This window comes from Arthrobacter humicola (assembly GCF_022803015.1).
Classification (GTDB): Bacteria; Actinomycetota; Actinomycetes; order Actinomycetales; family Micrococcaceae; genus Arthrobacter; species Arthrobacter humicola_A.
Window position 1 is genome coordinate 111,924 of record NZ_JAFKON010000008.1, and the last position, 54,510, is coordinate 166,433.

56 protein-coding genes, 1 pseudogene and 1 riboswitch (2 of these 58 running past the window's edge) are annotated in these 54,510 nt (G+C 67.2%); of the genes and pseudogenes, 31 read left to right on the forward strand and 26 right to left on the reverse strand.

Annotated elements, in window-relative coordinates:
* From ARTB_RS15890 to ARTB_RS15915, 6 genes are all read right to left on the reverse strand, one after another.
* Positions 1-815: the 5' portion of a PEP/pyruvate-binding domain-containing protein gene (locus ARTB_RS15890; protein WP_439954142.1), read on the reverse strand. 1,978 nt of this gene lie to the left of the window's left edge; only the first 815 of its 2,793 coding nucleotides appear in the window; the start codon lies at positions 813-815; the stop codon falls past the left edge of the window.
* 165 nt (positions 816-980) lie between these two features.
* Entirely contained in the window at positions 981-1,298 is a 318-nt protein-coding gene (locus tag ARTB_RS15895; protein ID WP_079552423.1) for a hypothetical protein, read from the reverse strand.
* Positions 1,299-1,442: 144 nt separating this feature from the next.
* Positions 1,443-2,498, reverse strand: a complete 1,056-nt coding sequence (locus tag ARTB_RS15900; protein ID WP_243181424.1) for a zinc-dependent alcohol dehydrogenase family protein — start codon at positions 2,496-2,498, stop codon at positions 1,443-1,445.
* A gap of 132 nt (positions 2,499-2,630) precedes the next feature.
* Positions 2,631-3,827, reverse strand: a complete 1,197-nt coding sequence (locus ARTB_RS15905; RefSeq protein WP_243181425.1) for an acetyl-CoA acetyltransferase — start codon at positions 3,825-3,827, stop codon at positions 2,631-2,633.
* On the reverse strand, positions 3,824-4,504 hold the full coding sequence (locus ARTB_RS15910; RefSeq protein WP_243181426.1) for a CoA transferase subunit B: 681 nt from the start codon (positions 4,502-4,504) through the stop codon (positions 3,824-3,826). Before ARTB_RS15910 ends, ARTB_RS15905 begins: the two co-directional genes overlap by 4 nt.
* Positions 4,505-4,586: 82 nt before the next feature.
* On the reverse strand, positions 4,587-5,333 hold the full coding sequence (locus tag ARTB_RS15915; protein WP_243181427.1) for a CoA transferase subunit A: 747 nt from the start codon (positions 5,331-5,333) through the stop codon (positions 4,587-4,589).
* A gap of 249 nt (positions 5,334-5,582) precedes the next feature.
* On the opposite strand from ARTB_RS15915, the gene ARTB_RS15920 reads away from it, so the two are divergent.
* Together ARTB_RS15920 and ARTB_RS15925 are read left to right on the forward strand one after the other, a co-directional pair.
* Positions 5,583-6,365 carry an IclR family transcriptional regulator gene (locus ARTB_RS15920; RefSeq protein ID WP_230010098.1) on the forward strand — a complete coding sequence of 261 codons (783 nt, stop codon included), beginning with the start codon at positions 5,583-5,585 and terminating at the stop codon, positions 6,363-6,365.
* A 136-nt stretch (positions 6,366-6,501) separates the two neighbouring features.
* Positions 6,502-7,407 (forward strand): NADP-dependent oxidoreductase, encoded by a 906-nt coding sequence (locus ARTB_RS15925; RefSeq protein WP_243181428.1) that lies wholly within the window; start codon positions 6,502-6,504, stop codon positions 7,405-7,407.
* A 52-nt stretch (positions 7,408-7,459) separates the two neighbouring features.
* On the opposite strand, the gene nadE is transcribed toward ARTB_RS15925, so the two are convergent.
* The gene (gene nadE / locus ARTB_RS15930) at positions 7,460-8,281 is read right to left on the reverse strand and encodes an ammonia-dependent NAD(+) synthetase (RefSeq protein ID WP_243181429.1); all 822 of its coding nucleotides are present in this window, start codon (positions 8,279-8,281) and stop codon (positions 7,460-7,462) included.
* A gap of 128 nt (positions 8,282-8,409) precedes the next feature.
* Positions 8,410-8,583 (reverse strand): annotated as a pseudogene (locus tag ARTB_RS15935) (substrate-binding domain-containing protein); the annotation flags it as partial.
* Positions 8,584-8,815: 232 nt separating this feature from the next.
* Between ARTB_RS15935 and ARTB_RS15940 the strand changes: the two are divergent.
* The 5 genes from ARTB_RS15940 to ARTB_RS15960 all read left to right on the forward strand — a co-directional run bounded on the left by ARTB_RS15940 (position 8,816) and on the right by ARTB_RS15960 (position 13,456).
* A complete protein-coding gene (locus ARTB_RS15940; RefSeq protein WP_043436308.1) occupies positions 8,816-10,063 on the forward strand; it encodes an FAD-dependent oxidoreductase in 1,248 nt (415 codons plus the stop codon).
* A 71-nt stretch (positions 10,064-10,134) separates the two neighbouring features.
* The gene (pyrE, locus tag ARTB_RS15945; protein WP_243181430.1) at positions 10,135-10,719 is read left to right on the forward strand and encodes an orotate phosphoribosyltransferase; all 585 of its coding nucleotides are present in this window, start codon (positions 10,135-10,137) and stop codon (positions 10,717-10,719) included.
* Positions 10,720-10,814: 95 nt separating this feature from the next.
* Positions 10,815-11,624 (forward strand): GAF and ANTAR domain-containing protein, encoded by an 810-nt coding sequence (locus ARTB_RS15950; protein ID WP_243181431.1) that lies wholly within the window; start codon positions 10,815-10,817, stop codon positions 11,622-11,624.
* Positions 11,625-11,719: 95 nt separating this feature from the next.
* On the forward strand, positions 11,720-12,265 hold the full coding sequence (locus ARTB_RS15955; protein ID WP_243181432.1) for a hypothetical protein: 546 nt from the start codon (positions 11,720-11,722) through the stop codon (positions 12,263-12,265).
* A gap of 207 nt (positions 12,266-12,472) precedes the next feature.
* A complete protein-coding gene (locus tag ARTB_RS15960; RefSeq protein ID WP_243181528.1) occupies positions 12,473-13,456 on the forward strand; it encodes a thioesterase domain-containing protein in 984 nt (327 codons plus the stop codon).
* 23 nt (positions 13,457-13,479) lie between these two features.
* Here the strand turns inward: ARTB_RS15960 and ARTB_RS15965 are convergent, their stop codons facing one another.
* Complete coding sequence (locus ARTB_RS15965) at positions 13,480-14,310, reverse strand: HAD-IIA family hydrolase (RefSeq protein WP_028277432.1); 831 nt, start codon at positions 14,308-14,310, stop codon at positions 13,480-13,482.
* Between the two features lie 58 nt (positions 14,311-14,368).
* Here ARTB_RS15965 and ARTB_RS15970 point away from each other — a divergent pair, with 58 nt between their 5' ends.
* From ARTB_RS15970 to ARTB_RS15980, 3 genes are all read left to right on the forward strand, one after another.
* Positions 14,369-15,046: a TrmH family RNA methyltransferase gene (locus tag ARTB_RS15970; protein WP_243181433.1), complete on the forward strand. Its 678-nt coding sequence runs from the start codon at positions 14,369-14,371 to the stop codon at positions 15,044-15,046.
* Between the two features lie 255 nt (positions 15,047-15,301).
* Positions 15,302-16,321 (forward strand): class II fructose-bisphosphate aldolase, encoded by a 1,020-nt coding sequence (gene fbaA / locus ARTB_RS15975; RefSeq protein WP_243181434.1) that lies wholly within the window; start codon positions 15,302-15,304, stop codon positions 16,319-16,321.
* A gap of 2 nt (positions 16,322-16,323) precedes the next feature.
* Entirely contained in the window at positions 16,324-16,749 is a 426-nt protein-coding gene (locus ARTB_RS15980) for a DUF3151 domain-containing protein (RefSeq protein WP_028277429.1), read from the forward strand.
* A gap of 90 nt (positions 16,750-16,839) precedes the next feature.
* Here ARTB_RS15980 and ARTB_RS15985 read toward each other — a convergent pair whose 3' ends face one another.
* A complete protein-coding gene (locus ARTB_RS15985; RefSeq protein ID WP_028277428.1) occupies positions 16,840-17,472 on the reverse strand; it encodes a uracil-DNA glycosylase in 633 nt (210 codons plus the stop codon).
* A gap of 185 nt (positions 17,473-17,657) precedes the next feature.
* A complete protein-coding gene (locus ARTB_RS15990) occupies positions 17,658-18,866 on the reverse strand; it encodes a cobalamin-independent methionine synthase II family protein (RefSeq protein ID WP_243181435.1) in 1,209 nt (402 codons plus the stop codon).
* Positions 18,867-19,270: 404 nt separating this feature from the next.
* On the opposite strand from ARTB_RS15990, the gene ARTB_RS15995 reads away from it, so the two are divergent.
* Positions 19,271-20,560 carry an adenylosuccinate synthase gene (locus ARTB_RS15995; RefSeq protein ID WP_223983709.1) on the forward strand — a complete coding sequence of 430 codons (1,290 nt, stop codon included), beginning with the start codon at positions 19,271-19,273 and terminating at the stop codon, positions 20,558-20,560.
* 144 nt (positions 20,561-20,704) lie between these two features.
* Here the strand turns inward: ARTB_RS15995 and ARTB_RS16000 are convergent, their stop codons facing one another.
* Entirely contained in the window at positions 20,705-21,367 is a 663-nt protein-coding gene (locus tag ARTB_RS16000) for a GntR family transcriptional regulator (protein WP_243181436.1), read from the reverse strand.
* Positions 21,368-21,472: 105 nt separating this feature from the next.
* Here ARTB_RS16000 and ARTB_RS16005 point away from each other — a divergent pair, with 105 nt between their 5' ends.
* The 4 genes from ARTB_RS16005 to ARTB_RS16020 all read left to right on the forward strand — a co-directional run bounded on the left by ARTB_RS16005 (position 21,473) and on the right by ARTB_RS16020 (position 24,800).
* Positions 21,473-22,483 carry a 1-aminocyclopropane-1-carboxylate deaminase gene (locus ARTB_RS16005; RefSeq protein WP_243181437.1) on the forward strand — a complete coding sequence of 337 codons (1,011 nt, stop codon included), beginning with the start codon at positions 21,473-21,475 and terminating at the stop codon, positions 22,481-22,483.
* A gap of 322 nt (positions 22,484-22,805) precedes the next feature.
* A complete protein-coding gene (locus ARTB_RS16010) occupies positions 22,806-23,306 on the forward strand; it encodes a hypothetical protein (RefSeq protein ID WP_243181438.1) in 501 nt (166 codons plus the stop codon).
* Positions 23,307-23,436: 130 nt separating this feature from the next.
* The gene (locus tag ARTB_RS16015) at positions 23,437-23,985 is read left to right on the forward strand and encodes an RNA polymerase sigma factor (protein ID WP_243181439.1); all 549 of its coding nucleotides are present in this window, start codon (positions 23,437-23,439) and stop codon (positions 23,983-23,985) included.
* Entirely contained in the window at positions 23,982-24,800 is an 819-nt protein-coding gene (locus ARTB_RS16020; protein WP_243181440.1) for a hypothetical protein, read from the forward strand. The genes ARTB_RS16015 and ARTB_RS16020 overlap by 4 nt, the downstream gene beginning before the upstream one ends.
* Positions 24,801-24,923: 123 nt before the next feature.
* Here the strand turns inward: ARTB_RS16020 and ARTB_RS16025 are convergent, their stop codons facing one another.
* The 4 genes from ARTB_RS16025 to acs are packed head-to-tail and all read right to left on the reverse strand — an operon-like array spanning position 24,924 to position 30,202.
* Positions 24,924-25,418, reverse strand: coding sequence for a CoA-binding protein (locus ARTB_RS16025; RefSeq protein ID WP_243181441.1), 495 nt, complete (start codon positions 25,416-25,418; stop codon positions 24,924-24,926).
* Positions 25,418-26,758, reverse strand: a complete 1,341-nt coding sequence (locus ARTB_RS16030; RefSeq protein ID WP_243181442.1) for an O-acetylhomoserine aminocarboxypropyltransferase/cysteine synthase family protein — start codon at positions 26,756-26,758, stop codon at positions 25,418-25,420. The genes ARTB_RS16025 and ARTB_RS16030 overlap by 1 nt, the downstream gene beginning before the upstream one ends.
* Positions 26,758-27,966 (reverse strand): dimethylsulfone monooxygenase SfnG, encoded by a 1,209-nt coding sequence (sfnG, locus tag ARTB_RS16035; RefSeq protein WP_243181443.1) that lies wholly within the window; start codon positions 27,964-27,966, stop codon positions 26,758-26,760. Before sfnG ends, ARTB_RS16030 begins: the two co-directional genes overlap by 1 nt.
* A gap of 10 nt (positions 27,967-27,976) precedes the next feature.
* The gene (gene acs / locus ARTB_RS16040) at positions 27,977-30,202 is read right to left on the reverse strand and encodes an acetate--CoA ligase (RefSeq protein WP_243181444.1); all 2,226 of its coding nucleotides are present in this window, start codon (positions 30,200-30,202) and stop codon (positions 27,977-27,979) included.
* Positions 30,203-30,510: 308 nt separating this feature from the next.
* Here acs and ARTB_RS16045 point away from each other — a divergent pair, with 308 nt between their 5' ends.
* The 12 genes from ARTB_RS16045 (at position 30,511) to ARTB_RS16100 (ending at position 39,995) form a co-directional block, all read left to right on the forward strand.
* Positions 30,511-30,936 carry a CoA-binding protein gene (locus ARTB_RS16045; RefSeq protein WP_028277991.1) on the forward strand — a complete coding sequence of 142 codons (426 nt, stop codon included), beginning with the start codon at positions 30,511-30,513 and terminating at the stop codon, positions 30,934-30,936.
* A gap of 97 nt (positions 30,937-31,033) precedes the next feature.
* Positions 31,034-31,124: riboswitch (SAM riboswitch) on the forward strand.
* Between the two features lie 139 nt (positions 31,125-31,263).
* Positions 31,264-32,073 (forward strand): methionine ABC transporter ATP-binding protein, encoded by an 810-nt coding sequence (locus tag ARTB_RS16050; RefSeq protein ID WP_308197249.1) that lies wholly within the window; start codon positions 31,264-31,266, stop codon positions 32,071-32,073.
* Positions 32,066-32,731: a methionine ABC transporter permease gene (locus tag ARTB_RS16055; RefSeq protein ID WP_018776122.1), complete on the forward strand. Its 666-nt coding sequence runs from the start codon at positions 32,066-32,068 to the stop codon at positions 32,729-32,731. The genes ARTB_RS16050 and ARTB_RS16055 overlap by 8 nt, the downstream gene beginning before the upstream one ends.
* 46 nt (positions 32,732-32,777) lie before the next feature.
* Positions 32,778-34,220 carry an LLM class flavin-dependent oxidoreductase gene (locus ARTB_RS16060; protein ID WP_243181445.1) on the forward strand — a complete coding sequence of 481 codons (1,443 nt, stop codon included), beginning with the start codon at positions 32,778-32,780 and terminating at the stop codon, positions 34,218-34,220.
* A 32-nt stretch (positions 34,221-34,252) separates the two neighbouring features.
* Positions 34,253-35,122 carry a MetQ/NlpA family ABC transporter substrate-binding protein gene (locus ARTB_RS16065; protein ID WP_243181446.1) on the forward strand — a complete coding sequence of 290 codons (870 nt, stop codon included), beginning with the start codon at positions 34,253-34,255 and terminating at the stop codon, positions 35,120-35,122.
* 27 nt (positions 35,123-35,149) lie between these two features.
* Positions 35,150-36,442, forward strand: coding sequence for an acyl-CoA dehydrogenase family protein (locus ARTB_RS16070; protein WP_243181447.1), 1,293 nt, complete (start codon positions 35,150-35,152; stop codon positions 36,440-36,442).
* Between the two features lie 61 nt (positions 36,443-36,503).
* Positions 36,504-36,914 (forward strand): MmcQ/YjbR family DNA-binding protein, encoded by a 411-nt coding sequence (locus ARTB_RS16075; protein ID WP_243181448.1) that lies wholly within the window; start codon positions 36,504-36,506, stop codon positions 36,912-36,914.
* A complete protein-coding gene (locus tag ARTB_RS16080; protein WP_243181449.1) occupies positions 36,911-37,465 on the forward strand; it encodes a DUF1990 family protein in 555 nt (184 codons plus the stop codon). Before ARTB_RS16075 ends, ARTB_RS16080 begins: the two co-directional genes overlap by 4 nt.
* A 14-nt stretch (positions 37,466-37,479) precedes the next feature.
* Positions 37,480-38,082, forward strand: coding sequence for a hypothetical protein (locus tag ARTB_RS16085; RefSeq protein WP_243181450.1), 603 nt, complete (start codon positions 37,480-37,482; stop codon positions 38,080-38,082).
* A gap of 79 nt (positions 38,083-38,161) precedes the next feature.
* Positions 38,162-38,479, forward strand: coding sequence for a putative quinol monooxygenase (locus ARTB_RS16090; protein ID WP_079555298.1), 318 nt, complete (start codon positions 38,162-38,164; stop codon positions 38,477-38,479).
* A gap of 141 nt (positions 38,480-38,620) precedes the next feature.
* Positions 38,621-38,914 (forward strand): DUF503 domain-containing protein, encoded by a 294-nt coding sequence (locus tag ARTB_RS16095; RefSeq protein WP_028277999.1) that lies wholly within the window; start codon positions 38,621-38,623, stop codon positions 38,912-38,914.
* Positions 38,915-39,053: 139 nt separating this feature from the next.
* Positions 39,054-39,995: a hypothetical protein gene (locus tag ARTB_RS16100; protein WP_243181451.1), complete on the forward strand. Its 942-nt coding sequence runs from the start codon at positions 39,054-39,056 to the stop codon at positions 39,993-39,995.
* Between the two features lie 141 nt (positions 39,996-40,136).
* Here ARTB_RS16100 and purL read toward each other — a convergent pair whose 3' ends face one another.
* From purL to purS, 3 genes are read right to left on the reverse strand one after another with little or no spacing between them, the layout of a single operon-like run.
* Positions 40,137-42,470 carry a phosphoribosylformylglycinamidine synthase subunit PurL gene (gene purL, locus ARTB_RS16105; RefSeq protein WP_243181452.1) on the reverse strand — a complete coding sequence of 778 codons (2,334 nt, stop codon included), beginning with the start codon at positions 42,468-42,470 and terminating at the stop codon, positions 40,137-40,139.
* Positions 42,467-43,225, reverse strand: coding sequence for a phosphoribosylformylglycinamidine synthase subunit PurQ (purQ, locus tag ARTB_RS16110; RefSeq protein ID WP_243181453.1), 759 nt, complete (start codon positions 43,223-43,225; stop codon positions 42,467-42,469). Before purQ ends, purL begins: the two co-directional genes overlap by 4 nt.
* A 1-nt stretch (position 43,226) precedes the next feature.
* Positions 43,227-43,478: a phosphoribosylformylglycinamidine synthase subunit PurS gene (purS, locus tag ARTB_RS16115; protein ID WP_018776110.1), complete on the reverse strand. Its 252-nt coding sequence runs from the start codon at positions 43,476-43,478 to the stop codon at positions 43,227-43,229.
* Between the two features lie 275 nt (positions 43,479-43,753).
* Between purS and ARTB_RS16120 the strand changes: the two genes are divergently transcribed.
* Together ARTB_RS16120 and ARTB_RS16125 are read left to right on the forward strand one after the other, a co-directional pair.
* Positions 43,754-43,939 carry a hypothetical protein gene (locus ARTB_RS16120; RefSeq protein ID WP_028278002.1) on the forward strand — a complete coding sequence of 62 codons (186 nt, stop codon included), beginning with the start codon at positions 43,754-43,756 and terminating at the stop codon, positions 43,937-43,939.
* 331 nt (positions 43,940-44,270) lie between these two features.
* Positions 44,271-47,411, forward strand: coding sequence for a S8 family serine peptidase (locus ARTB_RS16125; RefSeq protein WP_439954140.1), 3,141 nt, complete (start codon positions 44,271-44,273; stop codon positions 47,409-47,411).
* Positions 47,412-47,501: 90 nt separating this feature from the next.
* Here ARTB_RS16125 and ARTB_RS16130 read toward each other — a convergent pair whose 3' ends face one another.
* Genes ARTB_RS16130 through ARTB_RS16145 form a run of 4 tightly spaced genes read right to left on the reverse strand, consistent with a single transcriptional unit; the run spans position 47,502 to position 49,925 of the window.
* A complete protein-coding gene (locus ARTB_RS16130; RefSeq protein WP_243181454.1) occupies positions 47,502-47,882 on the reverse strand; it encodes a serine protease inhibitor in 381 nt (126 codons plus the stop codon).
* Positions 47,879-48,859: a 3-methyladenine DNA glycosylase gene (locus ARTB_RS16135; protein ID WP_243181455.1), complete on the reverse strand. Its 981-nt coding sequence runs from the start codon at positions 48,857-48,859 to the stop codon at positions 47,879-47,881. The genes ARTB_RS16130 and ARTB_RS16135 overlap by 4 nt, the downstream gene beginning before the upstream one ends.
* Complete coding sequence (locus tag ARTB_RS16140) at positions 48,828-49,409, reverse strand: SSI family serine proteinase inhibitor (RefSeq protein ID WP_243181456.1); 582 nt, start codon at positions 49,407-49,409, stop codon at positions 48,828-48,830. The genes ARTB_RS16135 and ARTB_RS16140 overlap by 32 nt, the downstream gene beginning before the upstream one ends.
* A gap of 27 nt (positions 49,410-49,436) precedes the next feature.
* Entirely contained in the window at positions 49,437-49,925 is a 489-nt protein-coding gene (locus tag ARTB_RS16145; RefSeq protein WP_243181530.1) for a MarR family winged helix-turn-helix transcriptional regulator, read from the reverse strand.
* A gap of 118 nt (positions 49,926-50,043) precedes the next feature.
* Between ARTB_RS16145 and ARTB_RS16150 the strand changes: the two genes are divergently transcribed.
* Both ARTB_RS16150 and ARTB_RS16155 read left to right on the forward strand, forming a co-directional pair.
* Positions 50,044-50,268 (forward strand): hypothetical protein, encoded by a 225-nt coding sequence (locus tag ARTB_RS16150; RefSeq protein ID WP_028278007.1) that lies wholly within the window; start codon positions 50,044-50,046, stop codon positions 50,266-50,268.
* A 143-nt stretch (positions 50,269-50,411) separates the two neighbouring features.
* Positions 50,412-50,606: a hypothetical protein gene (locus tag ARTB_RS16155; RefSeq protein WP_043436631.1), complete on the forward strand. Its 195-nt coding sequence runs from the start codon at positions 50,412-50,414 to the stop codon at positions 50,604-50,606.
* A gap of 215 nt (positions 50,607-50,821) precedes the next feature.
* Here the strand turns inward: ARTB_RS16155 and ARTB_RS16160 are convergent, their stop codons facing one another.
* From ARTB_RS16160 to ARTB_RS16170, 3 genes are all read right to left on the reverse strand, one after another.
* A complete protein-coding gene (locus tag ARTB_RS16160) occupies positions 50,822-52,174 on the reverse strand; it encodes an aspartate kinase (RefSeq protein ID WP_018774393.1) in 1,353 nt (450 codons plus the stop codon).
* Between the two features lie 608 nt (positions 52,175-52,782).
* Complete coding sequence (gene recR / locus ARTB_RS16165) at positions 52,783-53,382, reverse strand: recombination mediator RecR (protein WP_018774392.1); 600 nt, start codon at positions 53,380-53,382, stop codon at positions 52,783-52,785.
* 51 nt (positions 53,383-53,433) lie between these two features.
* Positions 53,434-54,510: the final stretch of a DNA polymerase III subunit gamma and tau gene (locus ARTB_RS16170; protein ID WP_243181457.1), read on the reverse strand. It continues 2,010 nt past the right edge of the window; 1,077 of the gene's 3,087 nt are visible here — the last part of the coding sequence; the start codon falls outside the window, past its right edge; its stop codon occupies positions 53,434-53,436.

A 54,510-nucleotide genomic window follows, 5' to 3' on the forward strand; every position in this document is an offset into this window, starting at 1 on the left:
CTCGGCCGCCGCCGGACTGACGTCCCCTTCGGTGAACGGAGGAGGATGCGTCCCGTGGCCGTATCCACGACGAAATGGTCCGGGTTGACGCTGCCGGAGACCACCGCCTGGCCGGGCCCGGCGCTCGCATCGATGACCGTTTCGGTCCGGGTGCCCGTCACGGGATTGGCGGTGAAGAGCACGCCGGCGCTGGTGGCGGTGATGAGGTCCTGGACGACGACGGCGAGGCCCACCTCACGGTGGCTGATGCCGTTGGCGGCGCGGTAGGCCACGGCCCGTTCGGTCCAGAGTGAGGCCCAGCAGCGCCGGACCGACTCGACCACGGCGTCGGCTCCGGAGATGTTCAGGAAGGAATCCTGCTGGCCGGCGAAGCTGGCGAAGGGCAGGTCCTCGGCGGTGGCGGAGGATCTGACCGCCACTGTGGCCCGGCTGCCGAGCGCGGCGTACGCGCCGCGAAGCGCGGCATCGACGTCGGCGGGAATCGGCGCGGTCACGATCATTTCCCGCGCCTGCCGGGCCAGTTCACCCAGATCCGGTCCGGGCCGGGCCAACCCGGGGCGGCCTGGCTGGCGGGAGTCGCCGTCGCCTATGTCGCCTATTTCGCCGTTGTCGCCGTTGTTCGACGGGTGGGGCTGCGCGGCGTCCAGCCGGGCCGCCAGCGCGTCCAGTTCGGCCGGGGCCGCCTTTCGGTAGGCAACCGTGGTGAGGCAGAATCCGCGGGGTACACGGAACCCGGCGGCCGTGAGCTTGCCGAGGTTCAGGGCCTTTCCGCCCACGAGCGGCAGGGGAGCGGAACCCAGTGCGCTGAGATCCATGACGAGACTTTCCGGTGCCCTGCCATCTGCAGAACCCATTTCCTGCTCCCACGTCCTGTCCGCGTCTTCAAGCCACGTGTTCACGCCACGTATTCAAGCCGCGGGCGGCCTCCGGGTCCTGAGTCCGGCGGCGCGGCGGCCCCTCTGCCAAGCGAGCCTGCCGGCCTACTGGCCGGCGTCGGCCTCGCCGGTGTCTTCCCACATAAGATCCAGGTTGCGGAAGACCGGAGGGCCGTCGCACAGGGCGGCCATCTGCGCGGCGAATTCGGAGGTCTCGGGCCGGTTGGAGTTCTCCATGGCCGACTCGTAGGAGTCGAACTCCACGATCGTGAGATAGGTTCCGGGGCGGTCGCGGTCTGCGGTGGCCATGATGCGGCGGAAGGTCGGGGCAGTGGTTCCCTCCGTTCTGGAGGGCCGGCCGAGTTGCTCGATCTCCTCAATGCGGGAGGTCTGAAATTCGATGATCTGCACGAACCTGGCCATGACGGCTCCCTTGACGGCGGCGGATGCTGATGCGCTTCACGCTAGACCCTCGTCCTTGCCCGTGCAAGGGCGGGAGCTAGCAGTACAGCCAGGCCGGCGCGGGCGGCCGCGCGGGTGTCAGCGCGGCCGCCGTCGAGAGCCCGGCTACGGGGTCAGGAGGACCTTGATGGCGCGCCGTTCGTCCATCGCGCGGTAGGCCTCGGGTGCCTCTTCCAGCGGCATGACCGAGTCGAACACGCGGCCCGGATTGATGGTGCCGTTCAGCACGTCCGCCAGCAGTTCCGGGATGTACGTCCGGGCCGGGGCCATGCCGCCGCCGATCGAGATGTTGGTGTCGAACAGAAAGCGCAACGGGGCTTCGGCGCCGCCGGTGGGGACGCCGACAAAGCCGAGGGCGCCGCCCGGGCGGACGCTGTGCAGGGCCTGTTCCATGGATTCCTTGGTCCCCACGCACTCCAGCACGGAGTCGGCCAGGACGCCGCCGAGCAGTTCGCGGACCTTGGCGACGCCCTCGTCCCCGCGTTCGGCGACGATGTCCGTGGCCCCGAATTCGCGGGCGATCGCCTGGCGGTCGGCGTGCCGCGACATGGCGATGATCCGCTCCGCGCCGAGGCGCTTGGCGGCCAGGACGCCGCAGAGCCCGACGGCGCCGTCGCCGACCACCACGACCGTCCGGCCGGGACCGGCCTTGGCCGCGAGTGCTGCGTGGTGGCCTGTGGCCATAACGTCGGAGAGCGTGAGCAGGCTGGCGCGGAGGGCGTCGTCCGGGTCGGTGACGCCCGGGACCTTGACCAGCGTGGACTCGGCGAGCGGTACTCGCACGGCCTGGCCCTGGCCGCCGTCGATCCCGTGGCCGGTGTCATCCTTGCCGCCCCAGCCGGCGAGGTGGTCGCAGGCCACCGTGACGCCGTCGAGGCACTGCGGGCACGCGCCGCAGCTGACCACGAATGGAGCGATCACGAAGTCGCCCACGGCGAGGTCTTTGATGTCGTCGCCGACGCTTTCGACCGTCCCGATGAACTCGTGCCCGATCGCGGACGGCTTGTGGGTGGGCTTGACCCCGCGGTACGGCCAGAGGTCCGAGCCGCAGACGCAGGAGGCGGTGACCTTCACGATGACGTCGGTGGGCAGCTGGAGGGTGGGGTAGCCGCGGTCTTCGACTCGGATGTCGCCGGGACCGTGGATGATGGTGGCGCGCATGGGTGCTCCTCGCATTGTGGTGGATGGGCTGGGAACGAGTTTAGTCCCGTGGCATCCCGGCCACGCAGGCGAGGACAAACAACGCGGGGTCAGATCCGGCCCATTAAGGGCCGTTTCTGACCCCGCGTTGCTTTAGAGGGCTTCGAGCACGCTGACGTAGTTGGCGATGCCCACGCCGCCCATGTTCTGCACCGCGGCCCGGCGCGGGTTGGCCAGCTGCATGTCGCCGGCGGTCCCGGTGAGCTGCATGGCGGCGATGACGTGCTGGGAGACGCCGGTGGCGCCGACGGGGTGGCCCTTGGCCTTGAGCCCGCCCGAGACGTTGACCGGCAGCTTGCCGTCCTTGAAGACCCAGCCTTCCTCGAGCGCCCGGGCGCCCTGGCCGCGTTCGGTCAGCCCCATGGCCTCGTACATGAGCAGTTCGGCGATGGTGAAGCAGTCGTGGACTTCCGCGAAGTCGAGCTCCTCCAGCCCGACGCCGGCCATCCCCAGGGCCCGCTGCCAGGAGGCCCGTGTGGCGGCGAATTCGGTCGGGTCCCGGCGCTCGGCGGGGAAGAAGTCGTTCGCCTGGCCGAAGCCGGCGAGCCGCACCGGGGCCGTGGCGCCGCCGGTAGGGGCGACGGAGAGAACGACGGCGGCGGCGCCGTCGGAGACGGGGGAGCAGTCGGTGCGGCGCAGCGGGTCGGCCACCATCGGGTTCTTGTCCGAGACGGTGCGGCAGAAGTCCTCGCCGAGGTCCTTGCGGAGCTGGGCATAGGGGTTGTCGAGGCCGTTGCGGTGGTTCTTCGCGGCGATGGTGCCCAGGACGTCGCCGAGCTTTCCGTTGCCGTCCCCGTAGCGCTTGCCGTAGTGCTTCGCGACCTCCGCGAAGAGGCCGGTGAACCCGGTGGTGGAGGCCTTGCCGGCCATGTCGTAGTCCGCGCCGAGCAGGGCCGCGCCCACGACGTCGGCCCCGGCCTGCGTCATCTTCTCGGCACCGATCACCAGGACGGTCTTCGCGGTGCCGGCAAGCAGGGACTTGGTGCCCTGCTGGAACGCGGCCGAGCCGGAGGCGCAGGCGTTCTCCACCCTGGTGGAGGGCACGTTGGCCAGCTGGTCCGAGACCTGCAGTGCGAGGGAGGACGGGAAGGCCAGCGGCATCATGCCGGAGTTGAACTGGCCGAGGTAAATCTCATCGATCTGGCCGGGCTCGATCCCGGCGTTGCCGATCGCCTCGGTGGCGACCTGCACGATCAGGGACTCCAGGGTTTCTTCGCTCAGCTTGCCGAACCGGCTGTGGCCCCAGCCGGTGAGCAGGACGTCCTTGCCGAACTGGTCTTTGAGGCTCATGCCGTCGCTCCTTCAAATTCGAGCGCGACATCGAAGTCGGCTTCGGTTTTTTCGCGGATATCCTCCACGGTGACGCCGGGCGCGAGGCGCGTGAGCGTGAGCTTCCGCCCGCCGTCTGCTTTGTGTTCATTCTTCACAAGGTCGAAGACCGCGAGGTCGCTGATGATGCGGTCCACGCAGCTGAGCCCGGTGAGGGGCAGCGTGCATTCCTTGACGATCTTGGCGGTGCCGTCCTTGGCGTTGTGCTCGGTGAGGACCAAGACGCGCGGGGTGCCGGCCACGAGGTCCATGGCGCCGCCCATGCCCTTGACCATCTTGCCGGGGATGGTCCAGTTGGCGAGGTCTCCGTTCCCGGAGACCTGCATGGCGCCCAGGATCGCGACCTTCACGTGGCCGCCGCGGATCATGCCGAAGGACGTCGCGGAGTCGAAGATGCTGCCGCCGGGCAGGACCGTGACGGTCTGCTTGCCGGCGTTGATCAGGTCCGCGTCTTCCTCGCCCTCGAAGGGGAACGGGCCCATGCCGAGGAGGCCGTTCTCGCTCTGCAGGACAACGCGGACGCCGTCGGGCAGGTTGTTGGCCACCAGCGTGGGGATGCCGATGCCAAGGTTGACGTAGTCGCCGTCGTTCAGTTCTTCGGCCGCGATTGCGGCCATTTCATCTCGGGTCCAGGCCATGGTGGTTCTCCTTGGAAAGTCAGGGTGCTGAGGGTGGGGCGCCAATGCCGGCGCGCCCGGGGTGGCCGGCGCTCGGGCCGGATTAGACGGTGACGGCGGGGGCGGCCTGCGCCGGCTCTGCTTCCGCTGCGGGCCGCGGGCGGACGGTGCGCTGTTCGATGTCCTTGACGCGGCCGCTGGCCTGGACCAGGCGCTGGACGAACACGCCGGGGGTGATGATGTGGTTCGGGTCCAGCTGGCCGGGCTCGACGATCACTTCGGCCTCGGCGACGGTCACGGCGCCGGCCGTGGCGACCACGGGGTTGAAGTTCTGCGCGGTGTACCGGTAGATCAGGTTGCCGTCGGTGTCGGCCGTGTGGGCGTGAACCAGGGCGACGTCGGCCTTGATGGCGCGTTCCTGGACATAGGTCTCGCCGTCGAACTCTGCCAGCGGCTTGCCTTCGGCGACGAGGGTGCCCACGCCGGTCTTCGTGTAGAACGCCGGGATGCCGGCGCCGCCGGCGCGCAGCCGCTCAGCAAGGGTGCCCTGTGGGGTGAACTCCACCTCCAACTGGCCGGCGAGGTACTGCTCGGCGAAGAGCTTGTTTTCCCCAACGTAGGACGCGATGACCTTGCGGACCTGGCCACCTTCGATCAGGACCCCGAGGCCCTTGCCGTCCACGCCCATGTTGTTGGAGACGACCGTCAGGTCCTTCACCCCGGAATCCCGCACCGCCTCGATCAGGTCAGCGGGGATCCCGCTGAGCCCGAAACCGCCGACGGCGAGCGTCATGCCGTCGCGCAGCACGTCCTGCAGAGCGGCCGCTGCCCCGGATTTCACCTTTGACATTGCATCTCCTCATTGAGCTCGTCTTGCTATCCACTCCGGCAATCCACTTTGTGGACTCCATGCCTGAAGAAGGAGCCTATGGTGTGTCACAGACCACTGTCAACGTGGAGTTTCCCCGCAAATTGGCGGAGTTTATAGTGTGGACGCTACCCTTGGCACTATCCATTATGTGGATACCTGATGGTAAAATCGGGTAAAAGCAACGGGGGTGACAGCATCACCCAGTTCCGGGCCGACGTGAGGCAAGCAATGAATACAACCCCCGTCCAGGGCGCCCAGGTGGTCAGCCGGGCAGCCGGCCTGCTGCGCCTGGTCGGCCGGAAGCCGGAGGGCTGCCCCCTGGTGGAGCTCGTGCGCGAATCCGGCCTGACGCGGCCCACCGTGCACCGGCTGCTGAGCTCACTCGCGGCCGAGGGGCTGCTGGACCAGGACCCGGGCAGCGGCAACTGGGTCCTGGGTCCTGAGATCCTGCTGCTGGGGTCCGTGGCCTCGGCGCGCTTCCCCCTGGAGGACATCGCGAGGCCGAGCCTGCGCCGCCTGGCCGAAGAGACCGGCGAAAGCGCTTTCTTCTCCATCCGCCGCGGCAACGAGACCGTGTGCCTGCTCCGGGAAGAAGGCAGCTTCCCGGTCCGTTCCTTCGTGCTGCACGAGGGGGTGCGGTTCCCGCTGGGCGTCGCCTCCGCAGGCACCGCCATCATGGCCTTCCTGCCGGCACAAGAGCAGGAAGAGCTGCTCGCCAACTGGGCAGCCCACGCCGGCAGCTTTGCGGCCGCGCACACCGCAGCACTGGTCAGGGAGAACCTGGAAGCGACGCGGCAGGCCGGCTATTCGGTCAATCCGGGGCTGGTCCTGGAAGGCAGCTGGGGGATGGGTGCGGCGGTCTTCGACCAGCGGGGCCGCCCCGCCTGGGCGCTGTCCCTGACCGGCATCGAACCGCGCTTCCGGGAGGACCGGCGTCCGCAACTGGGGCGGCTGCTCCTGGAAGAAGCGCACCGGATCTCCACGCTGCTGACCCGCTCGCCAGGCGCCTGACCCTCGTCAAGGGCCCCGGTTCGGCTCAGGCCGCCTCGGACAATTCAACTTGCCGGGCGACTCTTGCGCAGCCGCCGCTTGTGCCAGAAGCTGGCAGCACAGGCCGCATCGCGTCGAGCCGAAGGAGCAAAGCCTCATGAAAGACATCAAGATCTCTTTCGATCACTATGGCAGCCCGGACGTCGTCACCGTTGGCGAGGAGGAACCGCCGGTTCCGGGGGAGAACGAGGTCCAGGTGGGGATCCGCGCCGTCGGCGTCAACCCGGTGGACTGGAAAGTCGTTGCCGGCTACCTGGAGCCCTACCTTGCCCTGGACTTCCCTGCAGTTCCCGGCTGTGAGGCGGCAGGAATCGTGACCGCCGTTGGCCCCGGCGTGACCGGCCATGAGGTGGGCGACGACGTGATCTGGAATGGCATTTCCGGGGCCTACCGTGCCGCGGCCAATTTTCCGGCCAGCCAGCTGACGCCAAAGCCCGCGGGCATCGATTTTGAGCAGGCGGCGTGCGTCGCGATAGCTGGCGGCACAGCGTATTCGGCGCTGCTTCAGCTTGGCATTGGCGTGGGGGACACGGTCCTCATCCACGGTGCGGCGGGCGGGGTTGGCTCGGCGGCAGTCCAGATCGCGCGGCACCTCGGCGCCCGGATCATCGGCACCGCTTCAGAGCAGAACCACGACTATTTGCGCGGCCTCGGCGCCGTGCCGGTGGCCTACGGCGAAGGGCTCGTGGAACGCGTCCGCGCACTGGGCACCATCACCGCCGTCCTGGACACCTTTGGCGGGGAGGAGACGACGACGGCGACGGTCCATTTGCTCGGCGGCCACGGCGCCGCGGTGACCACAGTGCCTGGAAAGGCGGCCAACGCGGCCGGATTTGCACCGGTCAGGCTGCTGGACGGACGGGTCGCGGAGGCGGCGCGGCTGTCGGCCGGGGGAAAGCTCCGCTTCAGCATCCAGGAGCGGATTCCCCTCACCGATGCTGCCAGGGCACTGGGCATCAGCCGCGCAGGCCATGTCCGGGGCAAACTCGTGCTGATCCCGTAAGTGGAACCCCGCGTGGCCGCCCGGCAGCCCCGCCCGGGGCTCTCTGCTCAGGCTATTTCCACCAGGTGTCGAAAATCGTCACCGGGACCGTGCGCTTGTGGCGGGTCCGCAGGTACATCGCCTCGATCCGTTCGGACGCGGCATCGGGTACGTCACGGCCCTCGAGGTAGTCATCGATCAGGTCGTAGCCCAGGCCGAGTTCGTCCTCGTCGGTGCGGCCCGGCTTGCCATCCAGCAGATCCGCCGTCGGAACCTTTTCCCAGATCCGGGCCGGTGCGCCGAGTTCCGCCAGCAGGGCGCGGTTCTGGCGCTTGTTAAGGCCGAACAGCGGCAGGATGTCCGCGCCGCCGTCGCCGAACTTGGTGAAGAATCCCGTGACGGACTCGGCGCCGTGATCCGTGCCGATCACCAGGTAGTTGTGCTCGCCGGCCAGGGCGTACTGGGCAATCATCCGGGTCCGGGCCTTGGTGTTGCCCTTGTGGAAATCGGAGATCTCGGTTCCTACGGTCTTCTCGAACTCGTCCTCGAAGCCATCTACTGCGGCCGAGATGTTGAACGTCCATTCGGTCTTGGCGCGCACGAAGTCCAGGGCCGCCTGGGCGTCGTCCTCGTCATGCTGGACGCCGTAGGGCAGGCGCACGGCCACAAAGTTCGCCTCGGTGCCCTCGGCCTCGAGTTCCTCGACCGCCAGCTGGGCCAGCCGCCCGGCCAGGGAGGAGTCCAGGCCGCCCGAGATGCCCAGGACGAAGCCCTTGGTGTGGGTGGCCGTCAAGTATTCCTTCAGGAACGTCACGCGTTTGCGCACCTCCCCGGCAGGGTCGATCCGGGGCTGCACGCCCATTTCCTCGATGATCTTCGCCTGGAGTTCACGCATGCCTCACAGCCTAGTCAGCGGTGTCAACAACGCTCAACTGTTGCAGCCGGACCGGCGGCTGGCGCGCGGATCCGGCGTCGAAATGGCTTCGGTTCCGGACGGCGGCTACGGTTTCGGACCGTTGCGACTTAGATGAGATGGGTGGGCATCACGGACCGGCTTCGTGTGCCACCGCCGGCGAGCGGGTTCAGCTGGGCCAGCAGCATGGACACCGCCATGCGACCGGCCTGCTCGATCGGGGAGGCCATGGTGGACAGCGGCGGATTGCAGAAGTCGGCGCCAAAGATGTCGTCGCAGCCCAGGGCAGGTCGGAGTTCCAGGGCACGTTCAACGAGAACGTCTTCTGCGACTCCTTCGACACCCGGCTCTAAACTGGCGCGGCGGGGCTGCGGGCGCCTAGGTTTCGGCTCGCCGCTACGGTTTCGGGCCGGTGCTGCGCGGATCCCCGCCGCGCCGGTCCGAAGCCGCGGCGCGGGTCCGAAACGTGCGCGAAAAACCCTCCCGCGGCACCCCGCGCAGGCGTAGCGTGGGGCCATGGAGAAGACCGGATGCGCGGTGGTGGGCGGTGGACCTGCGGGGATGATGCTGGGCTTGCTCCTGGCACGCGCCGGGGTGCGGGTGACGGTGTTGGAGAAGCACGCCGATTTTCTGCGCGACTTCCGCGGCGACACCGTGCACCCGTCCACCATCCGGCTCATTGACGAACTTGGGCTCGGCCAGGAGTTCCGCCGGCTGCCGCAGAGCCGCCTGAAGAACGTCGTTTTCCCGGTCCCGGGCGGGCCGTCCGTGACCATGGGTGACTTTGACGCCCTGCCGCCGCCGTACAACTACATCGCCATGATGCCGCAGTGGGATTTCCTGAGCTTCCTCGCCGACGCCGCCGCACAGGAACCGGGGTTTACGCTGCTCATGAGCCACACCGCCACCGGCCTGGTCCGCAACGGGGGCCGCGTCCGCGGAGTCCGCTTCAGGACTCCCGACGGCACGCAGGACGAGCTGCTGGCGGATCTGGTGGTTGCCACGGACGGCCGCCATTCCGCGCTGCGCACTGCGGCCGGGCTGGCGCCAAAGGAGTTCCCGGTGCCCTTCGACACCTGGTGGTTCCGGTTGCCCCGCTATCCCTCCGAAACGGGTGAGGTGGCCGGGCTTGTGCCGGCGTTCGGGCCCGGCGAGGCGCTGCTGGCCCTGTTCCGCAACGACTACTACCAAATGGGCTACCTCGCCGCCAAGGGCGCCGACGCCCGGATCCGTGCGGAAGGCGTTGAGGGCTTCCGACGGCGGGTCGCAGGGCTCCGCCCCGATCTCGCGGACCGGGTGGACGCCATCAAATCCCTCGATGACCTTCACTGGCTGGACGTGCGCCTGAACCGGCTGCGCTCGTGGCACATCAACGGGCTGCTGTTCATCGGGGACGCCGCGCATGCGATGTCCCCGGCCGGCGGCGTCGGAATCAACCTCGCCATCCAGGACGCGGCCGCCGCCGCCGAGTACCTTGCCCCCGCACTGCTCCGGGGCCGGGTAACCACGGCGGACCTTGAGAAAGTGGAACGACGGCGCCGGCTGCCGACCGTCATTGTGCAGACCGTCCAACGGATCATGCAACGCGCGATCTTCGTCCCGGTCATGACCGGGAAGCGGACAAAATTTCCGGCCGCGGCACTCTTCTTCGCCCGGCACGTTCCGGCGTTCCGCAAGATCATTCCCCGCTTCATCGCCTTTGGTCCGCGGCCCGAGCACGCACCGGCCTTCGCGCGGCGTGCCGAACCCCAGCCGCAGCCCTAGCCCTGACCCGGGACCGACATACAGCTCACCGGCTGGGAATCTGCGGCGGACCAGCCACTAAACTGGGAGCCATGACTGCCACCCGTGACTTCGCAGCCAACGCTGCCGCTGCCCGTGCCCGACTCCTGGACCTGATCAAGGAACTGGCCGTAGTCCGCGGCAAGGTCATCCTCTCCAGCGGCGCCGAAGCCGACTACTACATCGACCTGCGCCGCATCACCCTGCACCACGAGGCGTCCAAACTCGTCGGACAGGTCATGCTCTCGCTGATGGAGGACGCCGGGATCGATTTCGAGTGCGCCGGGGGACTCACCATGGGGGCGGACCCGGTGGGCACCGCCGTCATGCATGCCGCCGTCGACGCCGGCCGCCCGGTGGACGCTTTCGTGGTCCGCAAGGCGCAGAAGTCCTACGGCATGGGCCGCCAGGTGGAAGGCCCCTCGGTCGAGGGCCGCAAGGTCCTGGTCCTGGAGGACACCTCAACCACCGGCGGGTCCGCGCTGACCGCCGTCGAGGGCGTCCGCAAGGCCGGCGGCAACGTGGTGGCCGTCGCCGTGATCGTGGACCGCGACACCGGGGCCAAGGAAAAGATCGAGGCCGAAGCCGGTGTTCCGTATCTCTTCGCCTTCGGCAAGGACGAACTCGGCCTTAGCTAGGGGTTCGACGCCGGACGGCAGAGGTGGACGGGGTATGGGCCGTGACCTATCATTTGTCCCATACCCGTCCATCCTTTATCTGGAGAACACGCGCCATGCTCCCGTCCGAAAAGTCCCTGAACAGCGGTGTGAACCGCGGCCCTGAGGGGCAGGGCGCCGACATCTCGGTGGGAACGGTCGACCAGATCCAGAACCTGATCCTGGACAGCGCGGACTTCGAAGAGTTCCTGAACGAACTCGCGCGTTTTTCCGCGCACCAGGTGGCCGGCTCCGGCGACGACGCGCTGTGCGGAATCACCCTGCTCCGGGACCGTAAGGCCGCCACGATCGGGTGGAGCAGCGACTCCGCCCGCGAAGTGGACGAGATCCAGTACTCACTGTCCCAGGGCCCCTGCCTGACCGCCGCCAAGGAGGAACGGGAGGTCTACGTCCCGGACCTCTTCGACGAGGACCGCTGGGGTCCTGACTACGCCTCCGCCGTCGCCTCGCACGGCCTGCGCTCGGTGTTGTCGGTGCCTTTCCACCTCCAGGGCGAAGCCCAGGCGGCCCTGAACCTCTACTCCGATGTCCCGCACAAGTTCGACGGCGACGTCGCGGTCCGGGCCCGCGGCTACACCCGCGAAATCTCCCAGGCGCTGCGGCTGGCAGTCCGGTTCTCGCTGCACACGGACAGTGCCACAAACCTGCGCGCCACGCTTGAATCCCGGACCGTGATCGACATGGCCATCGGGATCGTTATGGCGCAGAACCGTTGCGACCAGGAAACCGCCGTCCGGATCCTCACCGACGCCTCCAGCAACGGCAACGTCAAGCTGCGCGACATCGCCAAATCCCTGGTGCAGTCTGTCGGCGGAACGGCAACCCGGACGCACTACGAGGAGCCGGATAGGCGGCAGGCCGGCTGAACCGGCAGCCGCCTATGACTTGTGTGCGACCACAAGCGCGGATACGCTGAATGCGGTTGAGCCGTCGGCCATAGACATCCTTATTTGGAGTACCTATGGACCAAACACTGCAAGCCCACGTCAAACTCGATGTCGTTTCCGACGTCGTCCGGATTAGTGTCCGGGGGAGCCTCACACAGGCCTCCCGCCCCTCCCTGATGCACATTATCCAGCGCGTCCGCCGCATGGGAATCATCTCGCACATCCGCGTTGACCTCGGCCTGGCCGCATTCGTGGAATCAGTGGCGCTGGCCGGCCTGCGCAACGACCTCAACGCGATCGACGGCGGGGCCTCCGGTTCGGAGGTCGCCGGCATGCCGGCTCCCGGCGGAGTCTCCCTGGAACTGACCGCGCACCGCGACGATTCCGCCGCCTTGCCACCCCTGGACATGGCCGGGGAATTTACGGCCTCGATCGATCCCTCAGGCACCCGGAAGCTGCACCGATTCTCCGACGACGAACTCTTCGCCGCGAGCGACTCTGTGTTCGGCCTTCTCGATGATCCCGCTGACATGGCCCGGTCGGAACTCCTGGCGACCTATGACGAGATCGGCATGGAAATCAGCCGCCGCGAGGTCGGCCGCGAGCCCGAACCCGCGTAACCGGCAACGGCGCTCCAACGGCGCTCCAACGGCGCCAACCGCGCTCCAGCGGCCCGCCAACGGCGTGCCAGCGGCGCTTCCACGCTGGGCTTCGTGACCGCTGTATGGTCCGGTTTCTCATCCCCGCCGAAGCGTGGATACGGTAGAGATGTGCCGGCCGAGGTGGATCCGAACCATCCGCGAGGCCCCGGTGCTTCCGAGGCCCGCATGCTCCGCCGCGCCGTCGAGCTTAAACGGGTTTCCCGCCGATCGTTCCTGATCGGCGCCGGGTCCGCGTCGCTGCTGGCGGCGGACATGCTGTTCACTCAGCGTGTGCAGGCCGAGCGGCGTGTCAGCCGGATCCTCGAAGTACCTGATGACGTTGCCGAACGGTATTACCCCCACGCCAGCTGGATCCTGTTCCCCGGCTACAAAACGAGCTGGGAAGAAGCCCTGTGGATCCTGAACGCGCTGCGCGGCTCCCTGAACAAGAGGGGCCAGCTCGCCGCCGTCGGGTATTCCAACGAAGGCCTGGACATCGACGAGGTGGTCATCGCCGTGATCGAGCACGTCCGCGCCCACAATCTCACCAGCCTCTACTTCTACGGCCATAGTTTTGGCGGCATGGTGGCTACCCAGGTGGCGGCCCGGCTGCGCGAACTGCACGGCGTCGAAGTGGCGTTCATCCTCCTCGACTCCAGCCCGGCGAGCCGGCACGACGTGCTGGACCAGAGCTGGTTCGAGGGCGTGGTGCTGCTCTACGAAAGCGGGTTCCGCTTCCCCACAGTGCTGCGCGGCGGCTACGAGCTCGGCGAGAGGATGCTGCACAAGAATGAACGCAGTTGGGGCCAGGTGGTGGACCAGACACTGGAACAGCTGTCCCCGATCGCGCCGTCCAGCGTGCTGATCCAGTCCGAATCCGCGTACATCTTCCACTTTGAGGCCAGCCGTTTCGTCGGGAAGCTGGGCGAAACGAAGATGGCGTTCATCGGCAACCCCCGGGACAAGACGGTTGATTACGAGACCGCCCGGGACACCTGGTCACTGTCCTTCAAAACCAACATGGTCTCGGATGACCTGCGCACCGACGGGGCGAGGCCGGAGCACGCGAGCCCTGGCTGGAGTCCGTTCATCTACCGGCCCATCATCGAGAAACTCCAGGACGATCTCTTCCCGCTGCCCGGCGGCGGCGGGAAGAAGACCGCGTTCTGAGGTATCGCGTTCCGGGGTGTTGCTCAGATCTGGTTCTTGAGGTCCGCCACGGAATTCAGGATCTGGTTCGGCCGGAACGGATACGCGGCGATATCGTCCCGGTGGGTGATGCCGCTGAGCACCAGCACCGTGTGCAGGCCCGCCTCCATGCCGGCGATGATGTCGGTGTCCATGCGGTCACCGATCATCGCCGTGGTTTCCGAGTGCGCGTCGATCTGGTTCATTGCAGACCGGAACATCATCGGGTTGGGCTTGCCCACAATGTACGGTTCGCGGCCCGTGGCCTTGGTGATGAGGGCGGCGATGGCCCCGGTGGCAGGCATGGGGCCGTCCTTCGAGGGCCCGGTGGCGTCCGGGTTGGTGGCGATGAAACGCGCGCCGGCGAGGATCAGGCGGATGGCCATGGTGATGGCTTCAAACGAATACGTGCGGGTCTCGCCGAGCACCACGAAGTCGGGGTTCTGGTCGGTGAGGATGAAGCCGGCCTCGTGGAGCGCCGTCGTGAGTCCTGCTTCGCCGATCGTGTAGGCGCGGTTTCCCGACTCCGAGCCGCGGACCTGGTCCTTGAGGAACTGGGCCGTGGCCAGGGCCGAGGTCCAGATGTTCTCCTCCGGGATTTCCAGCCCGGAAGAGCTCAGCCGGGCCGCGAGGTCCCGGGGCGTGAAGATTGAGTTGTTGGTCAGCACGAGGAACCGCTTGGAGGTGTCCACCCAGCGCTGGATCAGCTCCGCCGCGCCCGGGATGGGCTGGTTCTCGTGGACCAGCACACCATCCATGTCCGTGAGCCAGCACTCGATTTCCTGGCCGCTGCGGTATACCGACGCCGATGAACGTACTTCGTCTGACTCTGCCATGGGGGACCTCCGCCGCTGGTGATGTGCTGCTTACTGGCTCCCAGTCTAATGTTGAGGAGTGACTGAACAGCCCGATAGCCCCGCCCCGTCCCTTCCCGCCGCAGAGGAAGGGCCGGAACCGAAGGCGGAGGTCGGCGTCGGCCCCTGGGAAGGCGAACTTCCACAGGGCGGGCACTGGGATCCTGACCTCCTGGCGGACGGCGACCGGCGCAACGTGGTGGACAAATACCGCTACTGGAAGCACGAGGCGATCGTGGCCGACCTGGACTCCAAACGCCACAATTTCCACATCGCGATCGAGAACTGGCAGCACGACCTCAACATCGGCACCGTGGTCCGGACCGCCAACGCGTTCCTGGCCAAGGAAGTCCACATCATCGGACGACGCCGGTGGAACCGCCGCGGGGCCATGGTCACCGACCGCTACCAGCACGTCCGCCACCACCCCACCGTTGAGGACTTCGTGGCCTGGGCGCAGGGGGAGGGGCTGGCGATCATCGGGATCGACATCTTCCCGGACTCGGTGCCGCTGGAGACCTACGAACTGCCCAAGGACTGCGTCCTGGTCTTCGGCCAGGAAGGCCCGGGCCTGACCCCTGAAGTCCACGAAGCGGCGCTGGACACCCTGTCGGTCGAACAGTTCGGCTCCACCCGTTCCATCAACGCAGCCTCCGCCGCCGCGATCGCGATGCACGCCTGGATCCGCCGCCACGTGTTCGGCCAGCTCCCGGGCTAAAGCCACCGCCAGCGGCCGGCGCACCGCCAGCGCCCGGCGCACCGCCAGCGCCCGGCGCAATGCCGGCGGCGAGGCCGGCGCCGGCCAGTCCGCTGGCAGGCCGGAACCATGACCGAAGCGCCCGGCCGCGAGTGTTACAGGGGCCACGTGACCGGAGACACGGACCCGGCGCAGGAATGGCTAGGATGGTTCCTAGCCGACGAGGTTCCCTCCAGGATCACCAGCCCGTAGACGAAATTCACATTAGGAGTCAGCATGCCCATTGCAACCCCAGAGATCTACTCCGAGATGATCGACCGTGCAAAGACGGGCGGCTTCGCCTTCCCGGCGGTCAACGTCACGTCCTCCCAGACCCTGAACGCCGCCCTGCGCGGCTTCGCCGAGGCCGAGTCCGACGGCATCGTCCAGGTCTCCACCGGCGGTGCAGCTTACTGGTCCGGCGCCTCCACCAAGGACATGGTTGCCGGCTCCCTCGGCTTTGCCGCGTTCGCCCGCGAAGTCGCGAAAAACTACGGCGTGAACATCGCCCTGCACACGGACCACTGCCCCAAGGACAAGCTGGACGGCTTTGTGCTCCCGCTGCTCGCCGCCTCCGAGGCCGAGGTCAAGGCAGGCCGCAACCCCCTCTTCAACTCGCACATGTGGGACGGCTCCGCCGAGACCCTGCAGGAAAACCTGCGGATCGCCCGTGAACTGCTCGAGCGCACCGCCGCCGCCAAGATGATCCTCGAGGTCGAGATCGGCACCGTGGGCGGCGAGGAAGACGGCGTCGAGAACGCCATCAACGACAAGCTCTACACCACGGTCGAGGACGCCCTGGCCACCATCGACGCGCTCGGTTCCGGCGAAAACGGCCGCTACATCACGGCGCTGACCTTCGGCAACGTGCACGGCGTCTACAAGCCGGGCGGCGTCAAGCTCCGCCCCGAGATCCTCAAGGACATCCAGGAGCAGGTCGGCGCCAAGATCGGCAAGGCCAACCCGTTCGACCTCGTGTTCCACGGCGGCTCCGGATCCTCGGACAAGGAAATCGCGGACGCCGTCTCCTACGGCGTCATCAAGATGAACATCGACACCGACACCCAGTACGCCTACACCCGCCCCGTGGTGGACCACATGTTCCGCAACTACGACGGCGTGCTGAAGGTCGACGGCGAGGTCGGCAACAAGAAGCTCTACGATCCCCGCGTCTGGGGCGCTTCGGCGGAGGCCGGTCTGGCCGCCCGCGTGGTCGAGGCCGCCCAGCAGCTGGGTTCCACCGGCAAGACCTTCTAGCCATGTCCGACGAGTTCCGGAAAAACCTGATGGGTCCCGAGCCCACGCTCCTGCCTGCCGAGAGCGAGATCTACCAGCATCTCGCGCTCGGCCAGGAAGCCGTGGACCTCGTGGCGAAGCACCCCACCTCCTCGCTCCTGTGGGCCATCCTCGCCGAGGAGGCCTGGGACGAGGGCCGCACCATCGATTCCTACGCGTACTCGCGGGTCGGCTACCACCGCGGCCTGGACTCGCTGCGCCGCAACGGCTGGCGCGGCGTCGGGCCGATCCCGTGGGAGCACGAACCCAACCGCGGCTTCCTGCGCTCCCTCTACTCGCTTGGCCGTGCGTCCGCGGCGATCGGCGAGGCTGAGGAGCCGGAGCGGATTGAAAAGTTCCTGAAGGATTCCGATCCCGGCGCGAAGGCGGCCATCGAAGCCGAGGGCTGAGGCGGCACCAGGCAACGCGTTGCGGTTTAACAGACGACGGCGGGCTCCCACCTTGAGGTGGGAGCCCGCCGTCGTTTGTGCGTGCGTGGGTCAGCTGGCCTTGGCCAGGCCCGTGCGGGCCATGGCGTCCGCGTACGCGGTGTGCATCTCCGCCAGGTACTCTTCCTGCCGGGCCGGGGTGCCGGCGAACGCCCGGCCGCTGAGCGAGCGGACCTTGTAGGTCTTCAGGCCGCGGCGCCAGATCATGGGCACTTCGGTCTTGAGCAGCAGGTTGGCCAGGCGGTTGGCCTCGGTGCCGTGGGCGACGATCACGGAGGCGCGGGGAACGAGGGCCAGGAACTTCAGCAGCGGCTTCAGGCCCGCGGAAATCTGGTCCGGCGTGAACTTGCCGTTCGGCTCGCCGGGGACGTGCCACGGGTGGACGTTCCAGGGCATGACGAATTCGGGGCGCAGGCCGAGTTTCCACTGGATGCCCAGCATGCGGGTGGCGGCCTCGTCGTCGCCGGCGGTGATGAAGCCTGACGCGTCAGCGGTGCCGATGTTGGAGTACAGGCTGATGATCCGGCACTCGTCGACGTCGTGCATGGGGTCCACGTAGGGGACAGCGGTGCCAGCTTTGGTTGCCTGGAGGACGTCAAGGAGCTCGTTGACGGGGGCGACGTTAGGTTCGTACCGGCGGCTCAGAAGCTCTTCGCGGAAATTTTCGGTGGCCAGGGCTGTCATATGTTGCTGGGTCTCCTGCGGGATTGGCAAAGCTGCCACACCGGATGCAGGCACGCCGAATACGGGCATGCGGAGCAATGGTGTGGTTTGAAAATGTGGTGTGGACCGATTCCTGGTCGATCCTTATCAGTCTATCAAGCCCCGCGAAATGCGGCACCGGGCCGGACCCCGCCGGCCCGGTGCTGCTACCAGAGCCGCTGGGTGGCGCGGCGTGCGCCTTCGCCGAGGGCCTCCAGCTTGGCGTACGCGATTTGGGGATGCACCCTGCCGCCCAGCCCGCAATCGGTGGACGCAATCACGTTTTCCCGTCCCACGAGCTCGGCGAAGCGCACGATCCGGTCGGCCACGAGGTCCGGATGCTCCACGACGTTGGTGGCGTGCGAGACGACGCCGGGGATGATGACCTTCCCCTCGGGGAGCTTCGCATCCTCCCAGACGCGCCATTCGTGCTCGTGCCGGACGTTGGCCGCCTCGAAGGAGTAGCCGCCGGCATTGACCTGCAGGACTGAGTCGACGATGTCCGCGAAGGGGATGTCCGTGGTGTGCGGGCCGTGCCAGGAACCCCAACAGACATGCAGCCGGATCTGCTCCGGGGGAAGACCGCGCAGCGCCCAGTTCGTTGCTTCGACCCGGAGTTGGATGAACTTCAGGTAGTCCGCCAGGCTCGGCTCGGGGTTGATCTGGTCCCAGCTCTCGGCCAGGGAGGGGTCGTCGAGCTGGACTGTCAGGCCGGCGTCGATGATGGCCTTGTATTCCTCTCGCATCGCGTCGGCGCAGGCGTAGAGGAGTTCCTCGTCGCTGCCGTAGTACTCGTTGGCCACCCGGGCGCACGAACCGGGCGAGAGGGAGGCGATGAACCCCTCGGCGAGTCCGGCCGCGGCCAGGCCGGTCTTGAGGTTGGCAACGTCCGAGGCCACGAGCTCCTGGCCCGTGTACGTCAGCGGCCCGGCGATCTTGGGCTGCGTGACGGCCCTGCGGTGGGCCAGGATCCCGGAGGAGGGGTCGTTGTAGGCGTCATCGAACGTCTGCCGGTCCCGGCGGTCCGGGAAGGAGGTCAGGACGATGTGGCCGGGCGAGGAACGGTGCACCGTGGCGTCGGCCCAGCGGTCCACGTCGGTCGGTTCCAGGCCGCCGAGCCGTGAGAAGGAGTAATTCCACCAGGCGCCGTAGTCCACGGAGCTGGACATCGTGTGCCCGTACTCGCCGTCATTGGGGATGTCGATGCCCAGCTCCTTCTGGCGCTGGACGACGTCCACCACCGAGGTTTCGAGCAGGTCCAGGAATTCGGGCGTGATGCCGTCCGTTTCCTTGGCCTCGTTCGCGGCGATCAGCTCCGGCGTGCGGGGCAACGAGCCGGCATGGGTCACACGGATGTGGTCAGTGGTCCGGGGCATAGCGCGGTTTCCTTTCGGCCGCTCGGGATTCTCACTCCCACTCAATTCCACCCTGCGCCGTCCCGCAAGTGGTGCCCGCTATGTGTCGGGCCTGAGCCGGCGGATGATGCAGCAATGGCGAACGCCATGAAAAAAGAACGGCTCGTCCGCCGCGGCGGACGCGTGGCCCTCCCTCGCGGAAGCCGCCCCGGCGTTCACCACCGTCGGGACGGCGCGTCCAAGCAAGGACCCAAAGCGATGCCGGGCACCGATTTCGGCTAAACTTGGGTGGTAAGAGCCCCGGAACTCTGGCGTTGGATACGAACACAGCGATAGATTCGGGGCATTCTCATGAACGGCGCTGAGCTGCGGTGACCGCCTGGTCATTAAACGCAGTTCGGCCCGAACGAATGGGGGAGGATCCCATGCCAGCAATCGTGATCGTCGGAGCCCAATGGGGCGACGAAGGCAAAGGTAAGGCCACTGACCTGCTTGGCGGCCGCGTCGACTATGTCGTCAAGCCCAACGGCGGCAACAACGCCGGGCACACCGTCGTCGTAGGCGGTGAGAAGTATGAGCTCAAGCTCCTTCCGGCCGGCATCCTGAGCCCGAACGCGGTTCCGATCATCGGCAACGGCTGCGTGGTGAACCTGGAAGCCCTGTTCCAGGAGATCGACGGACTGGAGGCCCGCGGTGCGGACACCTCCAAGCTGCGCGTCTCCGCCAACGCGCACCTCGTGGCGCCCTACCACCAGGTCCTGGACAAGGTCACCGAGCGGTTCCTCGGCAGCCGCGCCATCGGCACCACCGGCCGCGGCATCGGCCCGGCCTACATGGACAAGGTGGCCCGCCTTGGCATCCGCGTCCAGGACGTCTTTGACGCCTCGATCCTGCGCCAGAAGGTAGAGGGTTCGCTGCGCCAGAAGAACGAGCTCCTGGTCAAGGTCTACAACCGCCGGGACATCGAGGTGGACGAGATCGTGGAGTACTTCCTGTCCTTCGCCGAGCGCCTCCGTCCGCTGGTCATCGACAGCACCTACGTCCTGAACACCGCCCTGGACGAGGGCAAGGTGGTCCTCATGGAGGGCGGCCAGGCCACCTTCCTGGACGTTGACCACGGCACCTACCCCTTCGTGACGTCCTCGAACCCGACCGCGGGCGGCGCCTCCGTGGGCTCCGGCATCGGCCCCACCCGGATCTCGCGTTCCATCGGCATCATCAAGGCCTACACCACCCGCGTGGGCGCAGGGCCGTTCCCGACGGAGCTGTTCGATGAGATGGGCATGTACCTGCAGAAGACCGGCGGCGAGTTCGGCGTCAACACCGGCCGTCCCCGCCGCTGCGGCTGGTACGACGCCGTGCTGGCACGCCACGCCTCCCGGGTCAACGGCTTTACGGACTACTTCGTCACCAAGCTGGACGTGCTGACGGGCATCGAACAGATCCCGGTCTGCGTGGCCTACGACGTCGACGGCGTGCGGCACGACGAAATGCCCATGACCCAGACCGAGTTCCACCACGCCAAGCCGATCTTCGAATACTTCGAAGGCTGGACCGAGGACATCACCGGCGCCCGCACCCTGGAGGACCTGCCGGAGAACGCCCGGAACTACGTCCTGGCCCTGGAAAAGCTCTCCGGTACCCGGTTCTCCGCGATCGGCGTCGGCCCGGACCGCGACCAGACGATCGTGGTCAACGACCTCATCAACGATTAGCACCCGTTGACGCAACACTGACCGGCGTACGACGGCGGCGGGTCGCCCTTGCAGGGGCGGGCCGCCGCCGTCGCGGTTAAGGCCGCAGCCAAGGCCGTAGCCACGTCTGGGTCCCGCCTAGGCCTAGGCGGGACCACAACGTTCCTAGGCGGGGTCTTCCGCGGACGTGAACCGCAGCGAGAGCCAGTTCTCCCGGCACGCTCTGGCGGCGGCCTCGGCGTCGCCACGGCGGGCGAGCCGGATGATTTCAGCGTGCTGCGCCACCGATTCCCGGGCGGCAAAGGAGCCGAAGCGCATCCGCTCCACCCGGCGCAGGACGGGGGTGGTTTGTTCCAGGAGTTCCCGGAGCACCGGGTTGCCGCTGACCGTGACAAAGACGGCGTGGAAATCGTCATCGGCCCGCAGTGCCGACTCGACCTCCGCCGCCTGCAGGGCCTGTTCGAAGCGTACATTGGCCCCGGCCATGGCGGCGAGGTGCTCCTCCGCCAGGAGCGGGACGGCCAGGCGTGCGGCCAGTTCGTGCAGTCCCGCCACCACCTGCTGCGTGCTGAGGGTCGACGCCGGGTCGCACGGGGCCACGATGGTCGCCTTGCCCGGCAGCGCAACCACCAGGCCGGCGCGTTCCAGCCGCAGCAGCGCCTCGCGGATGGGTGTCCGGCTCACGCCGAGCCACGCTTCCAGTTCGGCGTCCTTCAGCCGTTCGCCGGGCTCGAAGGTGCCGTCGACGATCGCGTTACGGATCGATTCAAAGACGTTGTCCCGCAGCAGCGGCCTCTTGTGGACTCCGGCGAGCGAGGGTACGGGCATGCAACATATCGTATATCCCTCTTGCCCTTCCGGAGCCTGTATCCGACAATGCAATATATTGCATATTTGCTGTGTCCGTTTCCCACCGCGAGCGAAGGACCGACGATGGCCATCACCGATTTCGAACGCTACCCCCTGATGTTTGGCCCGAGCCCCATCCATCCGCTGCCGCGGCTCAGCGCACACCTGGGCGGGGCGCAGATCTGGGCGAAACGCGAGGACGTCAACAGCGGCCTCGCGTTTGGCGGCAACAAGACGCGCAAGCTGGAGTACTTCGTCCCGGAGGCCCTGGCACAGGGCGCGGACACCCTCGTCTCGATTGGCGGCTACCAGTCCAACCACACCCGCCAGGTCGCGGCGGTGGCGGCGAAACTCGGCCTCAAAGCACGCCTGGTTCAGGAAAACTGGGTCGACTGGCCCGATCCGTTGTCCGACCGGGTAGGCAACATCCTGCTCTCGCGGATCATGGGCGCCGACGTGCGGCTGGACAGTGCGGGCTTCGACATCGGCATCCGCAGCAGCTGGGAGACCGCCATCGAAGAGGTCAGGGCCGCCGGCGGCACGCCCTACGCGATCCCGGCCGGCGGGTCCGACCACAGGCTGGGCGGTCTGGGCTTCGCCAACTGGGCCTACGAGGTGGAAGAGCAGGAGCGCGAGCTCGGCATCTTTTTCGAGACGATTGTCGTCTGCACCGTCACGGGCTCCACCCACGCCGGGATGATCGCGGGTTTTGCCGGCCAGGACAAACCGCGCCGCGTGATCGGCATCGACGCGTCGGCAACTCTGGCGAAGTCCCGTGACCAGGTGGAACGCATCGCCCGGAACACCGCCGAGCTGATCGGCCTGGGCAGGGAACTCCGGGACGAGGAAATCAACGTCATGGAGGGCTGGGCCGGGGACCTTTATGGGATTCCCGTCGATTCCACCCTGGAGGCCATTCGGCTGGGCGCCTCGCTCGAGGCCATGATCACCGATCCCGTCTACGAGGGAAAGTCCCTCGCCGGGCTGATCGACCTCGTGAAAAGCCGGGAAATTCCGGCCGGCAGCAATGTCCTCTACGCCCACCTCGGCGGCCAGATCGCCCTGAACGCCTACAGCGGACTCTTCCGCTCCTGACCCGGCGCACCACGGCGGCGGGTTCCCTGGCGGGGTCCGCCGCCGTCGTCGTTAATCCCGGCAACGCCGGCTCAAAAAAGAAATCAAGAAAATTTCCGATTGGTGCGTAACCTTTCGGGCCCGCCCAGCGATTACTCCTTTGTAAGCGCCTCCGGAGTCTTGGACCCCCCACCAGACACCGGCTGGCCTTCCACCGTAAGTGCCGGCCGGCGCCTGCCCCCATGGGCGCCGGCCAGCCTTTTCTGGCGAGAGTGGGCTGTCAACTGCCCCCGTGAGGCCTCAGCCCGCCTTCAAACCAAAAAACAAAGGATGTACGTCTGTAATGAAGAGTGTTAGCAAGACCACCAAGATCGCTGTCGGCGCCGCCATTCTGGCAGTCGGAGGTTTCTCCGGCATCGGACTGGCCAATGCCGCTCAGATGTCCAGCACCGAGCAGGCTGAAGTGAGCCACGCTACGCCCGCCACACCGGCTGTCCCGGCCACGCCTACGCTCCCGGCAAAGCCGGCCGTCCCCGCAGTTCCGGCCGCGCCGTCGACTGACGGCAAGGCCAAGGGCGACGCCGAAGCCGACGTCGACGGCACCGAAGGTGCCGTCGACGGCTCCGCCGACGAAAAGGACGGAGCCACCGTCAAGGGCGACGCCAGCGTCAAGGGTGCTGCCGGTGAGGCACGCGCCAACGCCAACATCCACGCCGCAGTTCCGGCGACCCCGGCGACACCGGCCGTCCCCGGTGCCAAGGGCGTTCCGGCAACCCCTGCTATTCCGGCAACCCCGGCTGTTCCGGCCCAGCCGTCCGTCGAGCTGCCCCAGCACGACAAGTAAATTCCGGCTGTTCGGCCTGGACCCGGCATGGGTCTGAAAGCAAGGAGGGAGCCCTTACTTTGGAGGGCTCAGGGGTGCGGCCGCTAGACTTGCGGGGGCCGCACCCCAGCAGTAACGGAAGGACAGCCTCTTGGCACAGCAGCTAAGCGATGACGAATTGTCAGCCGCCTTAGCTGGTGACCCTTCAGGTTTCAGCGCGGTGTACACGGTTATTTCCCCGGCCGTGTTGGGCTACTTCCGGGCCCGGGGCGTGGACGACGCCGAGGCCCTGACCCAGGATGTGTTCGTGGACGTCCTGCCAAAGCTGGCCGGCGTCTGCGGCGGCCACGCAGGTCTAAGGACCTTCATTTTCTCCGTCGCCCACGCGCGGCTGGTCGACTACAGGCGGCGGGCAGAACGCACTCCGCATTTGGCCGAATACGATCCCCTGAACGACGCCAGGTACTCGGCATCCGCCGAGGACGAAGTGCTCGGATCTCTGGGCGGTATCTCGGACACTCTCGCGAGGCTCAATGAGGAGCAGCGCGAAGTTCTGGTCCTGCGGATCGTCGCGGACCTTTCCATCGAACAGGTGGCCGGCATCATGGACAAGACGCCGGGTGCCATCAAGCAGCTTCAGCGCCGCGGGCTCAGTGCCCTGCGCGAGCTCGTAACCGAAAAGGACCACGCAGCATCATGACCGGCACCCGCGACCCCCAGCAGGATGGCACCATCCAGGCGATGCTGGGCGACTCCGGCCTCGAATCCGCGGCCGAGCTTCGGACCGCGCTGGAACAGCTCCGCGCTGTGGTCCCGGATGCGGCTCCCGCGCCCCGCGCCGACCTCGCGGCCCTGCTCGCGGCCGGGACAGCCGGGGCAGCCGGTCTTGCCGCCGCCCCTGACGCAGCCACGACGACGGCGCTGCCCACCGTCGCGTCCGCGAAGAATGACGCCGATGAATCGCTGCCGGCCGGGGTCACCAGCCTGGCCGAGCGCCGCGGCCGGAAGCGCCGGCTGGCAATCGTCGGTGGCGCCGTCGTGGGTGCCATGACCCTTGGTGCCGGCGCCGTGGCGGCATCCAGCGAGGACTTCCGGCACAGCGTCAGCCACACCGTCGGGGTCATCTTCCAGACTCCGGGCCACGGTACACCGGCCCCCGAGCATGTCCAGCCGTCGCCGTCCTCAGTCCCGGCCCTTCCCGCGCCCGCCGCGACGCCGGGTCACGGCACGCCCGGAACACCGGGTGCTGACCCGTCCGGAGCATCGACGCCCACCACCTCCAGCACCCCGGGCGCCCCAGCGGCCGGACACGCGCCCCCCGCCACGCCTCCCGCTGTCGGCCGCGACGGCATCCTGCCGACCCCCGGGCAGCGGCCCGGGGCGCCTGGGCTGCCCGGATCACCCGACCTTCCGGGCGGCGGCGGAAACGCAGGCAAGGATCTGCCGCGCGTTCCGGGCCACATCACGCCAACCCTGCCGGGCGTCGTTCCGACCAAGGCCCCCGGCCAGCCATAAGCCGCCCTTAAATTCCTTTGTTAACCCGGTTGCGCTATCACTTAGGGCGGTTCTGAACGCTCAGAATGACCCAAAGTGATAGCGCAACGGGTTGAGTGGCAGGTGGGTTGGCGGCGGCTGGAGTTAGGCCAGGACCTGCCGCTTCGAAGAGATGACGCCGGTGTTGAATCCGGCCAGGTGCAGGCCGCCGTGGAACCGGGCATGCTCGATCTTCACGCAGCGGTCCATCACGACGTCGAGTCCGGCGGCCTCGGCCTCCTTGGCAACGTCCTCGTGCCAGGAGCCCAGCTGCAGCCAGAGGGTCTTGGCGCCGGCGGCGATGGCCTCGTCCAGGACGCCGGGCAAGTCGCCGTGCTTGCGGAACACGTCCACAATGTCCGGGCTTTCCGGGAGGTCCGCGAGCGACGCATACGTCGGCTGACCCAGGATTTCCTTCACCACCGGGTTCACGAAATAGACCTTGTACCGGGTGGAGGACTGCAGATAGGTGGCCACGAAATAGCTCGCGCGCGAAGGCTTGTCGGAAGCGCCCACAATCGCGATCGACTTCGCCTGCCGCAGCAGGTTCAGGCGCTCCGGCGCCGAGGGGCCGGTCCAGGTCCGTTCTTCAACACTCATCAGTTCGCTCCGATCGTGCAGGCTTCAGCCTCTGGGGATGCATCCGGGGCTGCTGCTTCCGAGGCGGCGTCCAGCGCCTGGTCCAGGTCCCAGAGGATGTCATCGATGTCCTCGAGGCCCACGGAGATGCGGACAAGGTCCTCGGGGACACCTGCCGACTCGAGCTGTTCGGGGCTCAGTTGCTGGTGGGTGGTGGACCCGGGGTGGATGACCAGGGTCCGGGAGTCGCCCACATTGGCCAGGTGCGAGGCCAGCTGCAGGGACTCGATGAACTTCTGCCCCGCGGCCCGGCCGCCCTTGACGCCGAAGGAGAACACCGAGCCCGGACCCAGCGGCAGGTATTTCTGCGCCCGCTCGAAGTGCGGGTGCGAGGGCAGGCCGGAGAAGTTCACGTAGGCCACGCGCTCGTCCGCTTCCAGCCATTCGGCCACAGCCTGGGCGTTCTTCAGGTGCTCGTCGAGGCGCTGGGGGAGCGTTTCCACGCCCTGCAGCAGCTGGAACGCCGACTGCGGGGACAGTGCGGGTCCGATGTCGCGCAGCTGTTCGCAGCGCAGCTTGGTGAGGAACCCGTACTCGCCGAAGTTCCCCCACCAGGAGACGTTGCCGTAGGAGGCCACGGGCTCGGTCATGGTCGGGAAGTTGCCGTTGCCCCAGTCGAAGCGGCCGCTTTCGACGATCACGCCGCCGAGGGTGGTGCCGTGGCCGCCGAGGAACTTGGTGGCGGAGTGGATCACGATGTCCGCCCCGTGCTCGATCGGCCGCACGAGGTAGGGCGTGCTCAAGGTGGCGTCGACGACGAGCGGGACGCCGGCGTCGTGCGCCACCTTCGCGAGTGCCGCAAGGTCCTGGACTTCCGAGGACGGGTTGGCCACCACTTCCACGAAGATCGCCTTCGTGTTTTCCCGGACTGCGGCGGCGTAGACCGCCGGGTCGGTGCCGGCGACGAATGTGGTGTCCACGCCGAAGCGGCGCAGCGTGACGTCCAGCTGGGTCACCGTGCCGCCGTAGAGCTGGGAGGCGGCCACGATGTGGTCCCCGGCCTGGGTCAGCGCGGCAAAGGTGATGAACTCCGCCGCCATGCCCGACGACGTCGCCACGGCGCCGATTCCGCCCTCCAGGGAGGCGATGCGCTCCTCGAACGCGGCCACGGTGGGGTTGCCGATCCGGGAATAGATGTTGCCGTATTTCTGCAGCGCGAAGAGGTTCGCGGCGTCCTGGGTGTCCTTGAACACGAAGGAGGTGGTCTGGTAGATCGGCACGGCGCGGGCGCCGTGCTCGGCGTCGGGGGTGCCGCCGGCGTGCAGCGCACGGGTGCGGAATCCGAACTTGCGGTCAGCCATTACGCGTTCACCAGCTTGCTGGTAGTGCCGGCGTTTGCCGCCGGGGTCCGGGACAGGTCCAGTTCGGTGCCGTTCTTCCGGGCGAGGTCGGCCTCGAGTTCGCGGACGATGGGCAGGATGTCCTGGCCGAACGCGGCGGCTTCCTCCTGGAAGTGCAGGTAGCCGGTCAGGAACAGGTTCACGCCGATCTTCTTGTACGCCACGATCCGCTCGGCGATCTGCTCCGGGGTGCCGATCAGCTGCGTCTTGAAGCCGTCGTTGTACTGGACCAGGTCCTCGAAGCTCGAGTCGGCCCACATGCCCTTGCCGTCCTTGGTGGACGCCCCGGCTTCCTGGACGGCGGCGCGGAACCCCTCCACGGCGGGCTTGTGCGCCTTCTCGACGATCTCGCGGAGGGTGTCGCGGGCTTCTTTCTCGGAATCCCGGGCGATCACGAAGCCGTTCAGGCCAAACTTGGGGGAGGGGAGGGCACCTTCCGGGCCGCGACCGGCGGCACCTGACGCCGCCACCACACCGGCGATGTTCTCCTTGAACCCGTCGAGGTCCTTGCCGTTGGAGAAGTACCAGTCAGCCACCCGTCCGGCGGTGGCCTGCGCGGCCGTGGAGTTGCCGCCGAAGAAGATCTCCGGGTGCGCCCGGCCCGGCACGTCCACCGGTGCCGGGTTCAGGGTGAAGTCGGTGATGTTGTAGTACTTGCCGGACTGGCTGTAGTCCTGCTCGGTCCAGAGCCCGCGGAGGACCTTGATGAATTCCTCGGTGCGGACGTAGCGCTCGTCGTGTTCGAGCCATTCGAGGCCGAAGTTGGTGAATTCGTCCTTGAGCCAGCCGGAGACGATGTTTACGGCGGCGCGGCCGTTGGAGATGTGGTCCGCGGTGATGATGTACTTCGCCAGCACGCCGGGGTGCCACATGCCCGGATGGACGGCGGAGATCACCTTGAGGCGCTCGGTGGCGGCCAGCAGCGCCAGGCTGAACGAGGTGGCCTCGTGCTGCTTGTCCGCGCCGTAGGAGGCGGCGTACCGGGTCTGGGTCAGGGCGTATTCGAAGCCGGAGTTCTCCGCGATCCTGGCCAGCTTCTTGTTGTATTCGAAGTCCCAGCCGGTGCGCTGTTCGATGGTGGACACCACCAGGCCGCCGGAGACGTTGGGGACCCAGTAGGCGAACTTGAGCGGTTCGGAAAGACGGGCGACGTTGCTGATCTCAGTCATGGGTGTTCCTTTACTTCCGGGTGGGGCTTGCTGTTGCCAGGAATTCCGCGGCGCGGTCGCGCAGCACATCCTGGATGCCCGCGATGGATGGTTCGTTCTGCAGCGAGGTGGTGTCGCCGAGCGTTGTGCCTTCGAACAGCTGGGTCAGCAGCCGGCGCATGATCTTGCCGCTGCGGGTTTTCGGCACGTCGGGAACGACGACGACGTCCCGCGGCTTGGCGATCGGCCCGATCTGCTTCGCGACGTGCGCCTTCAGCACACCCTGGATGTCGGGGGTGGCCGCCGAATCCTTCAGCACCACGAACGCGACGATCGCGTGGCCGGTCTTTGGGTCCGCGACCGGGCAGACGCCGGCCTCCACCACGTCCGGGTGGGTGACGAGCGCCGATTCGACCTCGATGGTGGAGAGCAGGTGTCCGGAGACGTTGAGGGTGTCGTCCACCCGCCCGAGGATCCAGATGTCGCCGTCGTCGTCATACTTGGCGCCGTCACCGGCGAGGAACCAGCCCTGCTCGGCGTATTGGCGCCAGTACGAATCGAAGTAGCGGCGCGGGTTGCCCCAGACCGTCCGGGCGATCGCCGGGCCGGGGGAGTCCACCACGATGAAACCCTGGACGCCGGGCGGCACCGTATTGCCGGCGTCGTCCACGATGCGCGTGCTGACGCCGGGCAGCGGGCGGGCCGCGCAGCCGGGCTTGAACGCGGCGTCCGTCGGTGCCGGGGAGAGGATGGTGGCGCCGGTTTCGGACTGCCACCACGTGTCCACCACGGGGGCGGTGCTGGCGCCGATATTGGTCCGGAACCAGCGCCAGGCCTCGGGGTTGATGGCCTCGCCCACCGTGCCGAGGAGACGGATGGAGGAGAGGTCGTACGTGTCCGGGACGCCGTCCGGGAACCAGCCCATGAGGGAGCGGACCAGGGTGGGCGCGGTGTAATACTGCGTGACCCCGTACCGTTCGATGATCTCAAAGTGCCGGCCCGGGTGCGGGGTGTTGGGCGTGCCCTCGAAGATGACCTGCGTGGCGCCGTTGGAGAGCGGGCCGTAGAGCTCGTAGGTGTGCGCGGTGACCCAGGCGAGGTCGGCCGTGCACCAGTGCACGTCCTTCTCCCGCAGCGCAGGGTCGGGGTTGCTGAACAGGTGCTCGAAGCTCCATGACGCCTGTGTGAGGTACCCGCCGGAGGTGTGGACCAGGCCCTTGGGCTTGCCGGTGGTGCCGGAGGTGTACATGATGAACAGCGGCGTCTCGGCGTCGAACGCCTCGGCTTCGTGAGTCTCGGAGGCCCGCCCGACGGCGTCGTGCCACCACACGTCGCGGCCGGCGGTCATCGGGACGGTGTCCAGCTCGTCCGCGAGAGTGGTCCGGTTGACCACCAGGACGTGTTCGATGGCGTTGTCGCCGGCGACGGCGGCGTCCGCGTTGTCCTTGACCGGCACGGCGGTGCCGCGGCGGAACTGGCCGTCGGTGGTGACCAGGAGCTTGGCGCCGGTGTCCTCCACCCGGAACTTCAGGGCCTCGGCGGAGAACCCGCCGAAGACCAGGGAATGGATCGCGCCGATCCGGGCCACTGCGAGGGTGATGATCACGGTTTCGGGGATGACGGGGAGGTAGATGACCACCCGGTCGCCCTTGGTGATACCGAGATCCAGGAGGGCATTGGCGGCTTTGGAAACCTCGCGCTGGAGTTCGGCGTAGGTGACGGCGCGGCGGTCGCCGGGCTCGCCCTCAAAGTGCAGGGCCACCTTGTCTCCACGCCCCGCCGCTACGTGGCGGTCGACGCAGTTGTAGGCGACATTGAGCCTGCCCCCTTCGAACCAGGTGATCTGCGGTCCGGTGCCGGCCACGACGTCGGCAGGGACCCGGCGGTGCGCGGTGTGCCAGGGCTTGGTTTGCTCCGTTGCGCCGCCAGGCAGGTCCGCCCAGTCGAGGCGGAGAGCCTGGGTTTCCCAGAACGCAACCGTCTCTGCCTGGACAGTACCCGCGGTCGCGGCGGCGCCGTGCCGGGGAGGGTGGTCTCCGGAGGTGGTGCTGCGGTGACGCGCCGGCCCGTCGGCGGGGACGCCGTGCACTGCGCCGTCCGTGGGCTCGTTCAGGGACCATCCCGAAGAGCCGCGAGAGGAGCCGGGCGCGTCACGCAGCCCTGCTTCGTTCGCCGTCGCGTCCGAAGTGGTTTGTGGGAATGCCTCGGACGCAGTCCGGGCAAAGGTGGGCAGAGCGGAAGAATTCTCAGGGGTCATTGCTGCACTCCATCGGTCCTGGCAGTAGCACCCCTTGGTTGCTCCGGCGCCCTCGAATATCACCGAAGGAGGGCGGAGCGGTTGCGTGGGAATGGTCGTCTCACGTCACCGGGGGGTTGCTGCGGCGTCATCGATCCAGGTCTCTCGGCCGCTCGGGATGGTCACTACCTACTAGAACTTCAGATGCACGATTCCGCAAAATCGGCGTGCGGGAGCGCCGTAATATTCGTTCACCCGGCATGCGTCCGGCCCAAATCATTCATTTATTCGACAATTGTCCGGAAAGGTCGCAGGAGTATGGTTGATGCATGGCCCATGTTAACGATCCGGCAGTCATTGACCGCCTCATGCGAACCAAAGGCACGTGGGCGGTGGTCGGCCTCACCACCAACGAATGGCGCTCGGCGTATGAGGTCTCCCTCTATGTCCGGGACCGGATGGGCATGGAAATCATCCCGGTCAACCTGCCCGGCGACGACGTCCACGGCGAGAAGGGGTACCGTTCCCTGACGGACATCCCGGCGGAGAAGCACCCGATCGACGTCGTGGACTGCTTCGTCAACTCCCACAGGGTGGGCGCAGTCATAGACGAGGCCATCGCGGTAGGTGCCAAGGCCGTCTGGCTGCAGCTGGGCGTCTTCGATGACGCCGCGACGGACCGCGCGAAGGCCGCCGGGCTGGACGTCGTCGTGAACGCGTGCCCCGCCCGCGAAGGCTGGCGCGTGGGCATCTGACGGCCCGGGAATGACGATCAACAGATCGGGAAGAGTCGGTTACAAAATGTGACCGGCTTTTTCCGTATCCGGCCTCATGCCGTGTGAGATGGACTCGTAACCATCCCGAGCGGCTGAGAGATCTGGCTCCGTGACGCCGCAGCAACCCCCTCCTTTGAGGACGGTGCTACCGCCAGGACCGATGGAGAACCACTGTGTTCTGAGGCTCCCCGGCTTCGCTCAGCGCTGCCCGGAAGCCAGGACCCAGGGCTTTCCTCGGGCGAGCCCGGAGGAAATCATGAACACGCAGACAGCGGCAGCGCCGCGGCCCCGAGCAGGTGGGGGCCTGTGATCGAGATCCAGAACGTCAGCACGTCATTCGCCTCGGCCGCGGGACCTTTCACGGCCGTCGATGACGTCAGCCTGCACATCAGGCGGGGCACCATCCAGGGCATCATCGGGTTCTCCGGCGCCGGCAAATCCACGCTGCTGCGCAACATCAACCTCCTCGAGCGCCCGACGTCGGGCCGCGTCCTGGTGGACGGCGTGGACCTGGTGACCCTGTCCGACGCCGAGCTGCGGACCAAGCGGCACGACATCGGCATGATTTTCCAGCACTTCAATCTCCTCAACAACCTCACAGCCCAGGAAAATGTGGAGCTGTCCCTGAAGTTCGCCGGCGTGGGGAAGGCGGAACGCCGGCGGCGGGCCGCCGAAACCCTGGAAATCGTGGACCTCGCCGACAAAGCGGGAACGTATCCGGCCAAACTCTCCGGGGGCCAGAAACAGCGGGTGGCGATCGCCCGCGCCCTCGCCACCGGGCCCAAAGTGCTGCTCTGCGACGAGCCGACGTCGGCCGTGGATCCCCGGACGACGTCATCGGTCCTGCAGTACCTGGCCGACGTCAACGCCGAATTCGGCATCACAATCGTGGTGGTCACCCACGAGATGAATGTCATCAAGGCCATCGCGGACAACGTCGCGGTCATGGAAGAAGGCCGGGTCGTGGAGCAGTTCGACCTCGCCGAACTCCAACGCCCCGGCTTCCACCCGGCGACGTCGATCGGCCGCTACCTGGTCTCCGATGAGATCCAGCTGGACCGCTCCGGGAGGGGCGCCCACACCACAGCCGCGTCGGAGGGCCTGATCAATGTTTGACCGCATCCTGGAAGTCCTGCCCGAAATCGGCGTCGCCATGGGGCAGACCCTCACCATGCTGCTGGTGGCCATCCCGCTGGCGGTGCTGCTCGGGACACCGCTGGGTGTCCTGCTCTACACCATCGGTCCCAACGGGCTCAAGCACAGGCCAAAGCTGCACCGGGTCCTGGACGGGCTGGTCAACCTGCTCCGCTCGTTCCCGTTCCTGATCCTGCTGATCGCAATCATTCCCGTGACTAGGTTCATTGTCGGCACGACCATCGGCACGGCCGCCGTCATTGTCCCGCTGACCCTCAACGCCATTCCGTATTTCGCCCGCTTCGTGGAACAGAACCTGAGCCAGCTCGGCGGCGGAGTGGTCGAAGCGGCACGGTCCATGGGCGCCAGCCGGTCCCAGATCGTCCGGGACGTCCTGATTGTGGAGGCGAAGCCCGGACTCGTCAGCTCCATCACCATCATGACCGTCAGCTTCATCTCCTACTCGGCGATGGCCGGCCTGGTGGGCGGCGGCGGAATCGGCGACTTCGCCATCCGGTACGGCTATTACCGCTACGAGACACCGCTCATGATCACCGCCATAGTCCTGATGATCCTGCTGGTCACCATCGTTCAGCTGGGCGGATCCTATGTTGCCCGGCGCCTGGACAAGCGCCTCTGAGCGCCGGCAGCACCATCGTCCCACCTCCCACAGCGGAAAGCACCCCATGACTTCAACACCCAGTACCCGTTTCGACGGACCCCGCCCCCGCCTGCTGATCAGCGCCTTCGTGATGAACACGTCCAGCCACATCATGGGCGGCCAGTGGCGGCGCCCGGAAGCCCAGCAGCACCGGTTCAACGAACTCCAGCTCTGGATCGACCTGGCCCGCCAGCTCGAAGACGCCAAGTTTGACGCGATCTTCTTCGCCGACGTCGTCGGTCTCTACGGCGACTACGACGGCGGGTGGGCATCGCTGCTGAAAAAGGGCCTGCAGGTGCCGTCCAACGACCCCCTTATCCTGCTCTCCGCGCTCGCGACCGGAACGCGGGAGATCGGACTGGCCGCGACGTCGTCGGTGATTCAGAGCCACCCGTTCCAGTTCGCCCGGCAGATGTCCACCCTGGATCACATCAGCGACGGCCGGGTGGCCTGGAACATCGTCACCAGCGTGCTGGAAAACGCGCACCGGAACTTCAACGCCACCGAGCTGACCAGGCATGACGAACGCTACGACTGGGCGGACGAATACGTCGAGGCCGCCTACAAATTGTGGGAAGGATCCTGGGAGGACGACGCGCTGCTCCGGGACCAGGCGACCGGAGTCCACGCGGACCCGGAGAAAGTCAGCAAGATCTACCACCGCGGACCCCGGTACTCGATCGACGGACCCCACCTCGCGGCCCCTTCGCCGCAACGCACCCCGGTGCTTTTCCAGGCCGGGAGCTCCGGCCGCGGCCAGCAGTTCTGCGCCGCCAACGCCGAGGCCACCTTCACCCTCGCGCCGAGCACCGAGGTGGCCGCGAAGTACACCGCGGCAGTCCGGGAACAGGCCGTTGCCGCCGGCCGCCATCCGGATGACGTGAAGTTCCTCCAGGGCATGCACTTCGTGGTGGGCGGCACCGAAGCCGAGGCGCACCGCAAGGCCGATGAGCTCGAGGACAGCCTGGACATTGAGGCCCTGCTGGCCCACGTGGGCGGCGGGTTCGGCGTCGACCTCGGCGGCCTGCCGCTGGACACCCCGCTCGGGGACCTTGAAACGGAAGGCAGCCAGGGACATCTCACGGCCATCCGCGCCTCCGTCCGCGGCGGCAACCCCACCCTCCGCGACATTGCGCTCTACCGCAGCCGGGCCAACCGGGTGGTGGGAACGCCGGACCAGATTGCCGACCGTCTCGAGCAGTGGCAGGACGCCGGAATCGACGGCATCAACATCATCAACCAGACCATCCCCGGCTCCTACACCGACTTCATCGACGGGGTGCTGCCGGAACTGCGCAGCCGCGGCCTCGCCCAGACCGGCTACGCGCCGGGAACCCTGCGCGAGAAGCTCTTCGGCGCCGGGCCGCGGCTCAACGGACGCCACCCCGCCGCGGCCTTCCGGGGAGCCTTCACCGAATTCTCCGCGGCGGCCGAAAACCAGCCCGCCAGCGTTACCGCCCAGTCATAGCTCAGCGCGAACCACCACAAAGGACCAAGACCATGCAGCGTAGAAATTTCCTCAAATATGCCCTCGCCGGCGCCGGTGCGGTCTCCGCCGCGGCACTGACCGGCTGCGGCCTCACCAACCCCGGCGGTGCCGGCGCCAGCGGCGGCAAGACGATCAAGATTATCGTCACCGAGTCCGCCCCGTACCAGGAACCGACCAAGCTGGCCCAGAAGCTGCTCGCGGCCCAGGGCTGGGCCCTGGAGCCCACGTACGTCACGGACATCATCCAGCCCAACCTGGCCGTGGCCAACGGCGAATTCGACGCCAACTTCTTCCAGCACAACGCCTACCTGAAACAGTTCAACCAGGACAAGGGCCTGGAGAACGTGGGACTGTTCTACGTCTACAGCGCCCCGGGCGGCATCTGGTCTGACAAGTACAAGTCCCTGAACGAGCTCCCGGACGGCGCCAAGATCGGCATTCCCGTGGACCCGGCGAACAACGGCCGTGCCCTGTTCATGCTGCGCGACGCCGGGCTGCTGGAGCTCTCCGACGCCACCGTGATCCACACCTCGCAAAAGAACATCACGGCCAACCCGAAGAAGCTGCAGTTCGTGGAAGTGGACCAGCAGTCGCTCGCCAAGACCCTTCCCGATGTCGATGCAGGCTTCCTGGTCGCCCGGATGGCCGCCGATGCCGGGCACAGCAAGGACGACGCACTGGCCTTCGAAACGGATGCGGATCAGGTCCCGTTCCGGATCGTGGTTGCCGGGCGGAAGGATTTTGCCGGGTCGGAGAAGGCCGCGGCCCTCAAGGCCGCCTTCCAGTCCCCGGAGGTCAAGGCCTGGTTTGCCAGCTACCAGAAGGGCATCCTGCCCACCCCCTGGGACCAGGACCCCGCCGCCGACGCCGCCAAGCTCTAGCCCGGCCACCAGCAACCAAGGGAACGCATGTCCTACTCAGCAGAGACCACAGCCCCCGCAGCACACTCAGCACCACCAGCACCGTCGGCCGAAGCCGCCTACATCGAGGCGCCGTCGGCCGAAGCCGCCTACGAGAGGTTGGCGCGGCGTTTCCGGCCCGTCTTTGCCCGGATCGCGGAGGGCGCGCTGGCCCGCGAACAGGACCGGGTCCTGCCCTTCGAACAGGTCCGCTGGCTGAACGAGGAAGGCTTCGGCCGGCTGCGGGTGCCCACGGAACACGGCGGCGACGGCATCGGCTTCGAGCCCTTCTTCCGGCTGCTCATCGAACTCGCCGAGGCGGATTCCTCCGTGGCCCACCTCTACCGCTCGCACTTCGCGTTCGTGGAAACCGTCGGCCTGGAATCCGAGGGCTTCCGGAACCGCTGGTACCCGAAAGTGGTGGCCGGCGAGATCTTTGGAAACGCCGCCACGGAGAAATCCGGCAATGTCCTCGGCACCACCGGAACCAAGCTGACGCGCCACGGCGGGGACTGGCTCCTGAACGGCAGGAAGTACTACACCACCGGCACCATCTTCGCCGAGTGGATTGCCGTCATGGCCAGCACCGAAGGCGTGGAGGGCCGCCAGTACGCCGTGGTCAGCACCACCCAGCCCGGAGTGGAAATAATCGACGACTGGGACGGGTTCGGCCAGCAGCTGACCGGCACCGGCACCACGATTTTCCGGGACGCCGTGGTGCCGGACACCAACATCATCCGGCGTTCGGAATCCACCACGCACGAGCCGGCCTTCTTCCAGCTGGTCCTGCTCGCCGTCCTGGCGGGCATCGGCCGGGCGGCGCTGGCCGACGCGAGGGCGCTGGTCCGCGACCGCAAGCGCACCTTCAACACCGGCTCCGGCGAACTGTTCCGCCACGACCCGCTGATCCTGCAGCTCGTCGGCCAGCTCTCGGCCAAGGTCTTCGCGGCGGAATCCGTGGTGCTGGCCGCCGCCCGGGAGCTCGACGCCGGCGCGGACCAGAACCTGGACCTCACCCCGGAACAACGCTACGTCCGCGGCGAGATCGCGGTGGAAAAGGCGCAGCTGCTGGTGCCGGAACTCGTCCAGTCCGCGGCCCAGCAGCTCTTCGACATCACCGGGGCATCCGCCACGTCGAAGTCGAAATCGCTGGACCGGCACTGGCGCAACGCCCGGACCGTTTCCACCCACAACCCCGCCGTGTTCAAGGCCCGCACCGTGGGCGACTACGAAGTCAACGGCACGACTCCGGAAGGACTGCACAGCATCGGCGACGCCCGCACCGCCGCGCAGGCAGGGTGAGGCAGGCCGCAGCCGGATAGCCCGCGCAGCCGGGCAGGCCGCAGCCGGATAGGCTCGTGCCATGGACGTTGCCACCCTCCGCGAGATCTGCCTGAGCTTCCCCGGTGCGTTTGAGGACTTTCCCTTCGGGCCGGAGACATCGGTTTTCAAGGTGCGGGCACGGATAGCCGGCGGCACGAGGCAGGACGCCAAGATGTTCGCGGCGTCGGCCATGGACCCGGCCGACTGGTCCGTCAGCCTCAAATGCGAGCCGGCCCTGGCCGAACAGCTGCGGGCCATCCATCCGGAAATCACCGGCGCCTGGCATATGAACAAGACGCACTGGAACGGGGTCCGGCTGGACGGATCGTTGCCGGACGACATGATCCGGGACATGGTGGAGGATTCGTACGACCTGGTGGTCGCCTCGTTCAGCCGGAAGCAGCGGGAACAGCTGGGCTGGGCGGGACTCGCCAGGGGCGAGGACGCATGAGCGGTGATCCCGGTGCCGGCGCGCGGGACGGGCTGAACTATCCGGGCATTGGCTCCACTGAGCACGGCCAGGCGCCGGCGGGCTTTCCCTGCCTGGTGTCCCGGGCATACCTCGGCGACGGCCCGGCTTTGTACCGGAGGGTGGCGCAGGGGATTCTGACCTGGCAGCTGCAGAAACGCTCCGGGCTGCGCGTCCACACCGACTCCGACGCCGTCGTGCCCGGCGCGCGCGTGGTGAGCGGATTCGGCGTCGGACCCTTCCGGATCAACGTGCCCTGCGAGGTGGTGTGGGTGCGCCGGCCCGTGCCCGGCGACGGGCCGCAACGAGCCGGGTTCGGGTACGGCACACTGCCCGGTCATCCCGTGCGGGGCGAGGAGGCCTTCGAAGTGGAGATCGACGCCGCCGGGCGGGTGTTCCTGAAAATCACGGCCTTCAGCCGGCCGTCCAACTGGTTCTACGCGACCGGCCGCGCCCTCACGGGACGGGCACAACGGCATGTCACTTCCCGCTACATTGGGAGTGCACACGAACTGGCCGCAGGTGAAAGCTGATCAGGAGCCGAAGGATGCTGGAACAGAAAACCCTTGACCAATTGTGGAACTTCGACGACCCCGCCGGGTCCGAAGCCCGGTTCCGGGCGGCGGCCGCAGATGAACGCTACGACGCCGACGAACGTGCCGAGCTCACCACGCAGCTGGGACGGGCCATCGGGCTACAGGGCCGCTACGAGGAAGCCGACGCCCTGCTGGATGCGGTCGATGCCGACGAGCCCACCGTGGCCGTCAGGGTGCTGCTGGAACGCGGCCGGGTGCTCAATTCCAGCGGCCACCCCGAGATGGCCGTGCCGCTGTTTGAACAGGCGGCCGAACTTGCTGACTACCTGGTCGAGGAATTCCTGGCCGTTGACGCGCTGCACATGCTCGCCATCGCCGACTCCGCCCACGCCGAGACCTGGACCAGAAGCGCGCTGGAGTACGCCTCCACGGTCCACGATGAGCGGACCAAACGGTGGGTGGTTTCGCTGCACAACAACCTCGGCTGGACGCTGCATGACGCCGGCCGGTGCACCGAGGCGATGGTGGAGTTCCAGCTCGCCGAACAGTGGGCCGACCGGATCGGCACGCCGCGGCAGCAGGAACTGGCCCGCGAGGCCATCAAGGCCTGTTGACGCGGCAAATGCCATGTGGCCCGGCGTTGTCATTCTGGAAGAATGGAACCTCCGGAAAACCAATGAAAGGCTTCAACAAATGATCTTCATCGTCGTCAAATTCAAGGTCAAGCCGGATTGGTCGGAGCGCTGGCTGGGACTCGTGAACGATTTCACCCAGGCCACCCGCCAGGAGCCCGGCAACCTGTGGTTCGACTGGTCCCGCAGTGTGGAGGACCCCAACGAATTCGTCCTGGTTGAGGCCTTCAAGGATGACGCCGCCGGGGCCCACGTGAACAGCGCCCACTTCAAGCAGGCTATGGCGGACATGCCTCAGGCCCTGGCCGAGACGCCCCGGATCATCAGCCGGCAGCTCGACGGTGACGGCTGGGACCGGATGGGCGAGCTCACCATCTAACCCCGTCTCACCCCGTCGATTGCTCCGTAACGGCCCTTTTGAGGCCTCAAAAAGGCCGTTACGGAGCAATCGACGGCAGGGTTCCCTGGCCGAGCTTGCGAGGCGAGGGGGCCGGTGGCGAGCAATGGATAGGCTTATGACATGTGGATCGGCTGGATTGAGTTCGACATCCTTCTGGGCGACGTTCACAGCCTGAAGGAGAAGCGCTCTGTGGTGCGCCCGCTCCTGGCGGAGCTGAAGCGCCGCTTTGATGTCTCCGTGGCCGAGGTCGGCGATCATGAGCAGCACCGGCGCACGCAGTTGGGCGCCGGCCTGGTGGCAGCAGACCGGGCACACGTCGTGGAGGTGCTGACCGGCGTCGAACGCTTCGTGGCGGCCCGGCCCGAACTCGAACTCCTCAGCGCACGGCAACGGGAGCTCCGCAGCGACGACTGACCCCGCGGATTGCTCCGCCAACCCCCGTCGATTGCTCCGTAGTCGCCCTTTTGAGGCTCCATAACGGCACTTATGGAGCAGTCGATGGGCGTTGTGGATAACTTCTGCAGCGTCGACGCCGAACTGGTCTGATGAAGCCATGAAGACCGCGCGTCCGCTGCCGGACGATTTCCAGCGACGACCCTTTACCGTCGTCGAAGCGGCAGCGGCTGGTGTGTCACTAAAAAGGCTCCGCCACCAGTCCCTGGCCGCGCTGGGCCGGGGAATCCGTGTGCAAAGCCCGACGCCGGGGCTTCCCTTGTGCGTGCGAGTGCGGCCTTTCATTGAGGTCAATGAGCGATGCGCCGCGTCGCACCTCACCGCGGCGGAGCTTGGTTCGCTTCCGGTGCGGCAGCAGAAGGAGGCACCACCGATGTACCACGTGATCAGGCCCGAGGGCGCGGCCCATCTCAACCGGCCACACGTCATCGTCCACCGCATGAAGCTCTACGACGACGAAATCACGCTGCTGGACGGGATCCCCATCACCACCCCGGAGCGGACTTGGCTGGATCTAGCCGAAATGTTGACCGTAGACCAACTCGTTGTGGCCGGCGACAGCTGCGTTCGGATGCCCAGACCTGAGCTCGAGGGCAGGGAGGCGCCGCTCTGCAGCCTTCAGGACTTGCAGCGGATGATCGACCGCCACAAGGGAAAACGCGGAATCCGCAAGGCGAAGGAAGCCATCGCCCTCATTCGCGTGGGCTCCGATTCGCCGCAGGAGTCGTTGCTGAGGCTGGCCATAGTCCGGGCCGGCCTTCCGGAACCAGAGCTGAACGTTCCGATCATCGACGATGCAGGAACCCGGCACCACGAACCCGACCTGTCCTATCGGAAATACAGAATCGGCGTCGAGTACGAGGGCGAACTCCACGGTGAGGAGGGCCAGATCGTCCGGGACATCGCCCGTTCGGAGAAGTACACGGCCCTCGGTTGGACCGAGGTCCGGATCTCCAAGCGGCATATGCACGATGATGCCAAGGCCGCGGTGGCCAAGGTCCGTACCGCACTCCTGCAGGCGGGCTGGCGGCCCGGCCGTTAACGAACGATTGCTCCGCAACTGCAGTTTTGAGGGTTCAAAAGGGCAGCTGCGGAGCAATCGATGGAACTAGGGCGGCGGTGGGTGGGCCCACGCCGCCAGGGTTCCCTGGCCGAGCTTGCGAGGCTAGGGTGGCGGTGGGGCCTAGCCGAAGTACTTCGGCAGGGTCGCCTCGTGGGCTTCGCGGAGCGCGTCGAGGCTCATGGTCTCGACGCCGTTGATCTCCAGCGTGCCGCCCTCGGCGTCCACCACACCGATCCGGACGTGCGCGAAGCCGCGGGCGGTGCACATGTCCGTGAAGCGGATTTCCTCCGAGCGGGGCACAGCGACGACGGCGCGGCCCTGGGTTTCGGAGAACAGCGCCGTGAACAGGTCCACGCCGTCGCGGTCCAGGACGTCCTGCAGGGCGATCCGGGCGCCCACGCCGTAGCGCAGGGACGACTCCACGAGGGCCGCGGCGAGGCCGCCTTCGGAGAGGTCGTGGGCGGAATCCACCATGCCGTCGCGGGAGGCGTTGATCAGGATCTGGCCCAGTTCGCGCTCGGCGTCGAGGTCAACCTTCGGCGGCAGGCCGCCCAGGTGTCCGCGCATGTTCGACCATTCCGAACCGTCCAGCTCTGCCGCCGTCGTGCCCAGCAGGTAGATGGCCTGGCCGTCTTCCTTCCAGCCCGACGGCGTGCGGCGGGCGACGTCGTCGAACTTGCCCAGCACAGCCACCACGGGGGAGGGGTGGATGGGGGTGGTCCCGGTCTGGTTGTACAGCGAGACGTTGCCGCCGGTGACCGGGATGCCGAGGACCATGCAGGCGTCGGACAGGCCGCGGATGGCTTCGGCCAGCTGCCACATGACGTCGGGGTCCTCGGGGGAGCCGAAGTTCAGGCAGTCGCTGACGGCCATCGGCACGGCGCCTGAGGTGGCGACGTTGCGGTAGGCCTCGGCCAGGGCCAGCTGAGCGCCGTGGTACGGGTCCAGGTAGGTGTAGCGGCCGTTGGCGTCGGTGGCCAGGGCCACGCCGAGGCCGGTTTCCTCGTCCACCCGGACCACGCCGGCGTCGTCCGGGAACGCCATGGCGGTGTTGCCGCCGACGTAGCGGTCGTACTGCTTGGTGATCCAGGACTTGTCGCACATGTTCGGGGAGGCGACGAGTTCGGTGATGGCGGCGGCCAGGTCCGCCGGGGCGGAGGGACGGCCAGCGTCCTGCACGGACCCGGTGAAGGAGTCGGCCTGGACGGCGTCCTGCCATTCGGGGCGGGCATAGGGTCGGTCGTAGACCGGGCCGTCGTGGGCCACGGTGCGCGGGTCGACGTCGACAATGACCTCGCCTTCCCACGTGATGATGAGGCGGCCGGTGTCGGTCACCTCGCCCAGCCAGGAGTACTCCACCGCCCACTTGTCCATGACCGCTTCAAACGCGGCGATGTTCTCGGGGGTAACCACGGCCATCATGCGTTCCTGCGACTCGGACATCAGGATTTCGCCCGGGGTCAGGGTGGGGTCGCGGAGCAGGACGGAGGTCAGCTCGACTTCCATGCCGCCGTCGCCGTTGGAGGCGAGCTCGGAGGTGGCGCAGGAAATGCCGGCGGCGCCGAGGTCCTGGATGCCCTCCACCAGGGATCCCTTGAACAGCTCCAGGCAGCACTCGATCAGGACCTTCTCGGCGAACGGGTCGCCCACCTGGACCGCGGGGCGCTTGGACGGCTTGGTGTCATCGAAGGACTCCGAGGCCAGCACGGAGGCGCCGCCGATGCCGTCGCCGCCGGTGCGGGCACCGAACAGCACCACCTTGTTGCCCTTGCCGGAGGCGTTGGCGAGGCGGATGTCCTCGTGGCGCATCACGCCGACCGCCAGCGCGTTCACCAGCGGGTTGCCCTGGTAGACGGAGTCGAAGACCATTTCGCCGCCGATGTTGGGCAGGCCCAGCGAGTTGCCGTAGCCGCCGATCCCTGCCACGGCGCCGTGCATGACGCGGGCGGTGTCCGGGTGGTCAATGGCGCCGAAGCGCAGCGGATCCATCACCGCTACCGGGCGGGCGCCCATGGAGATGATGTCGCGGACAATGCCGCCGATGCCGGTTGCGGCGCCCTGGTAGGGCTCCACGAACGACGGCGAGTTGTGGGACTCGATCTTGAACGTCACGGCCCAGCCGTCGCCCAGGTTGGTGACACCGGCGTTTTCGCCGATACCCACGAGCATGTCCTTCTTCATTTCCTCGGTCACCTTGTCGCCGAACTGGCGCAGGTGGTTCTTCGAGGACTTGTAGGAGCAGTGTTCGCTCCACATCACCGAGTACATGGCGAGTTCCGCGCCGGTGGGGCGGCGGCCCAGGACCTTGACGACCTCGTCGAACTCGTTCTGCTTCAGGCCCAGTTCGGCCCAGGGGAGTTCGGTGTCCGGGGTCTTGGCCGCGTTCTCGACGGTGTCGATGTTGAACTTCCGGGCGGTCTCCGCGGGTGCCGCTACTGCGGGTGTCTCCGTCATTTGTTGTCTCCCACGATCTTGTTCAGGACAGAGGTGAAGAACCCGAGGCCCTCGGTGCCGGAGCCGAGCTCGGGACCGAAGCCGGCCTCCACGGCGTGCTCGGGGTGCGGCATGAGGCCCACCACGTTGCCCGCGGCGTTGGAAATGCCGGCGATGTCGCGGCGGGAGCCGTTCGGGTTGAAGCCGACGTAACGGAACACAACGCGGCCTTCGGCCTCGAGCGCGTCCAGGGTCTTCTCGTCGGCGATGTACTGGCCGTCCTGGTTCTTCAGCGGCACGGTGATTTCCTGGCCGGCGGCGTAGTCCCCGGTCCAGGCGGTGGTGTTGTTCTCCACGCGCAGGACCTGGTCGCGGCACATGAACTTCAGGTGGTCGTTCTTGATCATGGAGCCGGGCAGCAGGTGCGACTCGGTCAGGATCTGGAAGCCGTTGCAGATGCCCAGCACGGGCAGCTTGGCCTCGGAATTGGCGGCGTCGATGATCTTGGACATCAGCGGCGCGAAACGGGCGATCGCGCCGGCGCGGAGGTAATCGCCGTACGAGAACCCGCCGGGAATCACGACGGCGTCAACGTCACCCAAGGTGGTGCCGGCGTGCCAGAGCTCCACCGGGGTGGCGCCGGCCAGACGGACCGCACGGGCGGCGTCGCGGTCGTCGAGGGTGCCGGGGAAGGTGACGACGCCGATCCTCGCACCAGCGAGCCTGGGGTTGGCGGCGACGGCGACGGCCTCGCCGATCAGGGGGAGTTCAGTCATTTCAGGCCTCAACGACCTCGACGTTGACGACGTCCTCGATGACCGGGTTGGACAGCAGGGTCTCCGCGGCGTCGCGGGCCTGGGCCAGGATCTCCTCGGTCACCTCGCCGTCGACCGTGAGTTCAAAGCGCTTGCCCTGGCGGACAGAGCTGAAAGCGGTGAAGCCCAGCCGGGGCAGAGCACCGACGATGGCCTTCCCCTGCGGGTCCAGAATCTCGGGCTTGGGCATGACGTCGACAACGATCCGGGGCATCCGGCAACTCCTGTGCGTGAGCGTTGGGTAAGGGCGCAGCGGAGTGGTGCCGTCTCACGCCGATCCGCTGTGTGTTGGACTGCCTGGTGAATGCAGCGTGAAAGGGCGCTCCGCGAGCTTGCATGCCCATTCTACCGGCCACCGCGCGTCCGGCCGTATTCGCAGCCGGGAGTGTGGACGCGGCCTCCCCGGCGGGTCCTTGAGCTGGAGAAATGGCGTCGCGGGGGCGGCTGCGCCCTATGGCCGGGGCTGCCGCGGGTCAGTAGGATGTGCGCATGGCTGAGAAACCGAAATCCGTGGTGTTGTCTGTTGTGGCCGTCGCAGTGTTCGCCGGGCTGGGCCGGATGGTCCTGCAGAAGATCAAGGCCGACCGCGCGGCGAAGGCGACCAAGGTGGCCGGGCCCCTGGATGAGAAGACCCGCGCATGGATCAGCGACGTGGTCCGGACTCCGCGAAAGTAGGCCGCCAGTAAGCCAGTGTTGGGCCCGCGGTGGGCCCGCGGACCATGACGGGCAGGGTCCCCCCGCGCTGAGGTACCGCAGGGGTGCGGCCGCGCGGGCCGGAAGTACCAATTGACGCAGTTCAGCGACGTCCCCATCGCGTCGTGTCGTATTGCGTGACAAATTTTAAATACCCCTCAGTGACCTATGTCATATCTCGCTCTCAGTCTGTACTGTATGAATCGGCTGGTATCCGTGGGGGCTGGCCGGGCGACCGCCCGGTGAGTTCCCGCCAGTCCGTTGGGCCCGGCCTTGAAGCCGGGCCGTTCCTTTACGAAAGGTTCGAACACTCGTGACATCACCAGGAAAGAGCTTCCTTCGAAGCGGGGGACTCCGGAGGGCCGCGGCACTGACCCTGGGCTTGCCGGTTCTTCTGTCCAGCATCGCGATCGCCCCCGCCAATGCGGCCCCGGGGCAAGGCCTGGCCGTAGCCGGCGTCGCACAGAAGAATGTTGATCCGAATAACTACAAGGACGGCCGCTACATCGTTGTCCTGACCGAGAAAGCGGCAGCCACGTATGACGGCGGGACGGCCGGCATGCCAGCCACCAAGCCTGCGCCCGGCAAGAAGCTGGATGCCAACAAAGCTGAAGTGAAGAAGTACCAGGCACACCTGCAGCAGAAGCAGTCCCAGGTGGCCGGCAAGCAGGGCGTCAAGATCAATCGGCAATTCACCGCTGCCCTCAACGGATTCAGCGCACACCTCACCGCGGATCAGGCCATCAAACTGGCCAAGGACCCCGGCGTGCTGACGGTTGCCCCTGACACGGAAAACGCTCCGGACTACTCCAGCACCGATTTCCTGAAGCTCAGCGGGGCCAACGGAACCTGGAACACGAAGTTCGGCGGCCAGAACGGCGCCGGCAAGGGCGTCGTCGTCGGCGTCATCGACACCGGCTATACCCCGTCCAGTGCGTTTTTCGCCGGGGAAGAGGTCAAGCCCCTCGTCGGCCAGCCTGTCGTCGGTGTGCCGTACAGGACGGCGGACGGCAAGATCGCAATGCTCAAGTCCGACGGCGACACTTTTATCGGTGAGTGCCAGAAGGGCCAGGACTTCGACGGTTCTGCCTGTAACTCCAAGGTCCTGAGCGCGCACTACTTCGCCGAGGACTTCCTGCAGTTCGTGCCCCCGGCCGAGCGTGCTCCGGAAGAACTTCTGTCCCCGGTCGACGTCGCCAGCCACGGCACCCACACGGCCAGCACCTCGGCGGGCAACGCCAACGTCGAGACCTTCGTCGACGGGCGCAGCTTCGGCCTGACCAGCGGCATCGCGCCGGCCGCCAAGCTCTCCGTTTACAAGGTCTGCTGGGAAGACACCGACCCCAACACGGGCGGCTGCTACAGCTCCTCGTCCGTTGCCGCCGTCGAACAGGCCATCAAAGACGGCGTCGACGTGCTGAACTACTCGATCTCCGGTTCTGCGACGTCAGTTATCGACCCGGTCTCGATTGCCTTCCTGAACGCTGCCTCCGCAGGCATCTTCGTCGCAGCATCGGCCGGAAACTCCGGTCCGACGGCGAGCACCGTCAACCACGGCGGCCCTTGGGTCACCACGGTTGCTGCCAGCAGCTTCTCCCAGGAGCTTCAGGGCACTGTTGAGTTCGCAGACGGCACCAAGTTCCGCGGCGCCAGCATCATGAACAAGGAAGTCAAGGACGCCGGCGTGGTGCTGGCTGCCAACGCTGCCGCGGCGACCCCGCCGTCGAACCCCGCACTGTGCGGGCCCGGCACCCTGGACCCGGCGAAGATCGCCGGCAAGGTCGTCGTCTGCGACCGCGGCGTTGTCGACCGCGTCGCCAAGAGCGCCGAGGTTGCCCGCGGTGGCGGCGTCGGCATGATCCTGGTGAACCTGAGCAATTCCTCGCTGGACACCGATCAGCACGCTGTCCCGACCGTCCACGTGAACCCGCCGGCCACCGCGGCCATCAAGGCCAAGGTAACCGCCGCCCCGGACATCAAGGTGTCCCTTGTTAACAAGGACACGACCGGACTGCCGCTGGAGGCGCAGCCGCAGATTGCCGGCTTCTCCTCCCGGGGCCCGCTGCTGGCCACCGACTCGGACCTGCTGAAGCCGGACGTCACTGCGCCGGGTGTTGCAGTCCTGGCCGGTGTGTCGCCGATTGGCGCTGACGGCGCAAAGTTCGGCTTCCTGTCCGGCACCTCCATGGCGGCACCGCACGTTGCCGGTTTCGGCGCGTTGCTCCTGGGCAAGAACCCGAACTGGTCCCCTGCAATGGTCAAGTCCGCCATGATGACCACGGCAGGCAATGTGGTGAACGCCGACGGCTCCAAGAACACCGACGTCCTCGCCACCGGTGCCGGCCAGGTGGATCCGGCACGCATGGTCGATCCGGGTCTTGCCTACGACGCCAACGAAGAGGACTACTGGAAATTCATACAGGGTACGGGGATCAACCTCGGCCTGCCGTCCAGCATCCTGCCGCGGGACATGAACGTCCCGTCCTTCTCGCTGGGCAACCTCACCGGCAAGATCACCGTGACCCGGACCCTGACCGCTCTGACTCCGGGCGTCTACAAAGTCAAAGCCAATGTGCCCGGAATTCAGGTCAATGTGGCTCCGGCGGCCCTGAACTTCAAGGCCGCTGGCGAGAAGAAGACCGTCAAGGTCAGCTTTGAGAACAAGAGCGCTGCCCTGGGCAAGTTCGCCATGGGCTCACTGAGCTGGGAGGGTGCAGGCAAGACCGTCACCTCGCCGATCGCAGTCCGGCCGCAGTCTGTCGTCGCCGCGAAGGATGTCTTCCTCAGCACCGAATCCGGCACGGGCTCGGGCGACATCAGCGTTGTGTCGGGCACCAACTCGCCCGTCAACATGACGCTGGACGGCCTGTCCAAGGCGGATTCTTCTGCCGTGGAGCTGGTTCCCGGCCCGTTCGCGGGCCGTGCCGATGCCTCGACGTTCGTCAAGACTGTGAACGTCCCGGCGGGTGCTCCGCTGGCCAAGTTCTCGGTCATCTCCTCTGACCCGGCCTCGGACTTCGACATGTGGGTGGTCACGCCACAGGGCGTCGAGCAGGTGGCGACGTCGTCGTCCAGCGAGACGCTCTCGATTGCGAATCCCGTTGCAGGCTCGTACACGATCTACGCGAACCTGTACTCCAGCCCGGGCGGCAAGGCCACGAAGGCAAGCGTTGATGCCGCGGTTCTCGGTGCCAACGAGAACAATGCGACCATCACGCCGAACCCTCTGGTGCTGCCGAACGGTGAAACAGGCAAGATCACGCTGAACTGGACCGGCCTGAAGCCCGGCTCCTACATTGGACGGATCACCTTTGCCGGTGCCAGCGAGCCGACGTTCGTCACCGTCGTCGTGAACGCTGCAGGAGCTGCCTCGGTGGCGCCGACCTCCGAAGGCGCGGCCGCGCAGTCCAAGTTCCAGCACCCGGAGCTTGAGCGCCCCAACAACGCCATCTAGGCGCGGCTCAACCCGATAGCAGAGGCAATGGCCGGCGGTTCGCACCGCCGGCCATTGCTGTCTCGTGACGCCTGCGAGGTTCCGCGTGGCTCAGATTGCTCCGGTGGAGCCTGCAACCCCGCCCAGCAGCGGCGCCATGGCACGCCAGCGGGCGATCTCGCAGCCATCGGTGCGGCTGAACGTGCTGTGGACTTCCCGGCCCATGAACCAGCCGGTCACCACGGCGACCTGCGGACCCCCGTACTGCTGCGTGCACATCTTCGGCGGTCCCGGCTTGGGAAAGAAGATGTCCTCGCCGTGCTGCGTAACCGCCGCGAGGGCGGCCGCCGAATCCGGCAGCGTGGACGCGGGGGCGACGCTGCCGCCGTCGGCCGCCAGGCGGAAGGTGTACTCCGGCGCTTCCGGGGCCTCCGTCAGCCGGACGGTGAGATCGATGTCGTGGTGGCTGTGACGCTCGTGAGTGGCGGTCATTGCTGTCCTTCCGTGCGTTCGGGGGCAGGGCCGGAACCAATCGACTGGAACAGGGGAGCGAGCTCCTGCAACAGCCGCTGCCGCAGTACTTGTGATTCGGCTGAAAAAGCCCGCTGGTGCTCAACATACGCCGCTTTGCCCTCGGGCGTTTCGATCCTGATGGCGGGATAACCCCACTCTTGCAAGTCGTACGGCGACGCCCGCATGTCCATGGCCCGGATCCGCCACGATAGTTCGAAACAGTCCATGACGAGCTCGCTGGGCAGCAACGGGGACAGCTTGTAGGCCCACTTGTAAAGGTCCATGTTGGCGTGCAGGCAACCCGGCTGCTCCATGGCGCGCTGGTTCTCCCGGCTGGGAACCATACTGTTCAGCGGAACGGCGTCCGGGGTGTAGAAGCGGAAGGCGTCGAAGTGCGAGCACCGGATCCGGTTCTCCTCCACCACCTCGTCGGTGCGCCCGGACCCCAGCCGCAGCTGCAGGTACTCGTGCCGGAGATCGAACTTGTCCTGCCGGTAGACCATTGCCCACTCGTGCAGCCCGAAGCAGCCGAACTGGGCCGGCCGCGCGGCAGTCCCGGCCAGGATGACCCCTGCGAACTGCAGTGCCTCCCGGCGCTCCCTCAGGAAGGCGTCGGCGTCGACCGTCACAGCCGGCGACTCCGCCGGCAGCCCGGCGGCCGCGAGTTCTGCGGCGTCGGCCGCGCGGTAATACTTCCACCCGGTCCGCGCCTCAGCCTCGGGGCCGGAGAGCACGACGCCGGCGCCCGGGTGCCAGCGCAGCAGCTGTCCGGGCTTCTGGGTGTAGTAGGTGAAGAGGAAGTCCTCCACCGGGTGCTTCCGGCCGGCGGAGCGCCGCTCAAGGTAGGGGTCCGCGTAGCGGCGGACACGTTGGACGTGGGCCGCCTGGCGCGGCAGCCACTCTTCCTGCTGGAGGTGCAAGGGCTTAGCTCGCCCCGCCGGATGAGCCCAGAACATCTTTGGCGGCGTTCCAGGCGGCGATTTCACAGCCGTTTGTCAGGCTGAAGCTCGCCTGAACCGCCCTGCCATCCACGACGCCGGTGACGGTGGCCACCTGCGGGCCGCCGTACTGCTGGGTGCAGGTCTGGTTCTTGGCGGGCGGGGCGGGGCTGAGGATGGCCGGGTTGTTCTTGATGGCGATGCATGCGGCGGCGGCGTTGGGGTGCTGGCTTTCGGCCGCAGGAACCCCGTTTTGGCAGACCAGCGTGAAGTTGGCCGCGGTGCCGGTTTCGTTCGGCTTGACCATGATGGCGAGTTCGGCGTTGCCCTTGCCCGGTCCGGACGGCAGCGGGACCGCGGAGGGCGACGGGGCCGGTGACGTCGTCTCCGTCTCCGGCGACGGCGAGCCCGACGGCGCTGTGGGTGACGGGCTGGAGGGGGTGCCCGACGTCGTGCTGGGGGAGGGGGAAGGTGTGGGCCCGCCATTCGGCGTGCAGGCGGCCAATCCGGCCACGGCCATCAGGACGGCCGCCAGGACAAGTGCCGGGCGGCCCGATTGCGTGCGCATCAGCAGTCCTCCTCTGTTTTGCCCAGTCTACCGCCGGGGCACGTCGTCCGGGCCGGGCCGTGTGGCGGCGATCAGGTCCATCATGGTGGCGTGCAGCTGGCCGACCTGTTCACGCGTCAGGCCCAGCCGGGCCATCATAATGCCCGGGACTTCTGTGGCCTGCTCCCGAAGGGCGGCCCCGCGCGGCGTCAGCCGGACATCCAGGGTGCGCTCGTTGCCTTCCATCCGCTGGCGGGTGATGAAGCCTGCCGTCTCGAGCCGGCGCAGCAGCGGCGAGATGGTTGCCGGCTCCTGGGCCAGGGCGTCGCTGATGTCGCGGACCGACCGCGGGCTCGCTTCCCACAGGCACAACATGACGAGGTACTGCGGGTGGGTCAGGCCGAGCCTGTCGAGGACGGGCTTGTAAGCGCCCACGACGCTTCGGGAGGCCACCGTCAGGGCGAAGCAGAGCTGCTGTTCCAGCAGGAGGTCGTCCTGTGCTGCCTGGGAGTCCTGGGCTCCATGCGCTCCCGGCATGACGTGCCTGTCCTGGATTGCTGGGGTTCCTTCGGTCACACCGACTCCTTCGAATGATTAGTGCACTAATGATTAGCGTACACTGGGAGCATTGTCTTGCTCCCACGAAAGGATAGCCATGGCCAAGGAAAATGCCGTCGAGCGGTTCATGCGGGCCACCGGGAAGTTCCGGGCCGTGTTCGGGCCGGCCAACCGCAGTTCACTCGGCCACGAGATGACCGACCAGAACAGGCGGCTGCTGGCGGCGCGGCAGGCTGAAACTGAACAGTGGGAGACCTTGCACCGGCCCGACGGCAGCACTTATGTGGTGCCTCGAAACCCTGACGACAAATCCCTGCGCTAGGTCCCTTTTAGCGCCACCCCACCCGGGCCATTTCCCGCTGCCGGGCGTAAAATGAGGGCACTGACACACCGCTGTGCAGCATCCTGAACCATCCGGGACGAGGAAAGGGGGTGGGACTAGTGACACGTGCTGTCAGAGCTTTCATGGAAAAGACCGACAAGCTGAGGCTGCTGTTCGGGCCCGCAAATCGAGGCGACACCGCGGCGCCTGTAGTTCACAAGCACGACGACTTCGAGCACGCCTCGGAAGACGACCTGGCAGGTTTCGAAGTCGAGACGGACGACCACGGACACCACTACGCTGTCCGGAAAACGGATCTCGGGAAAGAAGAGGTCTGACGAGGCCCGCTTCGCCGGTTCCGACGGTTCCGGGGGACCCCGGATGCCGGGGGCATCCTGGGCGGCCGCGTGGTACGCGGCCGGAAACGTGGGAATGCGGCCGGAGCTGTGGGGAAGCGGCCGACGACGGGCGGAGACGGGGAAGGGAGCGGCAGGTGCCGCTCCCTTCCCCGTCTTTATGCGCATCCGGGGTCCGCCCGGATGCGCAGGTGCGGCTAGCGGCCCGTGCCGCCGTAGACCGTGGCCTCATCCTCGCTGTCGAGGTCAAACGCCCTGTGGATGGCGCGGACGGCGTCGTCGAGCAGATCCGCGTGGGTCACCACGGAGATCCGGATCTCCGAGGTGGAGATCATGTTGATGTTGATGCCGGCCTCGGAGAGGGCCGCGAAGAAGCGGGCGGACACACCCGGGTGCGAGCGCATGCCGGCGCCAATCAGCGAAAGCTTGCCGATCTTCTCGTTATATTCGATGCTCTCAAAGCCGATCCGGTCCTGCGCGGCGTGCAGGGCGGCCAGGGCCTCGGCGCCCTCGACGATCGGGAGCGTGAAGGAGATATCGGTCCGGCCCGTACCGTGGGTGGAGACGTTCTGGACGATCATGTCGATGTTCGAGTGGGCGTCCGCAATGACCTGGAAGATCGCCGCTGCCTTGCCGGGGATGTCAGGTACACCGACAACCGTGACCTTGGCTTCGGACCGATCGTGTGCAACACCGGAGATGATTGGCTGCTCCAAGGCAACTCCCTCTTGAGTCGTGATCTTGTCGTCGGCGCCGGGCAGAACCCAGGTGCCTTCGTTCTGGCTGAATGAGGAACGGACGTGCAGGGGTACCCCAAAGCGGCGGGCGTATTCAACACAGCGCAGGTGCAGAATCTTAGCGCCGGACGCGGCCAGTTCCAGCATTTCCTCGCTGGAGATGCGGTCGATCTTCCGGGCCGAGGCGACCACCCGCGGATCGGCCGTGTAGACGCCGTCGACGTCGGTGAAGATCTCGCAGACATCGGCGTCGAGCGCCGCGGCGAGGGCCACAGCCGTCGTGTCCGACCCGCCGCGCCCGAGCGTCGTGATCTCGTTCGTCGTGTGGCTCATACCCTGGAACCCGGCCACGATCGCGATGTGCCCCTTGTCCAGGGCGGTGCGGATGCGGTGCGGGTCAACGTCGATGATCCGGGCCTTGCCGTGGATGCCGTCGGTGATCATGCCGGCCTGGGACCCGGTGAAGGACTGGGCCGAGGCGCCGAACTTGTTGATGGCCATGGCCAGCAGCGCCATGGAGATTCGTTCGCCGGCGGAGAGGAGCATGTCCATCTCGCGGGCGGGCGCGGAATCGGTGACCTGGCCGGCGAGGTCAAGGAGCTCATCGGTGGTGTCGCCCATGGCGGAAACCACCACGACGACCTCGTCGCCGGCGTTTTGGGCGTCCACGACCCGCCGGGCGACGCGCTTGATGCCTTCTGCGTCAGCCACCGAGGAACCGCCAAATTTCTTCACGACAAGGTGCTTGGTGGCGGCGGCCGAGACGGGCAACGTCTGCGATCCGGGCTGGACTTCGGTAGTGGGCAAACTCATTCGCGCACCCTCACTGGATCATCGGGGTTCTGGGCCAGGCAACCAAACGGCGCGACGGCGTAACTTCTTACCCCAGTTTATCGCCGTGCCGCCCGCGCCGTTGAATTGTGACCGAATGGCAGACACCCCGGGTTTGTCTCCACCGGACATGCCCAGTGCTGCGGGCCGGGAGTGGACATGGTCTCCCGTTCCGTGGACATGCTCAGTGCTTCCGCGGGACATGCTCATTTTTGGCGGCCTGGAGTGGGCATGAGGGCATTGTGTCCATTCCTGGGTGTGGGCGCTGGACATGTCCATCGGACCGGGTGGGGGAGCTCGGGTTAGGAGTGGACATGCTCAGTGCTTCCGCGGGACATGCTCATTCTTGTTGGCCTGGAGTGGGCATGAGGGCATTGTGTCCATTCCTGGGCGTGGGCCCTGGACATGTCCGCCGGGCCGGATGGTGGGCCAGGTGCGGGCATGCTCAGTGCTGCCGTGGGACATGCTCATTCTTGGCGGGCTGGAGTGGGCGTGAGGGCATTGTGTCCATTCCCGGGCGTGGGCGCTGGACATGTCCGCCGGGCCGGATGGTGGGCCGGGGTGTCGCTGCCGCGGCGGCCACTAGTGCGTCAGCTCAGGGCGTTGCGGCGGCCCTCGAAGGCCCTGCCGAGCGTGACTTCGTCGGCGTATTCCAGGTCCCCGCCCACGGGCAGGCCGGACGCCAGCCGGGTGACGGCGATGCCAATCGACTTGAGCATCCGGGCCAGATACGTCGCCGTGGCCTCGCCCTCGAGGTTGGGGTCGGTGGCGATGATGATTTCCTGGATGGCGCCGTCGTTGAGCCGGGTCAGCAGCTCACGGATCCGGAGCTGTTCCGGACCGATCCCGGCGATCGGATTAATCGCGCCGCCCAGCACGTGGTACCTGCCGCGGAAGGACCGCGTGCGTTCCACCGCCAGGACGTCCTTGGATTCTTCGACGACGCAGATAACCGTGGGGTCCCGGCGCGGGTCGCGGCAGATGTTGCACAGTTCCTGCTCGGTCACGTTCCCGCAAACCGTGCAGAACTTGACCCGTTCCTTCACGGTGGTGATGGCATCGACAAGCCGCTTCATGTCCTGCGGATCGGCCTCGAGGATGTGGAAGGCCAGCCGCTGGGCTGACTTGGGCCCCACTCCGGGAAGGCGTCCGAGCTCGTCGATCAGCTCTTGAACTGCGCCTTCGTACACAATGTCCTCGTTCGTTTGGAGTGGGGCCGGGGCCAGCCGGCAGGGGGTCTGCTAGAAGCGGGGCGGCAGCGGGCTTCCATCCAGGGAGCGCTCTTCCACCAGTTTCCCGCCCAGAATACGCTCGACGGCGGCCCGGCCGAAGACGCCCGATTCCTCGATCGTTTCGTCGTCGGCGCTGGGGATGTCCTGTACGTAGACGGTGGTCCCGGCGGCGGCTCGGGCGGGGGCCTTCGCCCGCCCGGCCTCGGCCTCGGGACTGTTCGACAGCCGCTGGTACAGGCTTTGCCGGCCTGCCGGAGCGGCAGCGTCGGGAACGGCAGTGACCGCAACAGCCTCCGCGACGGCAGCTACGGCAGCGGCGGCCACACGCGGCGCAACAGACTCCGCAACCGCCGGCGCCGGAGCCGCTTCGGCCCGGGCCTGGTGGTCCGAGGCCAGTCCGGACGGCGCGGACACGACACCCGCGTACTCCGGGATCTGTGCCGCCGCCGGCTCGTAGTGCACAGGCTTCGGCTCGGGCTCGGACGCAGCGGGCTCGACATCCGGGCTCGTGTACCGGCCGAGGTTCGAATCTGTGCCGACCGTCCAGACGCCGGGTGACTGCTCGACGGCGCGGGCCCACGCGTCATCCGACGCGTCCGGGTCTGCGCCCGGTGTCCCGGCCGGGGAACCGGCGGTTTTGGATGCCGGCGCGGCAGGGGACTTGCGGGCCGGAGCGGTAGCGACAGCCGCGGGCTCGGGGCGGCGCAGCGTGGCTACGGGCGAGGGGTCCCAATCCAGGGGTGGTTCCTCGTCCAGCGGAGGGGCGTCCTCGTCCCGGGGCGGTCCCCAGTCGTCATCGGCGTAGGACCCGGAAGGCTCCGAAGGGCCATCCGAGCCGGCTGCTGGCTCGGCTGCGCTGACCTGAGATTGGATCGCGGGGGCAGGCGCCTGCGGTTCCGCTGCCGGCTCGGCTGCAGGCGCGGCTGCGCGGACCTGAGCCTGGGCCGCGGGGGCCGGAGTGGGTTGCGTCGAAGGCATTGAGGCGGCGGGAACGTGCGCCGCGGCCGCCCGCGAGGGGACGGCTTCAGCGGCATCGTTGGCCGGAGATGGGGCCTGCTGGGGAGCCGGGCTCAGGCCCCAGGCGAC

Excerpts from the sequence above, each read along its gene's own strand:
- ARTB_RS15895 (WP_079552423.1), bottom strand. The coding sequence starts at position 1,298 with ATGGCCAGGTTCGTGCAGATCATCGAATTTCAGACCTCCCGCATTGAG.
- ARTB_RS15900 (WP_243181424.1), bottom strand. The coding sequence starts at position 2,498 with ATGCGCGCCACCATCATCCACGGTCCCGGCGACATCCGAGTCGAAGAC.
- ARTB_RS15905 (WP_243181425.1), bottom strand. The coding sequence starts at position 3,827 with ATGAGCCTCAAAGACCAGTTCGGCAAGGACGTCCTGCTCACCGGCTGG.
- ARTB_RS15910 (WP_243181426.1), bottom strand. The coding sequence starts at position 4,504 with ATGGCCTGGACCCGAGATGAAATGGCCGCAATCGCGGCCGAAGAACTG.
- ARTB_RS15915 (WP_243181427.1), bottom strand. The coding sequence starts at position 5,333 with ATGTCAAAGGTGAAATCCGGGGCAGCGGCCGCTCTGCAGGACGTGCTG.
- ARTB_RS15920 (WP_230010098.1), top strand. The coding sequence starts at position 5,583 with ATGAATACAACCCCCGTCCAGGGCGCCCAGGTGGTCAGCCGGGCAGCC.
- ARTB_RS15925 (WP_243181428.1), top strand. The coding sequence starts at position 6,502 with ATGAAAGACATCAAGATCTCTTTCGATCACTATGGCAGCCCGGACGTC.
- nadE (WP_243181429.1), bottom strand. The coding sequence starts at position 8,281 with ATGCGTGAACTCCAGGCGAAGATCATCGAGGAAATGGGCGTGCAGCCC.
- ARTB_RS15940 (WP_043436308.1), top strand. The coding sequence starts at position 8,816 with ATGGAGAAGACCGGATGCGCGGTGGTGGGCGGTGGACCTGCGGGGATG.
- pyrE (WP_243181430.1), top strand. The coding sequence starts at position 10,135 with ATGACTGCCACCCGTGACTTCGCAGCCAACGCTGCCGCTGCCCGTGCC.
- ARTB_RS15950 (WP_243181431.1), top strand. The coding sequence starts at position 10,815 with ATGCTCCCGTCCGAAAAGTCCCTGAACAGCGGTGTGAACCGCGGCCCT.
- ARTB_RS15955 (WP_243181432.1), top strand. The coding sequence starts at position 11,720 with ATGGACCAAACACTGCAAGCCCACGTCAAACTCGATGTCGTTTCCGAC.
- ARTB_RS15960 (WP_243181528.1), top strand. The coding sequence starts at position 12,473 with ATGCTCCGCCGCGCCGTCGAGCTTAAACGGGTTTCCCGCCGATCGTTC.
- ARTB_RS15965 (WP_028277432.1), bottom strand. The coding sequence starts at position 14,310 with ATGGCAGAGTCAGACGAAGTACGTTCATCGGCGTCGGTATACCGCAGC.
- fbaA (WP_243181434.1), top strand. The coding sequence starts at position 15,302 with ATGCCCATTGCAACCCCAGAGATCTACTCCGAGATGATCGACCGTGCA.
- ARTB_RS15980 (WP_028277429.1), top strand. The coding sequence starts at position 16,324 with ATGTCCGACGAGTTCCGGAAAAACCTGATGGGTCCCGAGCCCACGCTC.
- ARTB_RS15985 (WP_028277428.1), bottom strand. The coding sequence starts at position 17,472 with ATGACAGCCCTGGCCACCGAAAATTTCCGCGAAGAGCTTCTGAGCCGC.
- ARTB_RS15990 (WP_243181435.1), bottom strand. The coding sequence starts at position 18,866 with ATGCCCCGGACCACTGACCACATCCGTGTGACCCATGCCGGCTCGTTG.
- ARTB_RS15995 (WP_223983709.1), top strand. The coding sequence starts at position 19,271 with ATGCCAGCAATCGTGATCGTCGGAGCCCAATGGGGCGACGAAGGCAAA.
- ARTB_RS16000 (WP_243181436.1), bottom strand. The coding sequence starts at position 21,367 with ATGCCCGTACCCTCGCTCGCCGGAGTCCACAAGAGGCCGCTGCTGCGG.
- ARTB_RS16005 (WP_243181437.1), top strand. The coding sequence starts at position 21,473 with ATGGCCATCACCGATTTCGAACGCTACCCCCTGATGTTTGGCCCGAGC.
- ARTB_RS16010 (WP_243181438.1), top strand. The coding sequence starts at position 22,806 with ATGAAGAGTGTTAGCAAGACCACCAAGATCGCTGTCGGCGCCGCCATT.
- ARTB_RS16020 (WP_243181440.1), top strand. The coding sequence starts at position 23,982 with ATGACCGGCACCCGCGACCCCCAGCAGGATGGCACCATCCAGGCGATG.
- ARTB_RS16025 (WP_243181441.1), bottom strand. The coding sequence starts at position 25,418 with ATGAGTGTTGAAGAACGGACCTGGACCGGCCCCTCGGCGCCGGAGCGC.
- ARTB_RS16030 (WP_243181442.1), bottom strand. The coding sequence starts at position 26,758 with ATGGCTGACCGCAAGTTCGGATTCCGCACCCGTGCGCTGCACGCCGGC.
- sfnG (WP_243181443.1), bottom strand. The coding sequence starts at position 27,966 with ATGACTGAGATCAGCAACGTCGCCCGTCTTTCCGAACCGCTCAAGTTC.
- acs (WP_243181444.1), bottom strand. The coding sequence starts at position 30,202 with ATGACCCCTGAGAATTCTTCCGCTCTGCCCACCTTTGCCCGGACTGCG.
- ARTB_RS16045 (WP_028277991.1), top strand. The coding sequence starts at position 30,511 with ATGGCCCATGTTAACGATCCGGCAGTCATTGACCGCCTCATGCGAACC.
- ARTB_RS16055 (WP_018776122.1), top strand. The coding sequence starts at position 32,066 with ATGTTTGACCGCATCCTGGAAGTCCTGCCCGAAATCGGCGTCGCCATG.
- ARTB_RS16060 (WP_243181445.1), top strand. The coding sequence starts at position 32,778 with ATGACTTCAACACCCAGTACCCGTTTCGACGGACCCCGCCCCCGCCTG.
- ARTB_RS16065 (WP_243181446.1), top strand. The coding sequence starts at position 34,253 with ATGCAGCGTAGAAATTTCCTCAAATATGCCCTCGCCGGCGCCGGTGCG.
- ARTB_RS16070 (WP_243181447.1), top strand. The coding sequence starts at position 35,150 with ATGTCCTACTCAGCAGAGACCACAGCCCCCGCAGCACACTCAGCACCA.
- ARTB_RS16075 (WP_243181448.1), top strand. The coding sequence starts at position 36,504 with ATGGACGTTGCCACCCTCCGCGAGATCTGCCTGAGCTTCCCCGGTGCG.
- ARTB_RS16080 (WP_243181449.1), top strand. The coding sequence starts at position 36,911 with ATGAGCGGTGATCCCGGTGCCGGCGCGCGGGACGGGCTGAACTATCCG.
- ARTB_RS16085 (WP_243181450.1), top strand. The coding sequence starts at position 37,480 with ATGCTGGAACAGAAAACCCTTGACCAATTGTGGAACTTCGACGACCCC.
- ARTB_RS16090 (WP_079555298.1), top strand. The coding sequence starts at position 38,162 with ATGATCTTCATCGTCGTCAAATTCAAGGTCAAGCCGGATTGGTCGGAG.
- ARTB_RS16095 (WP_028277999.1), top strand. The coding sequence starts at position 38,621 with ATGTGGATCGGCTGGATTGAGTTCGACATCCTTCTGGGCGACGTTCAC.
- ARTB_RS16100 (WP_243181451.1), top strand. The coding sequence starts at position 39,054 with ATGAAGACCGCGCGTCCGCTGCCGGACGATTTCCAGCGACGACCCTTT.
- purL (WP_243181452.1), bottom strand. The coding sequence starts at position 42,470 with ATGACGGAGACACCCGCAGTAGCGGCACCCGCGGAGACCGCCCGGAAG.
- purQ (WP_243181453.1), bottom strand. The coding sequence starts at position 43,225 with ATGACTGAACTCCCCCTGATCGGCGAGGCCGTCGCCGTCGCCGCCAAC.
- purS (WP_018776110.1), bottom strand. The coding sequence starts at position 43,478 with ATGCCCCGGATCGTTGTCGACGTCATGCCCAAGCCCGAGATTCTGGAC.
- ARTB_RS16120 (WP_028278002.1), top strand. The coding sequence starts at position 43,754 with ATGGCTGAGAAACCGAAATCCGTGGTGTTGTCTGTTGTGGCCGTCGCA.
- ARTB_RS16130 (WP_243181454.1), bottom strand. The coding sequence starts at position 47,882 with ATGACCGCCACTCACGAGCGTCACAGCCACCACGACATCGATCTCACC.
- ARTB_RS16135 (WP_243181455.1), bottom strand. The coding sequence starts at position 48,859 with ATGTTCTGGGCTCATCCGGCGGGGCGAGCTAAGCCCTTGCACCTCCAG.
- ARTB_RS16140 (WP_243181456.1), bottom strand. The coding sequence starts at position 49,409 with ATGCGCACGCAATCGGGCCGCCCGGCACTTGTCCTGGCGGCCGTCCTG.
- ARTB_RS16145 (WP_243181530.1), bottom strand. The coding sequence starts at position 49,925 with ATGCCGGGAGCGCATGGAGCCCAGGACTCCCAGGCAGCACAGGACGAC.
- ARTB_RS16150 (WP_028278007.1), top strand. The coding sequence starts at position 50,044 with ATGGCCAAGGAAAATGCCGTCGAGCGGTTCATGCGGGCCACCGGGAAG.
- ARTB_RS16155 (WP_043436631.1), top strand. The coding sequence starts at position 50,412 with ATGGAAAAGACCGACAAGCTGAGGCTGCTGTTCGGGCCCGCAAATCGA.
- ARTB_RS16160 (WP_018774393.1), bottom strand. The coding sequence starts at position 52,174 with ATGAGTTTGCCCACTACCGAAGTCCAGCCCGGATCGCAGACGTTGCCC.